This is a genomic window from Vibrio ezurae NBRC 102218 (genome assembly GCF_000467185.1).
GTDB lineage: Bacteria > Pseudomonadota > Gammaproteobacteria > Enterobacterales > Vibrionaceae > Vibrio > Vibrio ezurae.
In genome coordinates, this window is the sequence record NZ_BATM01000038.1 from 57,672 (window position 1) to 115,342 (window position 57,671).

Consider the following 57,671-nt stretch of genomic DNA (forward strand, 5'->3'; position numbering starts at 1 on the left):
CCTTTGTGACGAATTGAGTCAAGAGTATCAAGTCGGAGTTGTGGGAAGCTCACTAGGCGGATATTTATCGACTTGGCTAAATAAAGAGTATGGCTTTAAAGCGGCTTTAATTAATCCAGCAGCAAGACCTTTTGAGTTATTCAAAGATTATTTAGGTCCGCAATTCAACCCTTATACCGAAGAAGAGTATCGACTCGAAGCGATTCATATAGAGCAGTTAAGGTCGATTGATGTCCCTACTATCAGTGATACGGCAAGTTTTTGGTTATTGCAGCAAAAAGGGGATGAAGTACTCGATTATCGTCAAGCAGTCGATAAATATAAGGGATGCAAACAGACGGTAGAAGAAAATGGTGATCATAGTTTTATAGGGTTTGAGCGCTACCCAAGCGCGATCGTGGAGTTTCTTCAACTCTAGTGTGATAAGCCTTTAGCGACAATACACCTTTAGCGGCAGGCAATGCATCTTTAACGACAATGTATAAGGTTTGTTTGATAACTGCTCAATTGTCATGCTTTTTTATCAGGATCTGAGCGCAAACTTGACATCACCGCCACTGCGCCAGACTATGTAAAGCAGTCAAGTTGTCTCACGGTTAATAAATGACCTGAAATCAATTCATCTGCCATTGCCGTTTAACAACTTTAATATCAATCACCGTCATTTAAGTGATCAGAAATAGCGTAGGAAAAATGTGGCTAAATAAGACTACAATTTTTTGATGAGTAGCGATTCTACAATCAAAAATTGCCATGCTCTATCAAGCCTCTGAACCCGCTAGAATGATAAGTTCATATAAGTACCTATAATTATGCCTTTCTGAGTGTAAAAGCAACACACTCAGATGCTCTCCAATTGAGTAGTAGGTTACGAATTTCTCAATGATGAGAAGCGATGTTTAACAACGCCAAGAGTAAACTTTCAAATTATGACTGAACAATATAACGCTGGGGCGATAGAAGTCTTAAATGGCTTGGAGCCAGTCCGCCGTCGCCCTGGAATGTATACCGATACTGTCCGCCCAAACCACTTAGGGCAAGAAGTTATTGATAACAGTGTCGATGAAGCGCTTGCTGGACATGCTTCAAAGATACAGGTCATCCTTCATGCTGATCAGTCACTAGAAGTGATTGATGATGGGCGTGGTATGCCTGTGGATATTCACCCTGAAGAAGGGATTTCTGGTGTGGAGCTTATTCTATGTAAGTTGCATGCTGGTGGTAAATTTTCCAATAAAAACTATCAGTTTTCTGGTGGTTTGCACGGGGTCGGTATTTCAGTTGTAAACGCCTTATCAAAACGCGTTGAAATTACGGTGCGACGTGATGGGCAGGTATACCAAATTGCTTTTGAAAATGGCGATAAGGTGGAAGAGCTGTCAGTGATTGGCACTTGTGGGAAGCGTAATAGCGGTACGAGTGTTCACTTCTGGCCAAACAGTCAATATTTTGATTCTGGTAATTTCTCTGTTTCAAGGCTGGTGAATAACCTGCGCGCGAAAGCAGTCTTGTGTCCTGGGTTGGAAATCACTTTACAAGATAAAGTGAATGGCAAAGAGCATAAGTGGTATTACGAAAGTGGCCTAAAAGACTATCTTGCCGAAGGGGTAAAAGGTTACACAGTCTTACCTGAAACGCCGTTCACAGGTCAGTTCTCTAGTGAGATTGAAGGGGCTGATTGGGCGATTATTTGGCAGCCGGAAGGCGGCGAACTTATCACCGAAAGCTATGTGAACTTAATTCCTACCTCACAAGGCGGTACGCACGTTAACGGTTTACGCCAAGGTTTACTGGATGCGATGCGTGAGTTTTGTGAGTTCCGAAACTTATTGCCACGCGGCGTGAAGTTAACGGGTGATGACATATTTGATCGCTGTTCTTATGTACTGTCGATCAAAATGCAAGATCCGCAATTTGCAGGACAAACCAAAGAACGCCTATCTTCCCGTCAATGCGCATCCTTTGTGTCAGGTGTTATTAAAGACGCCTTTAGTTTATGGCTAAATGAAACCCCACATATTGCCGAGCAATTAGCTGAGGCGTGCATTGCGAGTGCCCATCGCCGTATGCGTGCCAGTAAAAAGGTGGTACGTAAAAAAGTGGCATCGGGCCCAGCTTTGCCGGGTAAATTAACCGACTGCTCGGTTCAGGATTTAGCGCGTACAGAACTGTTTTTAGTCGAAGGTGACTCTGCGGGAGGCTCAGCGAAACAAGCAAGAGACCGTGAGTTTCAGGCGATCATGCCACTGCGTGGTAAAATTTTGAATACATGGGAAGTGAGCGCAGATCAAGTGTTGGCTTCGCAAGAGGTGCACGATATTTCCGTTGCATTAGGCATTGATCCTGATACTGAAAGTTTAGAAGGTTTACGTTACGGTAAAATCTGTATTCTTGCGGATGCGGACTCGGATGGGCTGCATATCGCAACGCTACTCTGTGCCTTGTTCACACGTCATTTCAGCTCATTGGTGCGTGCCGGCCACGTGTACGTTGCCATGCCACCGTTATTTAGAATTGATTGCGGTAAAGAGGTTTTTTACGCTCTTGATGAAGATGAGAAAGAGGGCGTTATCGAGCGTTTAAGTAGCAAGCGAGCCAAAATCAACGTACAACGATTTAAAGGTTTGGGTGAAATGAACCCATTGCAGCTTCGTGAAACGACCATGGACCCCAATACTCGCCGTCTAGTACAGCTCACCATAGATGATGATGAACAGACAATGGAAATGATGGACATGCTATTAGGTAAAAAGCGTGCAGATGATCGCCGTCATTGGTTACAAGATAAAGGCGATATGGCTGAGGTATAAGAATGTCGAACGAGATTACATATGATGGCGTTGAGCAGTTACCACTGCGCAAATTTACCGAAGACGCTTATTTAAATTACTCAATGTACGTGATCATGGATCGTGCATTGCCTTACATTGGCGATGGCTTAAAGCCTGTACAACGTCGCATCATTTATGCGATGTCAGAGCTGGGTTTATCCGCTTCATCTAAATACAAAAAATCAGCGCGTACCGTGGGTGACGTACTGGGTAAGTATCATCCTCACGGTGATTCAGCCTGTTATGAAGCTATGGTGCTAATGGCGCAGCCTTTTACCTATCGCTACCCATTGGTGGACGGTCAAGGCAACTGGGGTGCCCCCGATGACCCGAAATCGTTTGCCGCAATGCGTTATACCGAATCTAAACTGTCTAAGTTTGCTGAGGTGTTGCTAGGTGAATTAGGTCAAGGCACAGTGGAATGGCAACCTAACTTTGATGGTTCGATGAAAGAACCACAAATGTTGCCTGCACGTCTGCCACACATTTTGCTTAATGGCATTACCGGTATCGCTGTTGGTATGGCGACGGATATACCGCCACACAATGTGCGTGAAGTGACGAACGCTACCATTGAGCTTATTGAAAATCCGAAGGCAGAACTGTCGGATGTGATGCAGTTTGTACAAGGCCCTGATTACCCGACCGAAGCGGAAATTATTTCGCCTAAAAACGACATTGAAAAAATTTATCGTACCGGCCGTGGCAGCATAAAAATGCGTGCGGTTTGGCATAAAGAAGCCAGCGATATAGTGATTACTGCGTTACCTCACCAAGTATCAGGCTCTAAATTGTTAGAGCAAATTGCCAACCAAATGCGTGCTAAAAAGCTGCCTATGGTTGATGATCTGCGTGACGAATCTGATCACGAAAACCCAACTCGCATTGTGATCGTACCTCGTTCAAATCGAGTGGATTGCGATCAATTGATGAACCACTTATTTGCCTCTACGGATCTTGAGAAAAACTATCGTGTGAATTTAAACATGATTGGTTTGGACAAACGTCCACAGGTAAAAGGTCTTGTTCAAATATTAAAAGAGTGGATTGAGTTTCGTCGTTCAACGGTTCGCCGTCGCTTGCAGTTCCGTTTAGATAAAATCTTAGCGCGTTTACACATCCTTGAAGGCTTGTTGGCAGCGTACCTCAACATTGATGAAGTGATTGAGATTATTCGCACCGAAGATGAGCCTAAAGCCGTACTGATGTCTCGCTTTGAGTTATCGGCGATTCAAGCGGATGCCATCTTAGATACCAAATTACGTCAATTGGCGAAATTAGAAGAGTTTAAGATTCGTGGCGAGCAAGAAGAGTTAGAGAAAGAGCGTAAGCAACTTGAGTTGCTACTAGGCTCTGAGCGTCGCTTAAATACTTTATTGAAGAAAGAGTTAAAAGCCGACGCTGAAAAATACGGTGATGATCGCCGTTCACCATTAGTTGAGAGAGCAGAAGCACGAGCGTTAACAGAGAAAGACTTACTGCCTAATGAGCCAATTACGGTTGTCTTGTCAGAGAAAGGCTGGATTCGTCATGCCAAAGGGCATGAGGTTGACGCATCAACATTGAACTATAAGTCAGGTGATAAATATCTCACCTCAGCCAAAGGTAAGAGCAATCAACCGGCGGTGTTCTTAGGCTCAGATGGACGAAGTTATTCGTTAGAATCGCATTCTCTACCATCGGCGAGAAGCCAAGGCGAACCGATTACAGGTCGTTTGAACTTGTCGACGGGGACCAGCATTCGTCAGGTGCTAATGGGCGAAGAAGAACAGCTATGGTTAGTTGGCTCTGATGCAGGTTATGGATTTGTCTGTCGCGGTAGTGATTTACTCTCCAAAAACCGTAACGGTAAAGCGTTAGTTAACTTGCCTCAAAGTGCTGAGATCTTAACCCCGAGCGCGATTTCTGACTTGGATCAAGATGAGATCTTAGCGATCACTAATTTAGGTCGTATGTTGATGTTTGCGATTAAAGACTTACCGCAACTGAGTAAAGGTAAGGGTAATAAGATCATTAATATCCCTTCAGCTAAAGCTAAGAGCCGAGAAGAGTTTGTGACACAACTGCTTGCCGTTCCAGCCAACGCCACGGTGACCTTATATGCAGGTAAACGTAAGCTAGGTTTGAAACCGAGTGACTTGGACAACTTTAGAGGGGAGCGAGGACGTCGCGGTGCTATGTTGCCACGTGGCCTACAACGCGTTACCGCTATCGAAGTGCAAACGAACGAGTAATGACAGTACTCACTAAAGCTTAATCGTCAAAGCCCTGTAAATTGATTTGCAGGGCTTTTTTAATGCGTGTGAGATGACTAAGGCGTTAAGCGGCGATTATCTTCACCAATTTCAACCGTCAGCTGTTTTTCTTTACCATTTCGTACAATGGTGATGTTCACCTTTGAGCCCGGTCGAGCATCGGTGATCGCGTCCATGACAGTTTGACGATTGTCAGCCACCATATCATCAATCTTAACGATGATATCTTGCGCTTTTATCCCCCCTTTGTCGGCGGGGCCACCAGGTTCAACGCCCAGTACAATAATGCCACCATTGAAGTTCCCAGCGAGAAGACGATTAGTCATGGAGCTGGTGTCTTGACCATCAACACCGATGTAACCACGAATCACACGCCCATCGGCAATGATCTTGTTCATGATTTTCCACACCAGTTTTTGCGGGATAGCAAAAGAAATGCCATAGGTTTCTAAATCGGTCGCTTGTTGAAAAGAAGCGGTATTAATGCCAACCAGTTCACCTTTCGAGTTAACTAACGCGCCGCCAGAGTTGCCTTCATTGATAGCAGCATCGGTTTGGATGAAGGCTTGACGTCCATCGTTACTGATTGAAGAGCGACCGGTGGCGGAAATAATGCCAAAGGTAGTGGTTTGCCCAAGGTTGTATGGGTTGCCAATAGCCAGTACTACGTCACCGACCTTAGCGGTATAGTGAGAGTTGAGTGGGATAACGGGCAGATCAGACATTGATATTTGCAAGACGGCAATATCAGTACGGCGATCTTGTCCTATTAATTGAGCACTGGCAACACGACCATCTTGCAGCGCAACAATGACCTGATCGGCGCTCGCCACGACATGGTAGTTGGTAATGATATAGCCTTTGTCACTGACTATCACACCAGACCCTAAACCTTGTGTTTTTAGCTTGCTGCGATCTTCTTCAGAGTATTGGCGACTATAGATATTGACTACCGCAGGTGCTGCTCGTCGCACTGCTGTATTGAAGGACATTGGGCTTACTGCGGTGTCGTTTTGACTCTCTTGAGCAAAAGTTGGTATCACTTTATTACGCAGATCAGGGACTACTGCGATAACCAAAGCCGCTGCAATTAATCCAAGCAAAACAGAGCGTAATAAGAATCTCAACATGGCAGTCTCAATAAGTGGTGTGTTAATGCCAAGCATAACACTCAATTTTAGCGAAAGAAAAGGGAAGCCCGATAAGCTTCCCCAAATGATATCAGTGCTCTGTTCTAGCGAACGATCACGACAATTTTCCTATTCCCTCGCTGAATATGCAAAGCTAGGATGCCTTCTTGTTTTTCGGCAATAGCACGAAACTCTCCAAGGTTGGCAATAGGCTTACGGTTCACGCCAATAATAATATCCCCTTGTTCAATTTGATAAGAAGCAGCTGGGGAGTTTTCTGCGACCGAAGACACTTTCACACCTTGTTGTGCATCAGCTTTAGTGGTGTTACTCAGGGCGGCACCTTTTAAGCCTGGGTGAAGCTGCTCCGCTTTGGTTTGTTGAGTTGGGGATTCACCTAAAGTCACATCAAACTGTTTGGATTTACCGTCTCGAGTCACGCCAAGTGTAATTTTTTTACCTGCGCCTAGGGTAGCGACTTTCGCGCGTAGCTCACTAAACGTATCAATACGTTTTCCGTTTAAACTGACAATGACATCGCCCGCTTGTAAGCCCGCTTTCTCAGCGGCGCTATCTGGCATGACCTGACTGACGAAAGCGCCGTGATTGGACTCATAACCCAATGCGCTCGCAAGCTCTGCGGTGATCTCTCCGCCTTGCACGCCTAGCATGCCTCGTTTTACTTCGCCAAATTCAATAATTTGGTCAGTAAGATTGCGGATCATATTGGCTGGGATGGCAAAGCCAATACCGATATTTCCGCCATTTGGCCCTAAGATGGCGGTATTGACGCCAATGAGTTCACCTCTTAGGTTTACTAATGCTCCGCCAGAATTACCACTGTTGATGGCAGCATCGGTTTGGATAAAGTTTTCAAGATTATCTAGATTTAATCCGCTGCGACCAAGAGCGGAGACAATACCCGAAGTGACCGTTTGGCCTAAGCCGAACGGGTTGCCGATGGCAACAGTGAAGTCACCCACTCGAAGAGCATCAGAGTCAGCAAAGGTGATTTCAGATAAACCTTTTACTTTTTTCTTTAGCTTCAGCAGAGCAATATCTGACATCTTATCGCCACCGATTAACTCGGCGTCATATTCACGACCATCGGTGAGCTGTACTTTTATGGTGTCTGCGCCATTAATGACGTGATAGTTGGTGACGATACGTCCTTTCTCCGCGTCGATGATCACCCCAGAACCAAGCCCTCTGAAGGGGCGTTCTTGAGCTTGCTCGGCAGGAATCTGGTCGCCAAAGAAGAAGCGAAAACTGTCAGGAATCTGCTGTTTAGATACTTGCGTGCCTTCTACTGCAATGCTGACAACAGTAGGAGACACTTGCTCAAGCATCGGGGCAAGACTTGGCAGTTCTTGATTATCTACCTTCACAGGTAGCGCTGCACTGGCGTGCAGTGGTGTGATGATTGAGCTTAAGCTTAAGGCTACAACAGATAAAGCAAGCAAAGGTCTTTTCATCATTAACTCCGTTTAGTTGATACTGAAGTTTGAGACAGAAAAAAACCGAGCAAGTTCCCTATCTAGAGCAAGAACTAGAATCTTGTATAGACTTAAGCCATTGACGACACTCGATTAAGAAACTCGAATAGTCTCAGTCGCATTGAGGATTTCTTTCTTCTCGTCTTTTAGCATCCCCGTGGCACCGTTCGCATAGTCTTTTGGCGGTACATTGGTTGATGCACTGTCATCTTCCTCTTTATTTTTTGATTCAATGTGTTTGGCGAATGGGTTGTCTTGCGCAGGCAAGTTAGGCAGTAAATCGTTTGATGTATTTGCCATGTGTTCATACAGCTTGCGATATTCTTTGCCGATATTTTCAAGAAGTTGAGCAGACTCTGAAAAGTGGTCGTTGATGTCTTGTCGTTGTTGCTCCAAAGTAAATTTGGCAGTCTCAAGATCTTTTTGCAGTTCTTTTTGTTTTTTGTATTGAGGCGTAGTGATACGAGAGATGATTACTCCAATGATAATTCCCACGAAAAGACTGACGATCGCATAAATCCAAGGCATAGTATTTCCTTTTGTTAATCTGTTAACAAACCAGTTACTGTGTTTTTACACTGAAACATACCTCATGTTACTATGAGAATCTTATCCAATAAAGAATCTAATTAAGTTCACCACTCAAAATGACACCTTTAGAAAAATATCAGCACGATATCAAGCACAATGGATTTCAGTTTGACGCTAAGCAACATAGTGCGGTTCAAGAGTTTGACGACTTGTATGTGCGCCTAACAGAGTTTGCTCACACGCCAAATAAAATGCCACTAAAAGGGTGGCGTCGCTGGTTTAGCAAACAAGAGCCGATCACATCGCCGAAAGGATTGTATATCTGGGGCGGAGTAGGGCGAGGTAAAACTTACTTGATGGATAGCTTTTACGATTTGTATCCAAATCAGCGTAAGATGCGAATGCACTTTCATCGTTTTATGCACCGTGTTCATGATGAACTGAGGTTGCTGCAACAGCAAAGCGATCCGTTGGAGATGGTGGCGGATAAGTTTAAGAGTGAAGCAGACGTCATTTGCTTTGACGAGTTTTTTGTCTCGGACATTACTGACGCCATGTTGCTGGGCACGTTATTTCAGGCGTTGTTCGCGCGTAATATCATTTTAGTCGCCACATCCAATATCCCTCCCAATCTTCTGTATCGCAATGGCTTACAGCGAGCTCGATTCTTGCCCGCCATTGAGTTGATCGAAAAACACTGCCAAGTGTTTGAACTTGATAGTGACAATGATTTTAGAATGCGCACTTTGCAACAGGCTGAGCTCTATCACTATCCCTTAGATGATAAGGCGAAGCAAAATCTGGCTCATTATTTTGAATCATTAAGTACCGCTAGTATTGATGATGCTCAAGCGGTGCAAAGCATTACCGTCAATCACAGACAGCTTGCAATAATGAATGCTCATAACGGAGTGTTAATGGCCAGCTTTAGTCAGCTCTGTCAAAGCGCACGAAGTCAAAATGACTATATAGAGCTGTCTCGTGAATACCACACCGTACTGCTGGCAGAGGTGCCACAGTTAAATGCCGAGAACGATGATGCTGCGAGACGATTTATAGCGTTAGTGGATGAGTTTTATGAACGAAAGGTCTGTCTTATTATTACCGCCAGTGTGGCATTGACTGAGCTTTACGCGGGTGGGCAGCTCGTGTTTGAATTTCAACGTTGTGAATCTCGCCTGACAGAAATGCAAAGTGAGGATTACCTCTCGCAAGAGCACTTAGCCTAAATCGTATCTGAGCCTAGGTAACCACGAATGTTTGGCATGGGATTCGCAGATTGTCGGTGAAAAAACACTCAGAAATATGTCGAATAGGATTGCGTTTTTAGTTGGCTTCGGTATAATCCTGCGACCCACCGTTACTGCTGGTAGTTTTTATCTATAAGAATTGCCAAAGAGTGCCACCACTCGAAGGGGTGATGACTGGGCTCTTAGACAGTGGGAGCAACCGCTCCTTATTAGTTTAATTTCAAATTAACGGGTTATTATTAGCATGAAAACATTCGTTGCTAAACCAGAAACTGTAAAACGTGACTGGTATGTTGTAGACGCTGAAGGTAAAACTCTAGGTCGTCTTGCAAGTGAAATCGCTTCTCGCCTACGCGGTAAGCACAAAGCTGAATACACTCCTCACTGTGACACTGGTGATTACATCATCGTTGTTAACGCTGAGAAAGTTGCTGTAACTGGCAACAAGGCTAAAGGTAAAGTGTATTACCGTCACTCTGAATTCCCAGGTGGTCTAAAATCTATCACTTTTGAAAAGTTGATCGATAAGAAACCAGAAATGGTTATCGAACTAGCTGTTAAAGGTATGTTACCACGTGGTCCTCTAGGCCGCGCAATGTACCGTAAGCTAAAAGTATACGCTGGCGCTGAGCACAACCATGCTGCTCAACAACCACAAGTACTAGACATCTAATCGGGGAATATGGAAATGGCAGAGAATCAATACTACGGCACTGGTCGCCGCAAAAGCTCAGCTGCTCGTGTTTTCATCAAACCGGGTGCTGGTAACATCGTAATCAACAAGCGTAGCCTTGATGTTTACTTTGGTCGTGAAACTTCTCGTATGGTTGTTCGTCAACCACTTGAGCTAGTTGAAATGTTAGACAAGCTAGACCTTTACATCACTGTTTCTGGTGGTGGTATTTCTGGTCAAGCTGGCGCTATCCGTCACGGCATTACTCGTGCTCTTATGGAATACGATGAAACTCTACGTCCTGCTCTACGCGCTGCTGGATACGTTACACGTGACGCACGTCAAGTTGAACGTAAGAAAGTTGGTCTACGTAAAGCACGTCGTAAACCACAGTTCTCGAAGCGTTAATCTTTCTTTTACAGAAAGGGCAATGCTCCAGCTTTTTGCTGGAATTGTGTCAAAAAAGCTCGGTATTATACCGGGCTTTTTGTTTTTTTAGTCCCTCGTAAATTCTTTTCTGCTCCACCTCCTACTCTCTCTATGTTTCAACTTTAGCTCTTTTGTGACCTATGCTCTGATTTGCTTCAGAGATGTTGTAAAAAGGTAGCTTTATCTTGTCTTAAACTGGTGTTTTCTTTATCATTTCCCCCACAAAAATAGAATCAAAGTTTTACTTTTTAAAGCTGTGCTCTGTTGCAGGGGTAATTCTATCCAAAGGAGCAAATGGGAGAATGTTGGATGAGCAATGCGCCACTAAATAATGGACGTCGCAAGTTTCTAACCGCCACCACCGCAGTGGTCGGTGGCCTAGGAGCAGCAGCTGTCGCTGTACCCTTTATCAAATCCTGGAATCCAAGTGCTAGAGCTAAATCAGCTGGCGCTCCGGTTGAATTCGATATCAGTAAGTTAGAAGAAGGGCAGATGGCCCGAGTAATCTGGCGTGGACAACCGGTTTGGGTTGTCAAGCGTGGTCAGGCTACATTAGATGAATTAGATCAACTTGCAGGGCAGCTTCGTGACCCTGATTCGGTTGAGGAACAACAACCTTCTTACGCACAAAATGTTTATCGTTCCTTAAAACCAGAAATCTTTATTGCCGTTGGTTTGTGTACGCACTTGGGGTGCTCACCAACCTACCTTCCAAATACTTTTGGCGAGCAAGTCAGTGGTGTTAAATCAGGTTTCTTCTGCCCATGTCATGGTTCTAAATTTGATATGGCAGGCCGTGTCTTCCAAGGTGTACCTGCACCATACAATCTAGCTGTACCACCGCATATGTATATGGATGACAATCTAATTATAATCGGCGAAGACGAAGGAGAGGCATAATGGAGGCTTTATTAAGCTGGGTTGAAAAACGCATTCCAGCTATGAATACCTATCGTAAGCACATGTCTGAGTACCCTCAGCCAAAGAACTCAAACTTTTGGTATATCTTTGGTGCTTTGGCCATGTTGGTGTTGGTTAACCAAATTGTGACAGGCATTTGGCTGACCATGAACTATGTTCCGTCTGCGGAAGGCGCATTTGCTTCTGTTGAGTACATCATGCGTGATGTTGAGTATGGCTGGTTACTTCGCTATATGCATTCAACAGGTGCTTCATTCTTCTTTATTGTGGTTTATCTGCACATGTACCGCGGGCTGATTTATGGCTCTTACCAAAAGCCTCGTGAGCTGGTTTGGTTATTTGGTATGTTGCTGTTTGTGGTACTGATGGCCGAAGCCTTTATGGGTTACATGTTGCCATGGGGACAAATGTCCTATTGGGGTGCTCAGGTAATCATTGGCTTGTTTGGCGCAATTCCAGTGATTGGTGATGACCTAACGCTGTGGATTCGTGGTGACTATGTTATCTCGGGTGCGACACTAAACCGCTTCTTTGCTTTGCACGTTATTGCGCTACCTATCGTATTGTTACTGTTAGTTGCACTGCATATTTTGGCTCTACACGAAGTAGGATCAAACAACCCTGACGGTATTGATACCAAGTTGCCAAAAGGCACTATGGGCGATGACTACGAGCCGGAATTCAAATTCCATGAAGACTACAGCAAGAAATACGACATTATTGATTCAATGCCATTCCATCCTTACGGTACGGTGAAAGATCTCTTCTATGTGGGGGTATTCTTACTGTTCTTTAGTTATGTATTGTTCTATGCACCAGCGATGGGAGGCTTCTTCCTTGAGCCGCCTAACTTTGAAGTGGCGAACCCTCTGAAAACGCCGGAACATATTGCTCCAGTTTGGTATTTCTCTCCAAACTACGCCATTTTGCGTGCAATTCCTGACAAGTTGATTGGTTTTGTCTTCTTTGGTGGCTCGATTGTGGTGTTGTTCTTATTGCCTTGGATTGACCGTTGTAATGTACGTTCATTCCGCTATAGAAGCCGCGTGCATTTGATCAACTTGATCCAGTTTACGATCTCATTTATCGGTCTTGGTGTATTGGGTACGCTGCCTGCGACAGAGTTGTATACGAATCTATCTCGTTTGTTCAGTCTGGGTTACTTCATGTTCTTCGTGGTGTTGTTTATCTACAGTAAGAATGAAAAAACTAAGACGCTACCGACAAGGATCACCAAATAATGAAAAAGTTATTCATATTATTATTTGCGCTAGTGCCGGCTCTTGGATTCGCAGCGGGCGGACACTTTACTCTCGATAAAGCAAACAATGATATTCGAGACAAAGAGTCTTTGCAGCGCGGTGCTCAGACGTATATGAACTACTGTTTTGCGTGTCACTCAACGCAGTATCAACGTTATGAACGTGTCGCGACAGATCTTGATATCCCAATTGATCTGATGCGTGAGAATCTGATGTTTGATTCAGAGGCGGTAGTCGGCGATCTGATGGTCAACAACATGCCAGCCGAAGATGCAGCGAAATGGTTTGGCGTTGCGCCACCGGATCTAACTTTGACGGCTCGCGTACGCGGTGTGGATTGGCTATACACTTATTTGCGTTCTTTCTATGAAGATCCAAGCCGTCCATTTGGTGTGAACAACGTGATCTTCCCAAGTGTGGGCATGCCTCATGTTTTGCAAGAGTTACAAGGCGTACCAAAACCTGTTTTTGAAACCCAAGTGATTGATGGTCAAGAACAGCAAGTGGTTGTCGGGGTGAAAGCCGATTCTACAGGAGAGCTAAGCCAGAGCGAATACGATGATACGGTTCGTGATTTGGTTAACTTCCTTGAATATGCAGGTGACCCTGTGCAGGTAGAGCGTGAGAATTTAGGTATCTGGGTACTGCTGTTCTTAGTGCTCTTTACCGGCGTTAGCTATTTACTATATAAAGAATATTGGCGTGATATTCACTAATTGTGATACGATGTAACGCTGATTTCTGAAATGGAGGCATGTTGCCTCCATTCTTATATTTAAATTTACAATACCGGAGGGCTCATGGCTGTAGCTGCCAATAAACGTTCTGTGATGACTCTATTCTCAAGTGCTACTGATATGGCTAGCCATCAGGTCCGTATCGTTTTGGCTGAGAAAGGCGTAGCTGTTGAAGTTGAGCTAGTCGACGAAGCGAATTTACCTGCTGAACTTGTAGAATTGAACCCATATAAATCTGTTCCGACTCTAGTAGATCGTGAACTGACTCTTTATGATTCAAAGATTATTATGGAATATCTAGATGAGCGTTTTCCTCATCCACCTTTGATGCCTGTTTACCCTGTTGATCGCGGTAAAAATCGTCTAATGATGTACCGTATTCAACGTAACTGGTACAGCGTAGCAGAGAAAATCATCTCTACTACGGGTGAAGAACAAGAAAAAGCTCGTCAAAAACTGCGCAACGATCTACTTATGTTGGGTCCTCTATTTGCTGAAAGCGAGTACTTCATGAGTGAAGACTTTAGCTTGATCGATTGCTACCTTGCACCACTGCTATGGCGTCTACCTACTTTTGGTATTGAGCTTACAGGCCCTGGTTCAAAAGAGCTTAAGATTTACATGAACCGTGTATTTGAGCGCGATTCATTCCTAGCTTCTCTTACCGAAGCTGAACGTGAGATGCGTCTAGTTCGTTAATGGATATTTCAACAATGACTCCGCGCCGACCTTATTTGCTTCGTGCATTTTATGATTGGTTGGCTGAGAACGACCTGACACCTCATTTGGTGGTTGACGCTAATATGCCGGGTGTTCGTGTTCCTGAAGAGTACATTCAAGATGGTCAAATTATCTTAAATGTGGCTCCGCGTGCGGTAGGCAACTTAGAAATTGGGAATGAGGCATTAACGTTTCATACCCGTTTTGGCGGCCGTCCACATTCAGTTATCGTTCCTATTTATGCGGTGCAAGCTATTTACGCTCGTGAAAATGGCGCAGGGACTATGTTTGAACCTGAAGAAGCTTACGAAAATAGCGATATTGAGCCTGAAGAGACTCATTTAGCATCGGCTGATTCGTTTTCTATCGTAGAAGACGCTGAAGCTATCGAGGAGGATTCATCAGTAGAGCCTGAGCCTGATGATGAACCACCGAGACCGAAAGGGCGACCAAGCCTTCGCGTCGTTAAATAGACACTGCAAATAAAAAGGAGCCATTGGCTCCTTTTTTGTTATCGCAGCTGTGATGAATGTTATTCTTCCACTACCTCTTCTGTAATATCATCAGTACGATCAATAATCACATCTCCTCCAATGACGGCATCTTCTTCAATGTTAGTGCTATCTTGAGTCGCTGCATCACTTACCGCAGAATCCGCTATCGGTGCAGGTACGTCTTGCTTGGTGTTGGGATTTGATGGGGTATTGATTGTTTGAGGTGCTGTTGCGGTTGCAGCGTCTGCAATTTCAAAGCCACGAATCACCAATTTGACCCCACCTACGTTACGAGCGGTTTCAGTGGCAATCTCAGCACTTTCAGGGTCGACATAACCAAACAAAAAGACTTCACTGTTTTCAGTGACGACTTTGATTGAAACGCCTCTTAGTCTTCGCTCACCTAATAACGCTGACTTTACTTTGGTGGTGAGCCAGCTATCTTGGCTCATTTGCGATAAGTTGAGTGTCGGCTGAATGCGTAGCTGATTGTATACTTTCTTTACGCCAGGAATCGCGGCCACGCGCTTTTCAATTTCTTGGTGCAGTTCTTTGGTCGGCGCTTGCCCAATGAGAACGACTTTACCTCGAAAAGAATTAGCGGCCACACGAACTTTACCAGTAAATGGGGCTTTGTTTCCTAGGGCTGCTGCTTCAAATTCAATATTATTGTCATCCCACACTTCACGTGAGCTACGGTTATCTGTCACAACAGGGCGGTCGTTGGCGAACATATTCGCACAGCCTGTAACCATTAAACATGTCATGAAAGTGAGCATGTATAAGGAGAGTTTCCGAGTGTACAACATGGATCGAGATCCTCACTAATCTAGAATGTTACTCAACGTGCTCTGGAAATAGCACTTGATCGATAAGGTCACATAAACAATGTAGGGTCAGCATGTGCACTTCATGAATGCGTGCTGTTCTATTGGAAGGGATGCGAATTTCCACATCGTGTTCGCCCAATAAGCCTGCCATCTCTCCGCCATCTTTGCCTGTTAACGCGATGATGGTCATGTCGCGTGTTACCGCCGCTTCCATGGCTTTGATGATGTTTTTACTGTTACCGCTGGTTGATAAAGCCAGTAGGATATCTCCTTGCTGACCTAGGGCACGTACTTGTTTTGAAAATACTTCTTGGTAGTGGTAGTCGTTAGCGATAGCGGTCAAGCTCGTCATATCTGAGCCTAGACTCATGGCTGGAAGGCTTGGTCTTTCCGTTTCAAAGCGATTTAATAGGCTAGAGGCAAACTGCTGTGAGTTTGCGCTTGAGCCACCGTTACCACAACACAGAATCTTTTTTCCGTTCAGTAGGGTGCTCACCATCGCTTGCGCGGCATGAGTGATGGCATCAGGCAACTCTTCTGCGGCTGCGATTTGAATTTGTATGCTTTCAGTAAAGCTCGCTTTTATGCTCTCGTGCATTTTTATCCTTCAACAATTGCGTTTTGTATCCATTCCACTTTTTCTGGATCACTACTTAAAGAGATGACATCAAATCGAAAGTAAGTATGACTAGGAGACAAGTTATTTTTCATCATCCACAACATAGCAGTCTTCTTGATTTTTAACTGCTTAGAATGGGAGACAGCATCAACGCCGCTACCATAATGTTGTTGTTTTCTGTATTTGACCTCAACAAAAACAAACTCTTGTTTGTCTTTCATAATGAGGTCAATTTCACCGCACTTCGCGTGAAAATTTTTCTCAATAAAGTCGAGGCCTTGCTTGGCGAGATATCGCTGAGCTTTGGCCTCGTACTTATGCCCTATAGCAAGCTTATTGAGCAGACTCATATTCTGCCCAGCTAAGCTGGCGCTGCACTACACATTGCTCATCAATGCTTAAAATGCCCGTTTGTCCTTTGATTGAGTGACTTGGGCTGACTTTCATATTCGGCAGAGCATTGATCAGACTATATGCGTCCATACCTAATGCGTGTAGTCTTTTTTGCGGGTTATTGGATTTACTCCAAACACTTTGCATTTCGGCATCCAGCGCTTCATTTGGTTCTGCCAGCATTGGAATGTCACTGTAGATCACACCAGACAAGTTTTGTGATGGACGTTTTATACCAGTATTACTCAATGAGTTCGCGTACAATTTTGGTGGTGTCGCTTCTGGATTAATAGCCACATTGATAAATGGTTTAATCAAGTTTAGCTCAGCGTCACCGGCCACAATATAGACTGCGTCGATATCTCTGCGAGAGCGCTCTTCAGATTCCATCTCCATTTTCATTAGATGATTCATCTGCGCAATACGTCGTTGACTTGCTTGTAGTCCAAATACGCTATTTACCGCACGTTGCAGTTGGTTTTTAGAGCTGAAGTAAGAAGCCGCACTCTTAGTGTCGTTGTTCTTCTTCCATTCGGCTTTAAATGCGTCGGCCATACGGCGTCCATAGCTCCCACTTGGCGCTATGATCAGCGGGTATTTTGCGCCCGTTTCTGCAAGATGTCTGGCCGCTTCTTCTGCTTCTTGTTCTGGTGACAGAGTGATGTAACAAAAGTCGGTGCCTTCTAGAATATCTTTAGGGAAATTCAACGCCAGCATAGGGATGGGACTGGTGCTATTTTGTTGTATTTCTTGCAATTCTTCTATGGTATTACGCATGAGTGGGCCCACAATAAAGTCGACGTCTTGCGCTTCAAGCTGCTGCTGAATTTGTGAAGGGTTGTTCTTATTACTATCGATGATTACGTATTGCGCATCAGGAAGACGCGCTTTGTCGTGCATCATCGCAAATACAAAGCCATCACGGATGATACTGGCTTGTTTGGCGAACTTACCGCTAAGAGGAAGAATCAGCGCGGTTTTGTTTGGTTGTACGATTTCTAGAGCAAGAATATCTTTGATTTCTTGTGGGGTGTACAGCGCTGCTGGATGGTGAACATTGGTATCTATCCAGTCTTGGAATGCTTTCTTTAGTTTAGGTAAGTTATGGCTATAGGTTTGGTTAAACATTGCCAGTTCACGCCAGCCTAACAGCTCCGTTTCAGTTTCTGTGATCGGCATTGTTTTGAGCTCATCGGCACTCACGCTGTTCATTAGAGCCCAAATTTGGTCAACGTTTTGTTGCTGTTGTTCTTCTGTCAGAAAATCAGCAAGCATGACTTGCTCACGCGCCGCATTTAGCGGTTGATATAAAGCTTGGTAGATATCTGAACGCAGTTTGTAGTAGTGTTGCCACTGCGATTTATCTAAACGCCATTCGTTACGGAAGTTCAGCTGTTTGATAGCGTCCGTCGGTTGATTGTTGTTTAGTAGCAACTGAGCTCGGGCTAGTTGCCATTCAGCTTGTTGAGGCTCACTCATGTTCTGTTGAGCCAAACGTTGGATAATTCGGTTGGCTAAGCCAGTATTGTTTTCAGATACTGCGGCTTTTAAAGACAGGATAAGCCAATCTATTTGTTCTTCCCCGTCAGAGCTATCGGCTTTAATCAAGTAGTACTCAGAGGTTTGAGTGGGTTGATTAAGGATATTGGATTGTTGCGCAACTTCTGGATCAGAGGGTGCGCTCGAACAAGCTGCGAGAAGCACAGACAATGCTATGGGAGTAAGAATGCGTGATACACTGTATCCAGATCGATTTTTTTGCGCCATGAGTTCTTTAAATTATTGTGGATTAATTACTTCTATATTAATCCCTCAAGTGACGGTAAACAAATGACAGATAACAATTCTTTTAATTCTTCACCTGCAACCCTCTATATTGTCCCTACTCCAATAGGAAATTTAGGCGATATTACTCAGCGTGCAATTGAAGTATTAAGCAGTGTAGACCTTATTGCAGCAGAGGATACGCGTCATACCGGGCGGTTGCTGTCGCACTTAAATATCGGCACACGTACTTTTGCTTTGCATGATCATAATGAACAGCAAAAAGCACAAGTTTTAGTAGAAAAACTGCTAGAAGGGCAATCTATTGCACTGGTTTCGGACGCGGGAACGCCATTAATTAGCGATCCGGGTTACCATTTAGTCAACCAATGTCGTAAAGCGGGTGTGCAAGTGGTTCCTCTTCCGGGAGCGTGTGCGGTGATTACAGCGTTAAGTGCTTCTGGCTTGCCCTCTGATCGTTTTAGCTTTGAAGGCTTTTTGCCACCGAAAAGTAAAGGGCGTAAAGATCGCTTTTTAGAATTGGCGAAAGTTGAACGCACCTGTATTTTTTACGAGTCGCCGCATCGCATCATGGATTCGTTAGCAGATATGCTGGATGTATTGGGTGCAGAGCGTCAGGTCGTATTGGCAAGAGAGCTCACTAAAACCTTTGAAACCATTCAAGGCTTGCCTTTAGGTGAGTTGATTCCTTGGCTGGAAGAAGACGCGAATCGCATTCGTGGGGAAATGGTTATTCTGGTACATGGTCATCGTGAAGACAGCAGTGAAGAATTGCCTGATGAAGCACGTCGCACGTTAAGCATCTTAACTAAGGAGCTGCCTTTGAAAAAAGCGGCAGCATTGACGGCTGAAATTTACAATTTGAAAAAGAACGCTTTATATAAATGGGGTCTGGAACATTTAGACTAAGCTTGCTTACAAAGCTTCTTTGTTGAGTGCGGGCTTTATTTGAATAGACATCTGTGATCTTTGTCAGTACAATCCGCCCCGGAGCTAACCAGATAGTCGCTGCTTCGTTGATGTCCTTCGGGAGACTGACGGAGGGGAGGAAAGTCCGGGCTTCATAGAGCAGGGTGCCAGGTAACGCCTGGGGGGCGCAAGCCCACGACAAGTGCAGCAGAGAGAAAACCGCCGATGGCCTTCGGGCACAGGTAAGGGTGAAAGGGTGCGGTAAGAGCGCACCGTGCGGTTGGTAACAGTCCGTAGCAAGGTAAACTCCACCCGAAGCAAGACCAAATAGGCTCCCACGTTGCGTTGCTCGCGTAAGGGAGCGGGTAGGTTGCTTGAGCCAGTGAGCGATTGCTGGCCTAGACGAATGGCTATCACCGCGCAAGCGGATACAGAACCCGGCTTATAGGTGTGCTCCACCTTTTAAAAAAAGCCCCGCTATTATGGCGGGGCTTTTTGCTTATTTGTACTTGAAATAAATGCTTGAAGTTGCATGTGCTAGAAGATGCTGTAGCACTCTTATTTTGGTTAATTGCGAAAGTCACGGCATAGTTGACTGAATAATTTGGTTAATTTGTTTACTAACGCTGACTAAAACGGACTATTTCAGTACACTAATTCAATCGTTATTCAATTAAATCGAGCCTTTGTAATGAGCGAAGCTTTTAAACACGTCTCCGTCCTGCTAGAAGAATCCATTGATGGTTTAAATATTAAACCAGATGGTACGTACATAGACGGTACTTTTGGTCGCGGTGGTCACAGTCGCACTATACTTTCTCGGTTAGGCGAACATGGTCGACTGTTTAGTATTGATAGAGATCCGCAAGCCATTGCTGAAGCTGCAAAGATTGATGATCCTCGATTCACTATTATTCATGGCCCTTTCTCCGGCATGGAAGAATACGCCAAACAAAGAGACCTAGTGGGTCAAGTCGATGGCGTACTATTAGATCTAGGGGTTTCATCTCCGCAGTTGGATGACGCCGAACGCGGTTTCAGCTTTATGAAAGATGGCCCATTAGACATGCGTATGGATCCCACCTCTGGTATCCCTGTCTCACAGTGGCTTATGGAAGCCGATATCGAAGACATCACTTGGGTGATTCGTGAGTTTGGCGAAGATAAGCATGCTTGGCGTATTGCTAAGGCTATCGTGGCCTATCGTGATAACGAAGAAAACGAACCTTTGTTACGCACAGGTCAACTGGCGAAACTTATCTCAGAGGCGGCGCCTAAGAGTTTTAAAGAGAAAAAACATCCCGCTACGCGCTCATTTCAAGCATTTCGCATTTATATCAATAGTGAACTTGATGAAATTGCCACGGCATTAAACGCGGCCAAAAATATCCTCGCACCAGAAGGGCGACTGTCCGTCATTAGCTTTCACTCTTTAGAAGACAGAATGGTTAAACAGTTTATCCGTAAAGAGAGCCGTGGTCCGCAAGTACCGCATGGTATTCCAATGACTGAAGAACAAATTCGAGCTCTTGGCAGTGCGGATATGAAAGCGGTCAGTAAGGCTATCAAGCCATCAAACTCTGAACTGGATGTGAATATTCGAGCTCGTAGCTCGGTGCTAAGGATTGCAGAAAAGTTATGAATGAATTAGAGATATCGATTCAGCCAAAAGTGCCTGCTCTTGGCAAGATCATTATACGCGACCTCTTTACTGCCGGTCGCGTGCCTATGCTTTTATTGATTACTCTCTTTTTTAGTGCAATCGCGGTGGTGATGACCACACAAATGACTCGTGGAGTTATCTCGCAAAAAGATCAGGCGCTTGAGCAGCGAGAGAAACTTGATGAAGAGTGGCGCAACCTCATTCTTGAAGAAAATGCGCTTTCTGAACACAGTCGAGTTCAAAAAATTGCCACCTCTGAGCTTGATATGACACGCCCAGACTCCGACAAGGAAGTTATAGTTAAACTGTAATGAAATCGATCAAGAAAAAAACAACCCAAGCAATTAAAAAGCGTATTCCCAAAGTTGAACTGAATAGAACCGTTCCTGCCGATACCCGCATTATAAAATGGCGATATCAGGTGGTACTGGCGTTTATTTTGCTATTACTTGGCGCATTGCTTTTACGCGTTGCCTATATTCAAGTTATTGAGCCTGACTCACTGATAAAACAAGGTGACATGCGCTCAGTTAGGGTGAAAGCCCTCCCATCTGCTCGTGGTATTATCTCCGATCGTAATGGCGAACAAATTGCGGTCAGTGTGCCTGTGGAAGCGGTATACGCTGATCCTCGTACCATCTTTGAAAAAGGGGATGCTCTGCAAGATGTGGCTCGCTGGCATGCGTTAGCAGACGTGTTGCATCTTGATCGCGAAGCCTTGATTCATCAGATAGACAAGAACAAGAAACGTCGATTTATCTACTTACAACGTCAAGTTAGCCCGGCAATGGCAAAATACATCAAAGAGTTAAAACTCAAAGGTGTGGGGCTGCGTGATGAGTCTCGTCGCTATTATCCGACAGGTGAAGTGAGCGCTCATGTAGTGGGTGTGACCGGAATTGATAGCCATGGTTTAGAAGGGGTTGAGAAAAGTTATGACAAATGGCTTTCTGGACACGATGGCTCACGTAAAGTGCGCAAAGATAGAGACGGTCGAGTTGTTGAAAATATTTCAATGACCAAAAGTGAACAAGGCAGTCCGTTACAGCTCACTATAGATCAGCGTTTACAAGCGATCTCTTATCGAGCTATTAAGCAAGCCGTTGCGGATTATAGAGCCACATCAGGCAGTATAGTGCTGATTGATGTTAAGACTGGTGGCATTTTAGCCATGGTAAACTCTCCGTCTTACAACCCGAATAGCCGCGATCAATTGCAGTCGTTTAAAATGCGAAATCGTGCCATTACTGATGCCTTAGAAGCGGGTTCATCGGTAAAACCGTTTGTTGTTTTGGCAGCGTTAGAAACTCACACCGCAGATCTTAATACCGTGATTGATACGGGTAATGGCATTATGCGTGTTGGTGGCAGTCGTGTACGTGATAGTGTTCGAGTCGGTAAAGCAAACCTTGCTACCATTCTTAAAAAGTCCAGTAACATCGGTGTGACTCATTTAGCCTTGAATATGCCAATAGAGTCTTTAGAAGGCATGTACCAATCCGTTGGTTTTGGTTCCGTTTCTGGGATTAATCTAGTGGGTGAAACTCCGGGGCTATTCCCGAGTCGTCGTCGCTGGTCGAAGATTGAAATCGCGACATTTGCCTTTGGTTATGGCTTATCCATTACACCTCTACAGCTGGCGCATGCTTACGCGACTTTGGGAAGCTACGGCAGTTTCAAACCACTGCATATAGTGAAAGACGCGAAAGATCTTCCTTCGGCTAAACAGGTAGCAGACCCTGAAAATGTACGTAAAGTGCTAGAAATGCTCGAAGGGGTGACGCAAAAAGGCGGCACCGCAATAAAAGCGAGAGTTCCAGGTTATCGCGTAGGTGCTAAAACGGGGACATCCCGTAAAGCCAACGCCGGTGGTTATAGTGATGAATACGTTTCTATTACGGCAGGTGTTGCGCCGATTAGTAACCCTAGACTGGCTTTGGTTGTAATAGTGAATGATCCACAAGGTGATTCCTACTATGGCGGTGAAGTGGCGGCTCCGGTTTTTTCTGAAGTATTAAAAGGTGCGTTGCAGATTCTGAATGTACCGCCTGATGCGAACACGGATTAAGGATTGGTATGAAGGTTCAATGTACTTTACAGCATTTAGTTCAGCCTTGGCTGAGTCAGTTAAGTGAGGAATTGGCGCAAATAGCCGTTGCGAACTTAGAATTGGATAGCCGAAAAATAGAGGCAGGTTCTACCTTTATTGCTATCAAAGGTCATACAGTTGATGGTCGACGATTTATCGATAATGCGATTGCCGCTGGAGCTGTTTTGGTGATTGCGGAAAGTGACGCCGATAACGAGCATGGCAGTGTGCAGTGGCGAGCGCAAACGCCTGTTTTATACCTTGATGATTTAGGTGTGAATTTATCCGCGTTAGCACATCGTTTGTATCATTTTTCAGACATGGATTTAATTGCCGTTACGGGCACCAATGGTAAAACCACCATCACGCAAATTATTGCGCAGTGGTTGGGCTGCATTGGTCAGCAAGCGGCGGTGATGGGCACTACAGGTAATGGTTTTCTTGCGGATTTAAAAGAGGCCAAAAATACCACTGGCAGTGCGATTGAAGTGTGTAAAACACTGGCGCAATTGAAGCAGTCAGGTGCTCAGCTAGCCGCTTTAGAGATCTCATCTCACGGTCTAGTGCAACATCGTATTAAAGCACTGGCGTTTGCGGTAGGGGTATTTACCAACCTTAGCCGAGACCACCTTGATTATCACGGTAGCATGGCTGAATACGCTAAGGCGAAATTAAGCTTGTTTACTGAGCATGATTGCAAACATAAAGTCATTAATATCGATGATGAAGTGGGCAAGCAGTGGTTAACTCAGGTGCCAGATGCAATCGCAGTTTCACTACTAGAAAAGCCAACCACAGAGCGCTTTATGTATGCCACTCATATTGCTTACTCAGAGCAAGGCATTGATATTACTTTTGATAGTTCTTGGGGCGCAGGTGTATTACGTGTTCCTTTAATTGGTGAGTTTAACGCTTGTAATGTCTTGCTGGCGTTTACTGCTCTATTGAGTCTGGGTTTTGATATTAAAGAGTTACAACATACCTCTGCTCAGTTACAGCCTGTGATTGGCCGTATGGAACTTTTTCAAACCGCTGACAAAGCTAAAGTTGTAGTCGACTATGCTCACACCCCTGACGCACTAGAAAAAGCCTTACGAGCATTGAAAGTGCATTGCAAAGGACAGTTGTGGGCAATTTTAGGCTGTGGCGGTGACCGGGATTCAGGAAAAAGACCCATGATGGCAAGCGTGGCGGAAAAATTTGCTGATCGAATGATCCTTACCGACGATAACCCTCGCAGTGAGTGTCCCGTACAAATTATTGCAGATATGCAAAAAGGCGTTTTAAATCAAAAGTCTGTCATTGTTGAACATGATAGATTTAGCGCTTTGTCCTATGCTATTGAAAACGCTCAGTCCAATGACATTATTTTACTTGCGGGTAAGGGACACGAGGACTATCAAATCTTAGGAGATAAGACTATTCATTATTCTGATCGTGAATCGGCGATGACCTTGTTGGAGCTAGCCAAATGATAGCAACTCAACTATCGGATATCGCACAGGCTGTTAATGGTCGTATTATTGGCGATGATCTCACTATAGAGTCAGTTTCTACCGATAGTCGCAATATCCCTGCACAAGGTTTATTTGTGGCTTTAGTGGGTGAGCGTTTTGATGCCCATGACTTTTGTGAACAAGCAGTGGCGCAAGGCGCTGTGGCATTGCTGGTGGACAGAGAGCTGCCACTATCCATTCCTCAATTACTTGTCGAAGATACCAAGATTGCTTTAGGGCAATTGGGTGCTTGGAATTTAGCGAAGTTGAGCATCCCTAAAGTGGCGATTACTGGCAGCTGTGGTAAGACGACCGTTAAAGAGATGCTGACCTCTATTTTATCACTAAGAGGTGAGACGCTAGCGACCGCAGGTAACTTTAACAATGATATCGGTGCTCCACTCACCTTGTTACGCGCTAACTCAGAGCATGAATTTGCAGTGATTGAGCTAGGTGCAAACCACGAGCAGGAAATCGAATACACCGTTAATTTGGTTCAACCTGATATTGCTTTGGTCAACAATGTTGCCGCCGCACACCTTGAAGGTTTCGGTTCCATTGAAGGGGTAATGAAAGCCAAAGGCGAAATTTTCTCTACCTTAGATGAAAAAGGGTTAGCCCTGTATAACCTAGACAGTCAAGGTGGTGAGTTATGGCAATCTCTATTGCAAAACCGACGTGTTCAAACCTTTTCTTTAGATAACTCTTTAGCTGAATATTACGCCACTGGCATTGTTATTGATGATAATGGTTTAGCGAACTTCCAGCTGCATACTCCTTTCGGCATGGCTAAGGTCAATCTTAGCGTGGTCGGTAAGCACAACGTCGCTAATGCGGTAGCCGCCTCAGCGGTTGCCCTGAATATGGGGACGCCTTTAGCGACCGTTGTTGCGGGTCTAGAAGCCGTGGCACAAATGAAAGGACGGGTTGCGGTTGAGCAACTCACCAATAACATACGTTTAATTGACGACAGCTATAACGCTAGCGTTCCTGCGATGAAAGCGGCAGCGGATCTACTTAGCACTTTTAAAGGCAGTCGATGGCTGATTCTGGGCTTCATGGCGGAATTGGGTAAAGAAAGCCTTGAACTTCACCGACAAGTCGGTGAATATGCCGCAACATTTGGATTTGAGTATGTACTTACTTATGGCGATGACACTAAGGTAATTAGTGACGTTACCCATGGACACCATTTTGCGACTCACCAAAGCCTTTTGGATTTTGTAGAGCAACAAATCTCAAATCAACCACACATTCAACACACTTTGCTGGTTAAGGGTGCGAATAGCGCTCAAATGAGCAAAGTGGCCGCTGCACTGAAGGAGAAACTTAAATGATTATCTGGCTAGCGGATCTATTACAGCCTTATTTTTCGTTCTTTCGTCTTTTTGATTATCTCTCTTTTCGTTCGATCCTCAGTGTCATCACTGCATTAGGGTTATCGTTATGGATGGGACCTAAATTAATTCGACACTTACAACTGCTGCAAATTGGTCAAGTTGTACGTCACGACGGCCCAGAATCTCATCTGAGTAAACACGGTACCCCAACCATGGGTGGGGTCATGATTTTGGCTGCCATTAGTATCACCGTATTGCTATGGTCAGACTTATCTAACCCATATATTTGGGCGGTACTAACGGTATTGCTTGGCTATGGTGCGGTCGGCTTTGTGGATGATTACCGCAAAGTAGTGCGCAAAAATACCGATGGCTTGATTGCTCGTTGGAAATATTTTTGGCAGTCCTCGATTGCGATCGTGGTGGCTTTTGCCTTGTACGCGCACGGTAAAGACACCGCCGCCACTCAGCTTGTGGTGCCTTTTTTCAAAGACATCATGCCGCAACTTGGCCTGTTTTATATTGTACTGACTTACTTTGTGATTGTGGGTACCAGTAATGCGGTTAACTTAACCGATGGCTTGGACGGCTTGGCTATCATGCCAACTATCTTGGTTTCAGCCGGTTTTGCCATTATTGCTTATGCCACAGGTAACGTGAATTTCGCGCAATACTTGCACATTCCTTATATCCCAGACAGCAGTGAGCTGGTGATTTTCTGTGCGGCGATTGTAGGTGCAGGTTTAGGCTTCTTATGGTTTAACACTTACCCTGCACAAGTCTTTATGGGCGATGTAGGCTCGCTTGCTCTTGGCGGGGCGCTTGGCACTATTGCAGTGTTAGTACGTCAAGAATTTGTATTAGTGATTATGGGCGGCGTTTTCGTTATGGAAACTCTGTCGGTCATTTTACAGGTTGGCTCTTATAAGTTACGTGGTCAACGCGTTTTCCGTATGGCACCTATTCACCATCACTACGAACTAAAAGGCTGGCCAGAGCCTCGTGTTATTGTACGTTTTTGGATTATTTCTATCGTACTTGTGCTAATTGGTCTTGCAACATTGAAGGTACGTTAATCCATGCAACAGTGGCAAAAGATACAAAATGTCGTCGTTATCGGGCTTGGTATTACTGGGCTGTCAGTGGTTAATCACTTAAAAAGAGTTTCATCACAATTGGGGCGAAACCTGAGCATTAAAGTGATTGATACTCGAGAAAACCCAGCCGGGCGAGATAAACTGAGCGATGACGTGCCACTGTTTTGCGGCAGTTTAAATCAGCCATGGTTAGATAGTGCCGACCTGATTGTGGCCAGTCCAGGAATTGCTTTAGCAACTACTGAACTGCAACAAGCGGCTAAACTGGGCGTGCCCATTGTCGGTGATATTGAGCTGTTTGCTTGGGCGACCAACAAACCCGTACTTGCGATTACCGGTTCTAATGGCAAAAGCACTGTGACTGATTTAACGGGCGTGATGGCAAATGCCGCAGGCATTAAAACCGCAGTTGGTGGCAATATTGGTGTCCCAGCTCTAGATTTACTTGAATCAGATGCGGATTTGTATGTGCTTGAGCTGTCTAGTTTTCAACTTGAAACAACTTCTAGCTTAACCTTACAAGCCGCCGCATTTTTAAATCTATCTGAAGACCATATGGATAGATATGAAGGTATGCACGATTATCGAGATGCTAAATTACGAATCTTTGATAACGCCAAGATTAAAATTGTGAATGCAGATGATAAAGCCACTTACCCAGACAACCGTCAAGGCTTGCTGGCGTTTGGCATCGCGCAAGGTGAATATTATCTGTCAGATCATGCGAATCAAACATGGCTCACCAGTCATGGACAGCGCCTGTTAGCGACGGATGAACTGTCTATTGTGGGTCAACACAATATGCTTAACGCCTTAGTGTCAATTGCGCTACTTGAAGCGGCTAATATTGATGTTAAGTCTGCTTTAAATGCATTGAAATCTTATGTCGGACTGGCGCACCGTTGTCAGGTAGTCAGTCGTGATAATGGCATTACTTGGGTAAATGACTCAAAAGCGACCAATGTTGCCAGCACTTTAGCGGCATTAAATGGTTTACGCATTGCAGGTTGTTTGTACCTATTGCTAGGTGGTGACGGCAAAGGCGCCGATTTTAGCGAATTAAAACCTGCGCTATCTGCCTTGCATGCTGAGCTGTATTGCTTTGGCGCAGATGGTAAACAGCTCGCTTTACTGTCTGAAAACAGTGTTTACTTTGAAAGTATGCAAGAAGCGGTGCAGGCCATTCGACAGAAAGCCAAAGTCGGTGATATGGTGATGCTTTCTCCCGCTTGTGCCAGTTTAGATCAGTTTGCGAACTTTATGCTGCGCGGAGATATCTTTACTCAGCTCGCTCAACACAGTGATGAGCAGCAGGATGCAATTTAAAAATAGAGATCAGGAAAAAGTGAAAAAATTACGTTGGCTGTCTCGATTTCACGGAAAAGAATCGACTCCTACATTAAGTGATGAAGTGGTAGTGTCTTCTGATGAAATAGAAAATCTTCAACAGCCTTCTGCTTTACCTGTTCTTTATGATCGACAGTTAGTGTGGCTCACACTGATTCTTATGCTTATTGGCTTAGTGATGGTGACATCAGCATCATTACCCTTGAGCTATACCCACTTTGGTACTCCCTTCCATTTTGCAATACGCCATGCGTTTTATCTGATCCTAGCATTGGGTGTTATGGCTGTTGTGGTGCATATTCCAACCAAACTATGGTTGAAATACAGTATGGCACTGTTGATATTAAGCCTATTTTTACTGCTGGTGGTGTTAGTCGGCGGTAAATCGGTGAACGGGGCATCGCGCTGGATTCCTTTAGGACCAATAAACTTTCAGCCGGCAGAGCTGGCAAAACTGTCATTGTTTATTTTTATGTCCAGCTACTTGTTCCGTAAACAACAAGAAGTCAGGGCCAGTTTTTTCGGCGGTTTCTTAAAGCCTTTCCTTGTGTTTGGCGCGCTTGCTGTCCTTTTGTTAGGCCAACCAGACTTAGGTACTGTGGTGGTAATGCTAGTGACTATCTTTGGCATGCTTTTCATTGCGGGCGCTAAGTTATGGCAATTTTTGGCGATAGCCTTTGCTGGGGTGCTGGCAGTTTGTGGTTTGATCTTGGCCGAACCGTATCGAATGAAGCGTGTGACATCATTTCTAGACCCTTGGGAAGACCCGTTTGGTAGTGGCTATCAGTTGACACAGTCTTTGATGGCGTTTGGTCGTGGTGAGTGGTTTGGACAAGGTTTAGGTAATTCAATTCAAAAACTGGCTTATTTACCTGAGGCCCATACGGACTTTGTATTTGCAGTGATGGGTGAAGAACTCGGTTTTGTGGGAGTAACCTGCATACTGTTGCTTATCTTTGCGTTAGTATTTAAAGCTGTATTCATTGGCAAGCGTGCTATTGAGTCTGGCGATGTATTTAGTGGTTACCTTTCGATGGGCTTTGGCATTTGGTTTGCATTTCAAAGTGTGGTCAACGTAGGTGCGGCAGCCGGTATGGTTCCCACCAAAGGTTTGACACTGCCACTGATCAGTTACGGTGGTTCGAGTTTGATCATTATGTCTATTGCCGTAGGGATAGTGATAAGAATCGATCACGAGTATCGATTGCAAGATTATCAGCAGTCACTGCTACAAGATGATGATTCACAAGGTAAAGCATAATGACCTCTGAAAAAAAACGACTTTTAGTCATGGCTGGCGGAACTGGTGGACACGTTTTTCCGGGCCTTGCTGTCGCTAAATACTTACAGCAACAAGGTTGGGAGATTCGCTGGCTAGGTACGGAAGATCGTATGGAAGCTGAGCTTGTGCCTAAACATGGTATTGAGATTGACTTTATTAAGGTCAAAGGGCTTAGAGGTCAAGGTTTAGCGAAGCTGATTAAAGCGCCATTTCAGATCATCAATGCTATTGCCCAAGCTAAAACTCATATAAAACGCTATCAGCCTGATGTGGTATTAGGTATGGGGGGTTACGTCAGTGGTCCGGGTGGCATCGCCGCTCGTCAGTGCGGTATTCCATTAGTGTTGCATGAGCAAAATGCCGTTGCAGGATTAACCAATAGCTGGCTTGCGAAAGTAGCCAGTAAAGTTTTTCAGGCTTTCCCTGGAGCATTTCCTAGTGCGCAAGTCGTGGGTAACCCCGTTCGCACCGATGTGGTGGCCCTTGATGATCCTGCGACACGTCTAGCGTCTCGTGCCGATGATATTCGCATTTTAGTGATGGGTGGCAGCCAAGGCGCACGAATTCTAAATCATACCCTCCCTGAGACGGTTGCAGAACTTGGTCAGGGGTACAGCATATGGCATCAGGTAGGTAAAAATAACCAAGCTGATGTGGAGACGCGCTATCAAGACGCGGGCGTAAAAGACGTTAAAGTTACAGAGTTTATTGACGATGTTGCTGCAGCTTATCAATGGGCAGATCTGATTGTTTGTCGCTCTGGCGCGCTGACAGTTTCTGAAATATCAGCCGCAGGATTAGCTGCGATTTTTATCCCATATCCGCATAAAGATCGACAACAAGCACTAAACGGAGATTACTTAGTGGATGTTGGAGCGGCAAAAATGATTGAACAGCACAATTTGTCGGCGAGTAAGCTAAAAGACACTATTCAAGAATTAGACAGAACCTCATTGCTTGAGATGGCGATTCACGCGCGTCAAGCCGCTAAACTTGATGCGGATAAAGTGGTGGCGGATGCCATCATAGCGTTAAGTAAATAGCGTTAAGCCACAGTGATTAATCTCAAAGTACTGAGCAAGAGAATATTATGGTAATTGAACACGAACAAGATTTAGCTCATATCCGAGCGATGATTCCAGAAATGCGCCGCGTGCAAAGCATCCACTTTGTGGGTATTGGTGGCGCAGGTATGAGCGGTATTGCTGAGGTATTACTGAATGAAGGCTATGCCATCTCTGGCTCAGATATCAATCAAAATGCGGTAACCGAACGATTAGAAAACAAAGGCGCGACCATTTTTATGGGACATGCGCAGAGCAATGTAGAAAATGCCAGCGTGGTGGTGGTCTCAACGGCTATCGATCAGCACAACCCTGAAATTGTCGCGGCGCAAGCCTTGCGTATTCCGATTGTTCGTCGAGCTGAAATGTTGGCGGAGATTATGCGTTACCGTCACGGTATTGCTGTTGCAGGTACGCATGGCAAGACCACGACAACGGCACTGGTTACACAAGTGTATTCAGAGGCGGGTTTAGATCCTACGTTTGTCAATGGTGGGCTAGTCAAAAGTGCTGGCACCAATGCACGTTTAGGATCAAGCCGCATTCTCATTGCTGAAGCCGATGAAAGTGATGCTTCATTTTTGCATCTGCAACCTATGGTAGCCATCGTGACGAATATCGAAGCTGACCATATGGATACGTATGGTGGTGACTTTGAAGTGCTTAAACAAACTTTCCGTGATTTCTTACACAAACTGCCATTTTATGGTCAGGCAATTATGTGTATCGATGATCCTGTTATTCGCGAGATGCTACCGACTATTAGCCGTCAGGTGATTACATATGGTTTTGCGGAAGATGCCGATGTCAGAATCGTTGATTATCGCCAGCAAGGACAACAAAGTTTCTTTACCGTTAAGCGTGAAGGTAAGAGTGATCTTAACATCACATTAAATATGCCGGGTAAACATAATGCACTGAATGCTTCAGCGGCGATCGCTGTAGCAACAGAAGACAGCATTTCAGATGACGCTATTTTATCGGCTCTTTTAGCTACTCAAGGTACAGGACGTCGATTTGAACACCTTGGTGAATTTGATACTGGTAATGGTCAGGCCATGCTAGTGGACGATTATGGTCATCACCCAAGTGAAGTGGATGTGACCATAGATGCGGCGCGCGCCGGCTGGCCAGAAAAACGCTTGGTGATGGTCTTCCAGCCACACCGTTATAGCCGTACTCGCGATCTTTTTGACGATTTTGCCAATGTATTAGACAAGGTCGATGTTCTATTGATGCTGGATGTTTATTCCGCCGGCGAAGAGCCGATTGCCGGTGCGGACAGTCGCTCATTATGTCGAGCAATTCGTGGCCGAGGACGTATCGAGCCTATTTTTATTAAAAAACAAGATGAATTGCCAAACGTGCTGAGCAACCTGTTGCAAGACGGAGACCTTGTCCTTACTCAGGGTGCGGGTGATGTAGGAAAGGTTGCCAAAAAACTGGAAAAGCTAGCACTCAATATCAGAGCAATGCAAAAAAGTTAGTTTCCTTAACGAAATATCCCTTATTGTTATGGAAAGATCATGGTGGGTAAGTATAATCTAAAGGTAGATATACTTGCCTGTGTAGGCATATGCGCCGTTAATTAGGAAGTCGACGACATTATTAAAATGGAAGCTATATTAGACGTCGAAACTGAATACAAACAAAAACCAAGGTTCAAGTTTTCCTTGGTTGATGCGAGTTTTTTACTGTTCGTTGTTATTTTGATTGTTTTTGGTATTTATTCCACCGTTGCATGGATGCGAGATAGTGGACGGTTGCCCCTTTCTCAGTTTGTTCTTGAAGGTAACTTAGAATACGTACATAACTCTGACGTACAGAGTGCATTGTCACGCATTCAGCCATTTGGCACTTTTATGACGCAAGATGTGACTCAACTGCAACACGCTGTTGAAGATTTGCCTTGGGTTGCCAGTGCCGCTATTCGTAAACAATGGCCAAATACCATCAAGGTTTTTGTAATTGAGCATCAACCCGCAGCAATATGGAATGGTACTGCACTGTTGAATGACAGTGGGCAGATCTTCAATGCTGATCCGGGTTATTTGCATGAAAAAGACCAAGACATAGTCAAACTTTATGGCCCTGAGGCCAAAAGTGAAGATGTGCTGAGAACTTGGCGGGAGTTGAAGCCTCAATTTGAAGGCTTAGGGTTAGAGATTACCTCCGTTGTTCTCAATGACAGACTGGCTTGGCAGATTATATTAGACAACGGCATTCGCCTTGAATTAGGCAAAGATGCATTAAATGAAAGAATAAAACGCTTTGTTGACCTTTATCGACACATGAACGAAAAGGTTCAGCAAATCAGTTATATAGACTTGAGATACGATACTGGAGCCGCCGTAGGTTGGCTTTCCGACGAGCACAGGCATAGAGAGTAGTTATGACCAAGGGTATGGACGATAATCTAATTGTTGGTTTGGATATCGGTACGGCGACTGTTTCAGCGCTAGTAGGCGAAATTCTTCCAGACGGTCAGATCAATGTTATTGGATCGGGTAGTAGTCCATCTCGCGGAATGGACAAAGGCGGGGTGAATGACCTCGAATCTGTTATCAAGTCCGTTGAGCGTGCGGTGAATCAAGCTGAACTTATGGCTGAACATAAGATTAGCAAAGTGTACCTGTCTATCTCTGGTCAGCACATTACCAGTCGTATTGAAAAAGGTATGGGAGCCATTTCCGATGAAGAAGTGTCTCAAGAAGATATGGACAGAGCGATCCATACCGCAAGGTCAATAAAAATTGGCGAAGAAGAGCGTATTTTACACGTAATTCCACAAGAATTTAAAATAGATCATCTTGGCGGAATTAAAAATCCGCTAGGCTTATCTGGTGTACGTATGGAAGTCAGCGTACATATGATTTCTTGTCATAATGATATGGCAAGAAATGTCATCAAAGCTGTAGAGCGTTGTGGCTTAACAGTTGAACAATTAGTCTTCTCAGGTCTTGCAGCAAGTGATGCCGTAATTACCGAAGATGAAAAAGAATTAGGCGTGTGTGTTGTTGATATCGGCGCTGGCACTATGGATGTTGCACTTTGGACCGGTGGCGCTTTGCGTCATACAGAAGTGTTCTCCTATGCAGGTAACTCTGTAACCAGTGACATCGCTTTTGCCTTTGGTACGCCAATTAACGACGCAGAAGAAATCAAAGTGAAGTATGGCTGCGCGATGAGCGAATTGGTCAGCAAAGACGATACCGTTAATGTTCCTAGTGTGGGTGGTCGTCCATCTCGTAGCTTGCAAAGACAAACGTTATCTGAAGTGATAGAACCGCGTTATACTGAACTTATGGGTTTAATCAATCGAGCGATTGAAAACGCACAAAACAAAATGAGAGAAAGTGGTGTTAAGCATCACCACATTGCTGCCGGTATTGTTCTTACTGGCGGTGCTTCCCAAATAGAAGGTTTGGCTGAATGTGCTGAGCGTGTATTTGGTAACCAAGTTCGAATTGGGAAGCCGACAGAAGTAAAAGGCTTAACAGAATATGTGAAGGAGCCGTACCATTCTACGGCAGTTGGTTTATTGCATTATGGCAAAGACAGCAATTTTAATGATGATGGTGAGTATTCAGAACCGAAACAAGCCTCATCAGTTGCAGGGTTTTTTACCAAAATGCGTAATTGGATACAAAAAGAATTTTAACCTGGCTAGACAGGAAACGGAGAAAGCAGATGTTTGAACCGATGACGGAAATGAATGATGAAGCCGTAATTAAGGTCGTTGGTGTTGGCGGTGGCGGTGGTAATGCCGTTGAACATATGGTTCGTGAGTCCATCGAAGGCGTGGAATTCATCAGTGTTAATACCGATGCACAGGCACTTCGCAAGGCCAGCGTAAGTTCCGTAATTCAAATTGGTACTGATATTACTAAAGGCCTTGGTGCTGGTGCAAACCCTCAGGTTGGTCGTGATTCAGCGCTTGAAGATCGTGAAGCGATCAAGGGTGTGCTGCAAGGGGCTGATATGGTATTCATCGCTGCTGGTATGGGCGGTGGTACAGGTACTGGTGCAGCGCCAGTCATTGCTGAAATTGCAAAAGAACTGGGTGTACTAACGGTTGCTGTAGTAACAAAACCATTTGGTTTTGAGGGTAAGAAACGTCTAGCGTTTGCTGAGCAAGGCATTGAAGAGCTTTCTAAGCATGTTGATTCCCTTATTACAATTCCTAACGAAAAACTGCTGAAAGTATACGGTCGCAATGTGACGCTACTAGAAGCATTCGGCTATGCTAATGATGTATTGAAAGATGCAGTGCAAGGTATCGCAGAATTGATTACTCGTCCTGGCATGATCAACGTCGACTTTGCGGATGTTCGCACCGTAATGTCTGAAATGGGTCAAGCAATGATGGGTAGCGGTGTTTCTACTGGTGAAGATCGTGCAGAAGAAGCGGCAGAAGCAGCTATTTCACACTCTCTACTAGAAGATATCGATTTAGCGGGTGCGCGTGGCGTACTGGTTAACATCACTGCGGGTATGGACATGCGTCTTGATGAGTTTGAGATTGTGGGTAACACGGTTAAAGCGTTTGCTTCTGATAACGCAACTGTTGTTATTGGTACCTCTCTAGACCCTGATATGTCTGACGAGTTCCGTGTAACGGTTGTCGCTACAGGTATTGGCAACGAGAAGCGACCTGAAATCACACTAGTGGCTGGTTCAGCTTCTAAGCCAAAAGCTGCTCCTGCTCCTGAACCTCGCGTTGCTGTTGCAGCAAAAGCTGAGTCAGAAATGAAGGTTCAAGCGACGACAGTTAAACCAAAATCAGAGCCTGTTGTTTCTCGTCCTGCGACGGGTGGTCAACAACACGCAGCTAAAGCCGGCCAAACAGAAAGCGCATTGCTAGACATTCCAGCTTTCTTACGCAACCAAGCCGACTAATTGCTCATTTTTTGACAATTGAAAAAAAACTGGTAGGATGTGCGACCAAGCTGGAAACAGCGACAGAATTTGCTTTAAATGAGGGGTATTGCATGATTAGGCAGCGTACTTTAAAAGAGATCGTTAAAACAACCGGAGTGGGTTTGCACTCTGGGCGAAAGGTCACACTAACGCTTCGCCCTGCAGCAACAAACACTGGTGTTATTTATCGTAGAACGGATTTGGAGCCAGCAGTGGATTTCCCTGCGGATGCCAACTCTGTACGTGACACTATGTTGTGTACCGCTCTTGTAAATGACGATGGTGTGCGCATCTCTACTGTTGAGCACCTTAATGCGGCACTTTCAGGCATGGGCATCGATAATATTATTATCGAAGTGGATGCACCTGAAATTCCAATTATGGATGGCAGTGCGAGCCCATTCGTATACTTGCTACAATCAGCAGGTATCGAGGTTCAAAACGCGGCTAAGCGCTTTATTCGCATTAAGAAGCCAGTTCGAGTAGAAGATGGCGACAAATGGGCTGAACTTGTTCCTTACAACGGTTTCCGTCTAGACTTTGAAATTGAATTTGAACACCCAGCGATTGATTCAGATGAGCAGCACATGCTCTTTGATTTCTCGTCTAAATCTTTTGTAAAAGAGATTTCTCGTGCTCGTACTTTTGGTTTCATGCGTGATATCGAATATCTTCAATCACAAAACTTATGCCTAGGCGGCAGTTTTGATTGTGCAATCGTTCTTGATGAATACCGTATTCTTAACGAAGACGGCCTACGTTTTTCAAACGAATTTGTTACGCACAAAGTGTTGGATGCTATCGGTGATATGTACATGTGTGGTTCACCAATCGTTGGTGAGTTACGTGCATTTAAATCAGGTCACGGTCTAAATAACCAACTTCTTCGCGCAGTATTGGCTGACCAAGAAGCTTGGGAATGGGCAACCTTTGAAGAAGAAGCAGGTTCACCTGTTGCTTTTGCTGAACCAAACATGGTGTTGGCATAAGCGTTTAGCAAGCTAAACCAAACACAATTAAAAAAGCAGCCTAGGCTGCTTTTTTTGATCTTGGTATGTCGCTTTATTTCTCTATCTCTTTATTTCTACTTATTAGCCAGTTTGGCGATATTACGTAATCTCTGCTTTATTTTATCCGGCGCTATTTCTGCCAGCATAGTCAAATTATCGGCCGTAGCTTGCGAAAGCGGCGGGCGAGAAGGAAGGTCTTTTTCTGCCACAAACAGTTGCTCACTTTTATACAGCTCTGGGCTGACTTTAATTTCAATATTGACTAGGCGAGCAAAGCCTCTTTGGCGCAATTGAGACAAAAGATAAAGGCGATCATAGTTGAGCTTCATTTTAATTGAAGCGTTGGCGACTTCTAATACCAACTGGCTATCGCGACAGTTGGCCACTCGACAATAGCGTCTAATTTCTTTAGGTAGTAATTCTAGAACAGTATTGTTGAGTTTATTGATGGCAGCCGCGTGTTCTTGGATTGCTCCAAGCTTGGTATTTTTAATCACCTCTTCGGTTAATGTCGGTCTATGATCTCGCACAACTCAGCCTTTGAGAAGAATTTCGACGTCATTTTACCATGTTTGACCCCCTGATTCGCTTTATCTTTATCCAGTTGATTAAAAAAAACAGAGGCTTGTTCAAACAAATTTAGTTTCTAATGGTCGGCAAGTTTAAAATTTCATACACTATAGCTCATTAAATCTAACTGAAAGCTTGAATTTGCTTGCTTTGGACTCAATATCACTGAGTACTCGCTGAATAGATATATAAGCCGAACAAGAATTTTGGATCACAACGATCCACAACAAGAGAAACAATAACAATGATAACTAAGCTACTGACAAAGGTAATTGGCAGTCGAAACGAGCGTACTCTTCGCCGTCTTCGTAAGATCGTTAAAGAGATCAATAGTTACGAGCCTGATTATGAAAAACTAAGTGACGAAGAACTAAAAGCGAAAACCGTTGAATTTCGTCAGCGTTTAGAAAAAGGCGAAACACTAGAGCAGCTATTACCTCATGCTTTTGCAACGGTACGTGAAGCATCAAAACGTGTTTATGGTATGCGCCACTTTGATGTGCAGCTTATCGGCGGTATGGTTCTGAACAATAGTCAGATTGCTGAGATGCGTACGGGTGAAGGTAAAACCTTAACGGCTACACTTCCTGTGTACTTGAACGCGCTGACGGGTAAAGGTGTGCATGTGGTCACGGTGAATGACTATCTAGCAAGCCGTGATGCGGAAACCAACCGTCCACTATTTGAGTTCTTAGGGATGACCGTTGGTGTCAACATTCCTAACATGGCACCGCCAGCTAAGAAAGAAGCTTATAAAGCTGATGTTCTTTACGGAACGAATAACGAATTTGGTTTTGACTACCTACGTGACAACATGGCCTTCCGTGCTGAAGACCGTGTGCAACGTGAACGTTTCTTCGCGGTTGTGGATGAGGTGGATTCCATCTTAATCGATGAGGCGCGTACTCCGCTTATTATTTCTGGTCCTGCCGAAGATAGCTCCGAGCTTTATACTCGTATCAACGTATTAATTCCTAATCTTGAATTGCAAGATAAGGAAGACAGCGAAGACTACCGTGGCGATGGTCACTACACTTTAGATGAAAAATCTAAGCAAGTGTACCTAACGGAAACAGGTCAAGAGTATGTTGAAGAGCTCATGATCAAAAATGGCTTGATGGAAGAAGGAGATACACTTTACTCTCCGACCAACATCAGTCTATTACACCACGTTAATGCGGCTTTGCGTGCTCATGTTCTGTTTGAGCGTAACGTTGACTATATCGTCAATGAAGAGGGCGAAGTGGTTATCGTTGATGAGCACACTGGTCGTACAATGCCGGGTCGTCGCTGGTCAGAAGGTCTGCATCAAGCAGTAGAAGCGAAAGAAGGCGTTAAGATTCAAAACGAGAACCAAACGCTGGCCTCGATCACCTTCCAGAACTACTTCCGTCTATACGACAAATTGTCTGGTATGACAGGTACTGCGGATACTGAAGCATTTGAGTTCCAGTCTATCTATGGCCTAGAAACAGTGGTTATCCCAACCAACAAACCTATGATCCGTAACGATATGCCAGATGTGGTTTATCGTACAGAAGAAGATAAGTTTGCCGCCATTATTGAAGACATTAAAGATCGCGTAAAAGCCGGTCAACCTTCTTTAGTGGGTACTATCTCGATTGAAAAATCAGAGCTTTTATCTAATGCGCTAAAAGACGCTAAGATTAAGCACAATGTTCTAAACGCAAAATTCCACGAACATGAAGCTGAAATCGTCGCTGGCGCAGGTATGCCAGGTGCGGTGACTATCGCAACCAACATGGCGGGTCGTGGTACCGATATCGTGCTAGGGGGTAACTGGAAAGCTGAAGTTGAGGCACTAGAAAACCCAACTGACGAGCAAGTAGCAGAGATCAAGCAAGCATGGCGTAAGATCCACGATCAAGTGTTAGAGGCGGGTGGTCTACACATTATTGGTACAGAGCGTCATGAATCTCGCCGTATCGATAACCAGCTACGTGGTCGTTCTGGTCGTCAGGGTGATGCGGGTTCTTCTCGTTTCTACCTTTCAATGGAAGATTCACTACTGCGTATTTTTACCTCAGACCGTATGGCTGGCCTAATTCAGTCAGGTATGGATGAAGGTGAAGCGATTGAAAGTAAGATGCTTTCGCGCTCAATTGAAAAAGCACAACGTAAAGTAGAAGGTCGTAACTTCGATATCCGTAAACAGCTTCTGGAATACGATGATGTAGCCAACGATCAACGTAAAGTTGTTTACGAACTGCGTGATGAGCTAATGGAAGCTGATGACATCAGCGAAATGATTGAGCACAACCGCGCCGACGTTGTAGAAAGCACTATTGATGAATACATTCCGCCACAATCTATTGAAGAGATGTGGGATGTATCCGGTCTTGAAAAACGCCTAAAAACTGAATTTGAATTAGAACTGCCGATTCAAACTTGGTTAGACGAAGACGACAAACTCTATGAAGAAGTGTTGCGTGAGAAAATCCTAGCGGCAACAGTTGCAGTATACAAAGAGAAAGAAGAAGCGGTAGGTGCATCAGTACTGCGCAACTTTGAAAAATCAGTGATGCTGCAATCTCTTGACGGCCTTTGGAAAGAGCATTTGGCGGCAATGGATCATCTGCGTCAAGGTATCCACTTACGTGGCTACGCTCAGAAGAACCCTAAGCAGGAATATAAGCGCGAATCTTTCGAACTATTTGAAGGCTTATTGATGACGTTAAAGTCTGACGTGATTTCTATTCTGAGCAAAGTACGTGTGCAGCAGCAAGAAGAAGTTGAGCGTATGGAGCAGCAACGTCAAGCTCAAGCAGAAGCCGCGGCTCGTTTAGCAAAAGCTCAGCATCAAACCGCTGAAAACCAGCTTGCTGGCGATGAGCAACCGACAGCTGCAGCACAAACTCCGGTACGTAACGAGCAAAAAGTGGGTCGTAATGAACCGTGTCCGTGTGGCTCAGGTAAAAAGTACAAACATTGCCATGGTAAAATTGCTTAGTTATTCACTTTGTGACTGATTAAAAATGATAAAAAGAGTCGCTGATGCGGCTCTTTTTTTACATATAGAGAGGAATGAATGAAAAGAGTGCATATTGTAGCTGGCATCATCTTCAACCCCGAAAAAAAACAAATCTATATAACAAAGCGCCCAGATCATGCTCATAAAGGTGGTTTTTGGGAGTTCCCTGGTGGGAAAGTGGAAAAGAACGAATCAGCAGTCGATGCGATTGAAAGAGAGCTGTTTGAAGAGATAGGCATTCATGACTTACGTAGTGAAGTTTTTCAGCATTTTGATTTTGACTATAGTGATAAAGCATTAAGTTTTGATTTTTTTGTGGTGCACAGCTTTATTGGGACTCCTTTTTGTAAAGAAGGGCAGCAAGGGCGCTGGGTAAACGTTGAAAACTTGGCTGATTACTCATTTCCAGAAGCAAATATTCCGGTTGTAAAATCAGTGATGAAACACTTTTACTTCGAGAAGTGAATTGGCTGGATTCCAAACTGTGATTCAGATACATTAAGTCATCCCAATTTGTAGAATGGAGACTAACGTAGTGGTGCGAATAGCAGTTGCCGGAGCGGCAGGCCGTATGGGCCGTAATTTAGTTAAAGCAACAAACGGCATGGAACAAGCAACTCTTGGCGCAGCCAATGAACGTCCACAAACCTCTTTGATTGGTGTGGATGTTGGTGAGTTGAGCGGTGAAGGCAAACTTGATGTTGTACTCGTTGATGATTTTCATAAAGTCATTGATGATTTTGATGTGATTGTTGACTTTACTGCACCTGTAAATACGTTAGCCAACCTCGAGTTATGTAAAAAGCACGCTAAAGCGATTGTCATCGGTACGACGGGCTTTACGGAACAGCAAAAACAGCAAATCAACGAGTACGCAAAATCGGTTTCGATTGTGATGGCACCTAACTTTAGTGTCGGGGTTAACCTTGTATTTAAGTTGCTAGAAAAAGCCGCTAAAGTCATGGGCGATTACACTGATATTGAAATTGTTGAAGCGCACCATCGTCATAAAGTCGATGCCCCATCGGGTACCGCTATCGGCATGGGCGAGGCTATTGCTGGCGCTATGGGTAATAATCTAGCAGACGTTGCTGTATATGCCCGCGAAGGTATTACGGGAGAGCGTAGCCGTGATGAAATTGGTTTTGCCACTATTCGCGCAGGCGATATTGTCGGTGAACATACCGCGATGTTTGCTGATATTGGTGAGCGTGTAGAGATCACTCACAAAGCGACCGATAGAATGACATTCGCCAATGGTGCCGTTCGTGCTGCACAGTGGTTGGGGGATAAGCCTGTCGGTTTGTACAGCATGACCGATGTTCTCGATTTGAATAACATTTAATAAAACGCCAGCAGATGCTGGCGTTTTTTTTGCTTAAAATTATCTGTGGTTTTTTAGCGGAAATAAGAGGTTTTTATTGTCGCTTTTGGAGCTTTCGATTGATTTTGTGTTTATTACCCTTTATTTGTGGGCTTAACTGTTCAGGGTAACGTTTTCTATTTCTTGGAAATGTGTTTTTATGGATGCTGAGTATACTTTTTAATCCACTCTTTCTGAAAGAAGGGTAATTATCATTTTATATACAGGTTAAGTTTTGTTTTTAGGGAGTTCATGTTCTAAATATCCGAGAGTGGCAAAAAAAAGCACTTTTTAGAGGTCGTTTAATTGACAATATTACGTAGCATCATTAAAATGCCGTCAATTTGTCTGAGTTCAGCAAATGTGACCTACCTCTATAATAGAGTGGGCGCTTGAAATTTAATTTATTAATTTCACATATTTATTTGTTTGGAGGTTGTCTTGAATAAGCCAGCAATATTGGTCCTAGAAGATGGGACTGTGTTCCGTGGTATCGCGATTGGAGCTGAAGGCTCTGCCATTGGAGAAGTTGTTTTTAATACCTCGATGACGGGGTACCAAGAAATTCTTACTGATCCATCCTATTCTCAACAAATCGTTACTCTTACTTACCCTCACATTGGCAATACCGGAACCAACTCCGAAGATGAAGAATCTACTTCTATTCATGCTCAAGGCCTTGTGATTCGCGACCTTCCTATCATTGCTTCTAACTTCCGTAGTGAACAAACTCTTTCTGAATACCTTAAGTCTCAAAACATTGTAGGTATTGCTGACATTGATACGCGTAAATTAACTCGTATTTTACGTGAGAAAGGTGCGCAAAACGGTTGTGTGATTGCGGGTAATAACCTCGACGAAGCTCTAGCACTGGCTAAAGCAAAAGAATTCCCTGGCTTAAAAGGCATGGATCTTGCGAAAGAAGTGACAACCAAAGAAACCTACCAATGGAAACAAGGTTCTTGGACACTTGAAGGCGGTCTTCCTGAAGCGAAAGATGACTCTGAACTGCCATACCACGTTGTTGCTTATGATTTTGGTGCCAAGCGTAACATCTTGCGTATGCTTGTTGACCGTGGCTGTCGCCTAACTGTTGTTCCTGCTGAAACTTCAGCGGAAGACGTATTAGCGCTGAACCCAGACGGTGTATTCCTGTCAAACGGCCCTGGTGACCCGGCTCCTTGTACTTATGCCATTGAAGCAACTAAAACTTTCCTAGACAAAGGTCTGCCTATCTTTGGTATTTGTCTTGGTCATCAAATTCTAGCTTTGGCTTCTGGCGCGACAACAGTGAAGATGAAGTTTGGCCATCACGGTGCTAACCACCCGGTTAAAGACCTTGATCGCAACGTAGTAATGATTACTTCTCAGAACCACGGTTTTGCGGCTGACGAAGAGACGCTACCGGCTAACTTACGTGCAACGCATAAATCTCTATTTGATGGTTCATTGCAAGGTATTCACCGCACAGATAAGCCAGCGTTTAGCTTCCAGGGTCACCCTGAAGCAAGCCCTGGTCCACATGATGCGGCACCACTATTTGACCATTTCATTGACCTGATTAAAGAACATAAAGCGTAAGTTGGAGTAGAGATAAAATGCCAAAACGTAATGACATAAAAAGCATTCTAATTTTAGGTGCTGGCCCGATCGTTATCGGTCAGGCGTGTGAGTTTGACTACTCTGGCGCTCAAGCGTGTAAAGCACTTCGTGAAGAAGGCTACCGAGTAATTCTAGTTAACTCAAACCCAGCAACAATCATGACTGACCCAGAGATGGCCGATGCAACATACATCGAACCAATCCAATGGGAAGTCGTTCGTAACATCATTGCGAAAGAACGTCCTGATGCGGTACTGCCTACTATGGGTGGTCAAACTGCGCTTAACTGTGCTCTAGACCTAGAGAAACACGGCGTTCTTGCTGAATTTGATGTTGAGATGATTGGCGCAACTGCCGATGCTATCGACAAAGCTGAAGACCGTTCTCGCTTTGATAAAGCGATGAAGCACATTGGTCTTGAGTGTCCAACTGCGGATACAGCGAAGAGCATGGAAGAAGCTTACAAAGTTCTAGAAATGGTTGGCTTCCCTTGTATCATCCGTCCATCATTCACTATGGGTGGTACTGGTGGCGGTATCGCGTACAACAAAGAAGAATTTGAAGAAATTTGTCGTCGCGGTCTAGACCTTTCACCAACTAACGAGCTTCTAATCGATGAATCTCTAATTGGTTGGAAAGAGTACGAGATGGAAGTGGTTCGTGACAAAGCGGACAACTGCATCATCGTTTGTGCGATTGAAAACTTTGACCCTATGGGTATTCACACTGGTGACTCAATCACAGTGGCTCCAGCACAAACGCTAACTGACAAAGAATACCAATTGATGCGTAACGCATCTCTTGCGGTACTGCGTGAAATCGGCGTAGAAACAGGTGGTTCAAACGTACAGTTTGGTATCAACCCGAAAGATGGCCGTATGGTTATCATCGAGATGAACCCACGTGTATCTCGCTCTTCTGCTCTAGCGTCTAAAGCAACAGGCTTCCCAATCGCTAAGATTGCCGCGAAACTGGCAGTAGGCTTTACGCTAGACGAATTGATGAATGACATCACTGGCGGCGCAACACCAGCCTCATTCGAACCAACTATCGATTACGTAGTCACTAAGATCCCTCGCTTTAACTTCGAGAAATTTGCGGGTGCTAACGACCGTCTAACGACACAGATGAAATCTGTGGGTGAAGTTATGGCGATTGGTCGTAACCAACAAGAGTCACTACAAAAAGCATTGCGTGGCCTAGAAGTGGGCGCAACAGGCTTTGACGAAATGGTTGACCTTGATGCTCCTGACGCACTGACTAAGATTCGTTACGAACTTAAAGAAGCAGGCGCTGAGCGTATCTGGTACATCGCTGACGCATTCCGTGCCGGCATGTCAGTTGACGGCGTATTCAACCTAACGGCAATTGATCGCTGGTACTTAGTTCAAATCGAAGAAATCGTTAAACTTGAGCAACAAGTAAAAGCAAAAGGTTTTGCGGGTCTAAACAAAGAAGCACTAAATCAGCTGAAACGTAAAGGCTTTGCTGATGCTCGTTTGTCTAAGATTCTTGGTGTTGCAGAAAGCGAAATTCGTCGTCTACGTGACCAATACGAGATTCACCCTGTTTACAAACGCGTAGATACTTGTGCGGCTGAATTCTCTTCAGATACAGCTTACATGTACTCATCTTACGATGACGAGTGTGAAGCAAACCCAACAGATAAAGACAAGATCATGATCTTAGGTGGCGGTCCAAACCGTATCGGCCAAGGCATTGAATTTGACTACTGTTGTGTACACGCATCTCTAGCACTACGTGAAGACGGTTACGAAACTATCATGGTTAACTGTAACCCTGAGACAGTGTCTACTGACTACGACACGTCTGACCGTTTGTACTTCGAACCAGTAACACTGGAAGATGTATTGGCTATCGCTCGCGTTGAGAAACCTAAAGGCGTTATCGTACAATACGGTGGTCAAACTCCACTGAAATTGGCTCGTGCTCTAGAAGCAGCTGGCGTGCCTATCATTGGTACTAGCCCTGACGCTATCGACCGCGCCGAAGACCGTGAGCGTTTCCAAGTTGCTGTTGACCGTCTAGGTCTTCTACAACCACAAAATGCGACAGTAACCACAATGGAACAAGCGATTGAGAAGTCGCGTGAAATTGGTTACCCACTAGTGGTACGTCCTTCTTACGTACTTGGTGGTCGTGCGATGGAAATCGTTTACGATGAGCAAGACTTACGTCGTTACTTTAACGAAGCAGTTAGCGTTTCAAACGAATCTCCTGTACTACTGGATAGCTTCCTTGATGATGCCGTTGAAGTGGACGTTGATGCCATTTGTGACGGTGAGCGCGTAGTGATTGGCGGTATCATGGAACACATCGAACAAGCGGGCGTTCACTCAGGTGACTCTGCATGTTCACTTCCTGCTTACACGCTAAGCCAAGAAATCCAAGATGTGATGCGTGAACAAGTTGAGAAACTGGCGTTTGAGCTAGGTGTTCGTGGTCTAATGAACACGCAGTTTGCCGTTAAAAACAATGAAGTATACCTAATCGAAGTTAACCCTCGTGCAGCGCGTACTATCCCATTTGTTTCTAAAGCAACTGGTGCTCCAATTGCTAAGATTGCCGCTCGCGTAATGGCTGGTCAATCTCTAGAAGCTCAAGGCTTCACTAAAGAAGTGATTCCACCATACTACTCTGTGAAAGAAGTGGTTCTACCGTTCAACAAATTCCCTGGTGTTGATCCACTATTAGGCCCAGAAATGCGCTCTACTGGTGAAGTGATGGGTGTTGGCGCAACATTTGCTGAAGCGTACGCTAAAGCAGAACTTGGTTGTGGCAATGTGTACCCTGAAGGTGGTCGTGCACTGCTTTCTGTTCGTGAAGGTGACAAAGAGCGTGTTGTTGACTTAGCATCGAAGTTAACCAAATTAGGTTACCATTTAGATGCGACACACGGCACAGCGGTTATCCTTGGTGAAGCAGGTATTAACCCTCGTCTAGTGAACAAAGTACATGAAGGTCGTCCTCATATTCTTGACCGTATCAAGAACAATGAATACACCTACATTGTAAACACTGCAGCGGGTCGTCAAGCGATTGAAGACTCAAAAGTACTACGTCGTGGTGCTCTTGCAGAGAAACTAAACTACACCACAACGCTAAACGCTGCATTTGCAACGTGCATGGCTCATACTGCAGACGCTAAAACTAACGTGACTTCAGTACAAGAATTGCACGCAAAAGTAAAAGCAAGCCTAGCGTAATAGTCTTTAAAAATAATAATCAGGCGGGGGTATAGCCTCCGTCATGACAACCTCATTTGCCCGCTTTTTAGCGGGCTTTTTTGTGCATTGAATATCTGAAAGCAGGTTACTGCTTAGGCATAGGAGTATGAAGCTCAGGACGAAAGGCGAGGGGAGAATACCCAGAAGAACGATGAAAATTAGGAATGAGTTGCTTTCTATTGTTTCGCTATTGTGATCTGTCTCACAGTGGTATCTTAGCGCTTCAACTTTAGCTGATGGGTGATTACCGATGGATGTAAGCATTGAAATACTTACGTTTTTATTTTTTGTAGCAGGTTTAGCTGGCTTCATTGATGCTATGGCTGGTGGGGGTGGATTATTAACCTTACCTGCATTATTGGCTGCTGGCGTACCACCGACGCATGCATTAGCGACGAATAAATTACAAAGCTCCTTTGGCAGTTTCTCCGCCAGTTTCTATTTTGTACGCAATGGGTTAGTGAGCCTAAAAGAAATGCGTCTGGCGATTCTGTGTACTTTTATCGGGTCAGCTGTGGGCGCTGAAGCGGTGCAGTATATTAATGCCAGCATTCTTACCAGTCTTATCCCAGCATTATTGATACTGATTTCTTTGTACTTTTTGTTGTCTCCACAAAATCGTGAAGCATCAGGCGAGCGCAAAATATCGGAAGCCATGTTTGCGTTTTTTGTGGGTGGCGGTATTGGTTTTTATGATGGCTTCTTTGGGCCGGGGACGGGCTCTATTTTTGCCGTGTGTTTTGTGGTTCTGGCAAACTGTTCGTTGGTTGAAGCCACTGCCCGCACTAAGGTTTTAAACTTCACTTCGAATATTGCCGCATTAACCTTTTTTATTATTGCAGGCTTACCAATTTGGAAAATTGGTCTAGTGATGGCGATCGGTGGGTTCATTGGTGCTCGTTGCGGCGCTAAAGTTGTAGTAACAAAAGGGCAACGCTGGATTCGTCCATTGGTGATTATTATGTCAATGACGATGGCAGTGAAGTTACTTTGGGTACAGCATCAACAATGGTTTCTATCATTATTTTCACTCTTTCATTCTTAAGTGACTTTGGCCTTACGCATAAATTGATAGGACGGCTCAACGGCGTTAATTGCTCAAAAAAGTAAAGGTGTTGAGTCGGAATATTAAGTGTTTTTATTGTAGAGAGTGGGATGAGCGCTGGCGCTAAACCTCCCAGAGCAAGCTTTGCCGAGGCGGTATAGGAGTCCATTTCCATTAGAGGCGTAATCCCTAGAGTTTCTAGCAGTTGCCCTTGATAGGCGTTAGCAGGGTTTGTTAAATCGTTACAAAGGAGTTTGCTAGGTAAGTTGAGTTGTGGATATTTGCTGACAATATAAAAAGGTTCATCAAATAGGTGGAATACTTCCAGTCCATGACTTTTAGGTAAGTGGCCGGCACAAAAGCCGATAGTGACTCTGCCTGACTGCACATTTTCTACGATGCGAGGTGTATGGTTGGTGGTAATCGTTAGCGCTTTTTCAATGGCATGAATAGGCTCTATCTGTGAAGCCAAATATCCCGCAATCAGAGTTTCAGAGCAATCCATTTTAATGACGGCATCAGACGATAGGCTTTGTTCGTCACTGATTAAGCCTTGCAGTTCGATAAAGGTAGGCGCTACGTTTCGGATTAGTGCTTGCGCCGCTGGTGTCAGTCGGATCAGCCGACCATCAGGCTCAACTAACTTCTTGTCCAGCTTTTTTTCTAAATTTGAAATTCGTTTACTGACCGCTGACTGGCTAATATAGAGCTGAGAGCCAGTACGACTCATGGTCTTTTCTTTGTTCAACACCAGTAGTGTTTCGATACCCTCTAATAGCATGTCGCACTCATGAATAAATGGAATTGTTTTTAAGTTAGGTGATCATATGAAAACTTGCTAGAGAAAAGTCATAAATTATCGAAAGAAGGGGGATTATCATTCCGTTCATATTGTTTATGACTTTTAATCTTGGATAGGCAAATCAGTTTTTACCTAACGCAAAGGTCGGTAATGATAAGTGCCAACGAATGGCCGCTAAGCGTATTAACAGGGTTACCGTGATCCCTCCTAATAGTGCTTGTGTACTGGTAAAGCCCAACTCTAAGAGTCCGGTATGGGTACATCCCCCGACAATACATGCCGTTGCATACACTTCACTACGCAATACCATAGGGATTTCTCTGGCTAAAATATCTCGTAAGATCCCGCCGCCACAGCCTGTGAGTACACCCATCATGACCGCAATCATGTACGAGCTTTGATAGCTCAGTGCTTTTTCTACGCCAATCCCCACAAATGCGGCTAACCCAATGGCATCACACACCGGGAGTAGATACCAAGCGATTCGCTTTGGCCTTCTTACGATCAGCATAGTGAGTAGACTGGTCACAATAATCACCCAAATATAGGTGGTATTGCCAATCCAAAATACTGGGGTTGCCCCCAGCATCATGTCGCGAATAGTTCCCCCACCAATGGCCGTGACTGCAGCCAGTACAATCACACCAAAGGGGTCCATTCTTAATCGACCAGCCAACAATACTCCTGATATAGCAAAGATGGCGGTACCAAATAGGTCGATAAAGTACAGCAGGCTCATTACGCAGTTTTCACCAATGCTAGCATGTTAAGCACCATCTCAGATGAGCTCTTCGCCGCTAGGGGTAGAAACTCTTCGAAGCTCATTGGTGATTCTTTGTCAGCCACATCTGAAATAGCACGTACTACTACGAAAGGAACAGCAAACTGATGACAAGTTTGCGCGATAGCTGACGCTTCCATTTCTACCGCAATAACCGCGGGGAAATCGGTACGGATACGTTGTTGTGCTTGTGCGGTACACACAAAGGTATCGCCAGTACAAATAAGGCCATGAACTGCGTGTTTGTCGCCCATTTTGTCTAGTGCTGTCTGTGCAAGGTTGATCAGTTTTTCGTCAGCTTTAAACGCTGCGGGTTGACCTGCCATTTGCCCAATTTCATAGCCAAAAGCAGTCACATCAGCATCATGATGGCGAACTTCGGTAGACACAATCACATCACCAAGGTTTAAGCTTGAGTCGAAACCGCCAGCAGAACCTGTGTTGATAATAACGTCGGGTTGGTAATCACTGATCAGTAATGTGGTACCCACTGATGCTGCGACTTTACCAATGCCAGATTGAAGTAGAACCACTTCAACACCATCAATGTCACCTGCGAAGAAGGTACAGCCGCCTTTCTTCTGCTCAGTCAATTGGTTGATGGATTGTTTTAGGATGGCAACTTCTTGTTCCATCGCACCGATAATGCCGACTTTCATAAAAATCTCGCTCTGATCAATGTAGCTATATTAGATAGAGCGAGATTGTAGCATAGGAGTTTTATAGAAGTGAAAGCTAGATTAGACCCGCGGCTAATAACGCCGCACGCAGTGCGTCAGCACGTTTACGGTTTACCCCAAGATCGGAGTGTCCTGTGCGTGACTCTGAGCGTACGATAAGCTTGTCATCAATGATGCGCAGTTCAAGATCGTCGACAAAACGAAACACCTTGCTGGTGTACTCAATGCGCAAATAATTCTCTTGTCTATCCGCGGTTTTTGCACGGCCTAAGTTAAGTGCAACGGTTTCTATTGCCTCCAATGTTGCGTTAGGTTTGAGAACAAAAGGGGCCAGTGAGTATTTTTCTCTGCCATCTTGAGTTGAGACGCAATTAGGTTTGTCGGCACAAGGCAAAATACTTCTATCTGACATGACGGTCTCTCCGTTGCTACATCCTACGACAAGAGCGCTTGCCATAAGTAATGCGAGTGGCTTTAACATAAATCTATCAATCCGTTGTGAGTGTTGAATTGCTCTGCACGTAATCCTTCGTGCGAAAACTTCATATGTTGCTTTTGAATACAATAACTTAACGTTATTTTTACAAGTTAAAATTAAAACGAGCAAAGGTCAAGAGGCTTATGCTATTGATGTGTTAAAAAGAAAAGAGGGTGACGGAGAGGCGTAAAAAAGGCCAGCGTTGTGACGGCTGGCCAAAGATTGGAATCTTAAATATTGATTTATTCTGAAAGCATTAGCGAGTTTGCTTTTGCTTCTAAGTTAGAGCTTTCCATTAGGTATTTGTCGATAGCGATTGCACACTCACGACCTTCATTGATACAACGAACTACCAAAGATTGGCCAGTACGCATATCACCTGCTGCAAATACACCTTTTTGGTTAGTCGCAAACCCTTCGGCTGCCACATTACCGCGTTCATCAAGTTTGATGTCCAGTTGAGCTAGCACGCCAGTTGGCTCTGGGTGTAAAAAGCCCATTGCCAAGAAAGCAAGATCACAAGGGATCACACGCTCACTACCTGCAACTTCTTCAAAACTAGGGCGTTCGCCAGGAGCGGCATCTTGCCAAACGATGTCAGCAATGCGTAGGCCCGTTACTTCACCTTTATCATTTGCGATAAATTCTTTGGTCAGAATATTCCAATGACGCTCACAACCTTCTTCGTGAGAAGTGGTTGTTTTCATGATCATTGGGTACTGAGGCCAAGGCATATTGGCTGGGCGTTTCTCTGGTGGGATCGGCATGATCTCAACCTGAGTAATGCTAGCGGCTTTATGGCGGTTAGAAGTACCCACACAGTCAGAACCTGTATCACCACCACCAATAACTACAACATGTTTACCCGCAGCGTGAATTTCTTCACCCTTGAGATCCATATCGTTAGCACGGCGGTTATTTTGACCTAGGAATTCCATGGCGAAGTGCACGCCTTTTAATTCACGACCAGGAATTGGCAGATCGCGAGGAACCGTAGAGCCACCGGTTAGCAAGACAACATCAAAGTCTTGACGCAGTTGTTGTGCGTTAATGTCGACACCAATGTGCGCATTCACTTCAAACTTAACGCCCGCTTCAGCCATTAGGTTGACCTTACGATCAATGATGTCCATGCCTAGCTTAAAGTCAGGGATACCAAAGCGCAGTAGACCACCCACTTTCTCATCGCGTTCAAATACCGTTACGCAGTGACCAGCACTGTTTAACTGTTCTGCTGCTGATAAGCCAGCAGGGCCACTACCGATAATGGCAACGCTTTTACCTGAACGAGAACGTGGTTTCTTAGGTTTGGCATAACCTTCTTTGTAGGCACGCTCAACAATGGTCTTCTCGATGTTACAGATAGTAATAGGATCTTGGTTGATACCTAGTACACAGGCTGTCTCACAAGGAGAAGGGCACACGCGACCTGTAAATTCAGGGAAGTTGTTCGTAGAACTTAGGATGTTCCACGCTTCTTCCCAGCTGTCGCGGTATACCGCGTCATTGAATTCAGGAATGATGTTACCGATAGGGCAACCGCTGTGGCAGAAAGGTACGCCACAGTCCATACAACGTGATGCCTGAGTATTGATTTTGTCACCAAACTCTTCGTTTAGTACAAATTCTTTGTTGTCTTCGATACGAACAGACGGGTCGCGTTTTTGTGGAAGCTCACGACCGTGCTCCAAAAATCCAGTAGGCTTACCCATGATTAAACTGCCTCCGCTTCGGTTTGTTGCTGCGCTGCTTTGTTCTTTTGCAGAACTGCTTTGTAGTCACGAGGCATTACTTTCGCCAATGACTGCAAGTTCACTTCAAAGTTGTCTAAGAAAGACTGAGCGACTTCACTTCCTGTGAATTGTACGTGTTTAGTTAGCATGTCTTGCAGTAGTGCTTTGTCTTCTGCTTCGATAGGGTCGATGTCAACCAACTCGCTATTGAGTTTAGTTTCAAAGTCACCGTCTTTATCCCAAACATAAGCGATACCACCACTCATGCCTGCGGCAAAGTTACGACCTGTAGAGCCAAGGATAATCGCGATACCGCCCGTCATGTATTCACAACCGTGGTCACCGACACCTTCAACGACAACTTTCGCGCCAGAGTTACGTACACAGAAACGCTCGCCCGCTAGACCACGGATGAATGATTCACCAGAGGTTGCGCCGTAGAAACATACGTTACCCACAACAATGTTGTCTTCAGGAACGATGTTTGAGTTAGCGTCTGGATAAAGTACTAGCGTACCGCCAGATAAGCCTTTACCCCAGTAATCGTTCGCGTCACCTTCAACTTCAAACTTAACGCCTTTCGCAAGGAAAGCACCGAATGATTGGCCTGCGCTACCATTGAACTTAACGTTCATTGGCTCTGGTAATCCTTGATCTTTATACACTTTCGAAATTTCGTTAGACAACATTGTGCCTACGCTTCGGTCGGTGTTAATGATTGGGAATTCAGCGGTTACTGACTCACCTTTTTCGAGTGCTGGAATCGCAGTCTGAATCAGCTTGCGGTCCAATACTTCTTCAAGGTTGTGGTTTTGTTCAATCTGGTTAAATACACCATCTTCAGCACGCGCAGGTTCGATGTGTAGAACTGGCGATAGATCGAGGTTTTTGTATTTCCAGTGGCCGATATCTTCACGAACTTTCAGTTTCTGTGATTGACCTACCATCTCTTGAATTGTACGGAAACCTAGCTCAGCCATGATTTCACGTAGACCTTCAGCCATGTATTGGAAGAAGGTTACAACATCATCTACGCGGCCATCAAAGCGCTCACGTAGCGTTTTGTTTTGTGTAGCGATACCAACAGGACAGGTGTTCTTATGACACTTACGCATCATGATACAACCTTCAACAACCAATGCTGCCGTTGCCACGCCCCATTCTTCTGCGCCCAATAGAGTAGCAACAGCAAGGTCACGAGGTGTTTTCATCTGACCATCAGACTGAACAACGATACGGTTACGTAGGCCGTTTTTCAGTAGTGTTTGGTGTGTTTCAGCTAGACCTAATTCCCAAGGTAAACCTGTGTGGCGAATTGAAGACATAGGTGAAGCACCTGTACCGCCATCAAAACCTGCGATTAGAACCACATCAGCTTTGGCTTTTGCTACGCCTGAAGCGATAGTACCCACGCCTGCTTCCGATACCAGTTTCACGTTTACGCGACCGCTACGGTTAGCATTTTTCAAGTCGTAGATAAGCTGGGCTAAATCTTCGATTGAGTAAATATCGTGGTGTGGTGGTGGTGAAATTAGACCCACTCCTGGAGTGGAGTGACGAGTTGCACCGATCCAGTCATCAACTTTATCGCCCGGTAGCTGACCGCCTTCACCTGGTTTCGCACCTTGCGCCATCTTGATCTGAATTTCTTCAGAGTTGGTTAGGTAGTAAGAGGTTACACCGAAGCGTCCAGAAGCCACCTGTTTGATTGCTGAACGTTCCCAATCGCCGTTTTCTTTACGTTCGAAACGAGATGGATCTTCACCGCCTTCACCAGAGTTTGATTTAGCGCCAATACGGTTCATCGCAACAGCAAGTGTTGAGTGAGCTTCGTAAGAGATAGAACCAAACGACATTGCACCGGTAGCAAAGCGTTTTAGGATAGCTTCAATTGGCTCGACTTCTTCTAGCGGGATAGAACCGGCTGGGTTTTTAACAAAGTCCAACTGGCTACGCAGTGTGGCTGCGTCATCACCTTGGCGATCAACGGCTTGGGTGTATTGCTTAAACTGGTCAAAGTCTTTATTACGAGTTGACTGTTGTAGCAATGAAATCGTTTCAGGGTTAAACAAGTGTTTTTCACCACGTTGTTTCCACTGATAAACACCGCCAACATCAAGCAATTGCACTGGGATTTCACGTGTTGGGTAACCAATGCGGTGACGAACGATCACTTCTTTAGCGATGTCATCGATAGTCAAACCTTGAATACGTGAAACGGTACCGGTGAAGTATTTGTCTACTACCGATTTGCTCACACCAAGTGCTTCAAAGATTTGCGCACCGTGGTAAGACTGCAAAGTAGAGATACCCATCTTCGAGAAGATCTTCAATAAGCCGCCGTTAACACCTTTACGGTAGTTCTCGAATAGCTCTTTAACGTGCGCTTCAGGGTCTAATTTCTTAGTACGCTGCAGATCAACAAGGGTTTCAATCACTAGATATGGGTTAACTGCGTTAGCACCGTAACCAATTAGCGTCGCAAAGTGGTGTGTTTCGCGAGCATCACCGGTTTCTACCACAATGTCACATTTAGCACGTAGGCCTTTGCGAATGAGGTGGTGGTGAACTGCGCCTACCGCCAGCATAGCTGGAATAGCAGCATGGTTTGAGTTAACCGCACGGTCACTTAGTAAGATAATAGAATAACCGTCAACAACTGCGTCTTCTGCGTATTGGCAAATACGTTTTAGAGCACGCTCTAGCTTGCCTTTATCTTCGCTGGCTTGGAATACGATATCGAGCGTTTTAGATTGTAAATGCTCGTTATCAATAGCACGTAGCTTCTCAAGTTCAGAGTTCGACAGAACTGGAGACTCTAGTTCTACTTTTTGACAGTGTTCAGGGGTCTCAGTCAGTAAGTTCTGATCCTTACCAAGGTAAGTGTTCAGAGACATAACCATACGCTCACGAATCGGATCGATTGGTGGGTTAGTTACTTGAGCAAACAGCTGTTTAAAGTAGTTTGAAAGGTGCTGTGACTGGTGCGACAAAATTGCCAGTGGCCAGTCAGCGCCCATAGCAGAAAGTGGCTCTTTGCCGTCTTTTGCCATTGGCACAATAATTTCGTTTACTTCTTCCGAGCTCACGCCAAACGATTGTTGTTTGTGTAGTAAACGCTCAGGAGAAGGTTGGTTGAATTCGTTTTCTGCGTCAGGCAGTTTTTTCAGGCTCAGTAGATTTTCTTCAACCCATGCTTCATATGGTTGAGCATTGGCAATTGAATCTTTTACTTCTTCATCTGAAATGATGCGACCTTGTTCTAGATCGGCAACAAAGATACGACCCGGTTGCAGACGACCACGGAACTCAACGTTTTCTGGTTCAATTTCAACTACGCCAGACTCAGATGCCATCACTAGGAAGTTATCTTTGGTTACTGTGTAGCGAGAAGGACGCAGGCCGTTACGGTCAAGTGTTGCACCGACTTGTACACCATCAGTAAAACATACTGATGCTGGGCCATCCCATGGTTCCATGATATTGGCGTGGTACTGATAGAAAGCACGACGCTTAGGGTCCATGTTTTTGTTCTCTTGCCATGCTTCAGGAATCAGCATCATAAGAGCATGTGGCAGAGTACGGCCAGATAGAACAAGAAGCTCTAGTGCCATATCGAAGTTAGATGAATCTGAGCTGCCTTCTTGACAGATAGGCAATAGCATATCAATTTCAGCTTGGCTGAAAAGGTCAGACTCAAGGATAGCTTCACGCGCTTTCATCCAGTTCAAGTTACCGCGAACGGTGTTAATTTCACCGTTGTGCGCAATGTAACGGAAAGGCTGAGCCAAACGCCATCTTGGGAAGGTGTTGGTTGAGAAGCGAGAGTGAACCAAGGCAAGCGCTGTCACCATGGTTGGATTTTGTAGATCAAGGAAGTACTGAGGTACTTGCTCTGTGGTTAGCTGACCTTTATATACCAGTGTCTTATAAGACAAAGAGTTAATGTAGAAGTCATCACCAATGTTAGATACGCTTTCTAGACATACGCGAACAGTGTAGTTACGTAGAACATACAGCTTTCTTTCTAGCTCTTCAGGCGTTGTGCTTGGTCCACCAGTAATGAATACATGTTCAAACTGTGGTTCAGTACTTAGTGGGTCGGCACCCAGCATAGAGTTGTCCGTAGGTAAAACACGGTAACCCAGTACTTCTAAATCAAGTCGTTGTGCGTTGCGTTCTAGAATGTCACGACATTGCGCACGCTTATGCTCGTCACGAGGGAAAAGTACAACACCAACGCCGTACTGTTCAAAAGAGGGTAGGCGAATGCCTAATTTTACGGTTTCTTCTAACAGAAACTCGTGAGGCTTTTGCAGCAGTATACCTGCACCATCCCCTGAGCATGGATCACAGCCTTGGCCACCACGGTGTTCCATTCGGGCTAGCATATCCAATGCTTGTGTTACTACTCGATGAGATTTTCGGTTTTTAAGGTGTGCAACAAAACCGATACCACAAGCGTCATGCTCCAGTTCAGGCGTATATAAACCCTGGGCTGATTGCTCTCTATCCAACATAGGTAAATCCTTCCAATCTAATGTGACAAGGGGAAGTGCTCCCGTGTCATTGTTCCTTATAATTGTCTCTCAAAGGGCTAATATGTGTGAAATTAGCCTGCTTCCATTCCGTCTCTCGCTGAAAAGTTTGCGAAAAAAACATTCCTTGGTCATTTCCAATAGTTAGCTTCTGATTAATAGAATCTTATAAAGGCAGGAGCGGAATATGACCGACTATTCATCTTAAATCGTCCAATTAAATGAGCCGATATTAGGCGATAGTTGTAACTATCCTACAATTTTGTCTAGCTGAATTCCAACGAAAGTTGCACCAAAATGGATTTTTTATGAACAGCCGTCTTTAGCATCTAACTAACATTTGTGCATTTTTATTTACATGCAATCATTTGCGTAACTATATTGTGCCTAATCGCGCAATCGAAAAAGGATTATTGAGGTGTTAGAATACGTCGCTTCTCAATGAAGGGATGTAATTTAGTTTCATGACAGGTTGTCAGGGTATAAAGTCATCATAGGTTTAAAATTGTATGCAGCTACACGAACTCGTTAACACCCTCGGACAAGATTTACAGCGCCGCTACGGTGAAAAAGTCCACAAGTTAACCTTACATGGTGGATTTAGTTGTCCGAACCGTGATGGAACGATCGGGCGTGGTGGTTGTACTTTCTGCAACGTATCTTCATTTGTCGATGAATCTACGCAAACTCAAACCATTGAGGTTCAGCTAAATCACCGTTCCAAAGAAATTGCTCGTGCTAAAAAATATTTCGCATATTTTCAGGCCTACACCAATACCTTTGCTGAAGTACAAACCCTAAGAAACATGTACGAAGAAGCATTGGAATCGGCCGATATCGTCGGGCTTTGTGTGGGTACCCGCCCTGACTGTGTGCCTGATGCTGTGATGGATTTGCTGGTGGAATATAAAGAAAAAGGCTACGAGATTTGGCTAGAGTTGGGATTACAGACAGCGAATAATGAAACGTTAAAGCGAATCAACCGCGGCCATGACTTTGAGTGCTACGCTGAGATCACTAAAAAAGCGCGCGCGAATGGCATTAAAGTGTGTACACATTTGATTGTCGGTCTGCCAAAAGAAACTAAGCAAGATAATATAGAGACATTACAAAAAGTGCTGGCTGTCGGCACCGATGGTATCAAGCTGCACAGCTTACATATTGTAGAAGGCAGTACGATGGCAAAAGCATGGAAAGCGGGCAAACTTGAATCATTAGAGCTTGAAGAGTATGTCAGTATTGCCTCTGAACTGATTCGAATGACGC

The 57,671-nt window shown here is 44.7% G+C and carries 47 protein-coding genes and 1 other RNA gene (2 of these 48 cut by a window edge); 34 read left to right on the forward strand and 14 right to left on the reverse strand.

Going from position 1 to position 57,671, the window contains the following annotated elements; genetic code table 11:
• The 3 genes from yqiA to parC form a co-directional block, all read left to right on the forward strand.
• Positions 1-418, forward strand: partial view of an esterase YqiA gene (gene yqiA, locus VEZ01S_RS12240; RefSeq protein WP_021714357.1) — the 3' portion only. 176 nt of this gene lie to the left of the window's left edge; only the last 418 of its 594 coding nucleotides appear in the window; its start codon lies off the left edge, out of view; the stop codon is at positions 416-418.
• Positions 419-929: 511 nt separating this feature from the next.
• Positions 930-2,810, forward strand: a complete 1,881-nt coding sequence (parE, locus tag VEZ01S_RS12245) for a DNA topoisomerase IV subunit B (RefSeq protein WP_021714358.1) — start codon at positions 930-932, stop codon at positions 2,808-2,810.
• Between the two features lie 2 nt (positions 2,811-2,812).
• A complete protein-coding gene (gene parC / locus VEZ01S_RS12250; protein WP_021714359.1) occupies positions 2,813-5,065 on the forward strand; it encodes a DNA topoisomerase IV subunit A in 2,253 nt (750 codons plus the stop codon).
• A 77-nt stretch (positions 5,066-5,142) separates the two neighbouring features.
• Here the strand turns inward: parC and degS are convergent, their stop codons facing one another.
• The 3 genes from degS to zapG form a co-directional block, all read right to left on the reverse strand.
• The gene (gene degS / locus VEZ01S_RS12255; protein ID WP_021714360.1) at positions 5,143-6,216 is read right to left on the reverse strand and encodes an outer membrane-stress sensor serine endopeptidase DegS; all 1,074 of its coding nucleotides are present in this window, start codon (positions 6,214-6,216) and stop codon (positions 5,143-5,145) included.
• 104 nt (positions 6,217-6,320) lie between these two features.
• Positions 6,321-7,691 (reverse strand): Do family serine endopeptidase, encoded by a 1,371-nt coding sequence (locus tag VEZ01S_RS12260; protein WP_021714361.1) that lies wholly within the window; start codon positions 7,689-7,691, stop codon positions 6,321-6,323.
• 114 nt (positions 7,692-7,805) lie between these two features.
• On the reverse strand, positions 7,806-8,240 hold the full coding sequence (gene zapG, locus VEZ01S_RS12265) for a Z-ring associated protein ZapG (RefSeq protein ID WP_021714362.1): 435 nt from the start codon (positions 8,238-8,240) through the stop codon (positions 7,806-7,808).
• Between the two features lie 119 nt (positions 8,241-8,359).
• On the opposite strand from zapG, the gene zapE reads away from it, so the two are divergent.
• From zapE to sspB, 8 genes are all read left to right on the forward strand, one after another.
• Complete coding sequence (zapE, locus tag VEZ01S_RS12270) at positions 8,360-9,472, forward strand: cell division protein ZapE (protein ID WP_021714363.1); 1,113 nt, start codon at positions 8,360-8,362, stop codon at positions 9,470-9,472.
• A 265-nt stretch (positions 9,473-9,737) separates the two neighbouring features.
• Positions 9,738-10,166 (forward strand): 50S ribosomal protein L13, encoded by a 429-nt coding sequence (rplM, locus tag VEZ01S_RS12275; RefSeq protein WP_021714364.1) that lies wholly within the window; start codon positions 9,738-9,740, stop codon positions 10,164-10,166.
• A 15-nt stretch (positions 10,167-10,181) separates the two neighbouring features.
• On the forward strand, positions 10,182-10,574 hold the full coding sequence (gene rpsI, locus VEZ01S_RS12280; RefSeq protein WP_017026825.1) for a 30S ribosomal protein S9: 393 nt from the start codon (positions 10,182-10,184) through the stop codon (positions 10,572-10,574).
• A gap of 330 nt (positions 10,575-10,904) precedes the next feature.
• Entirely contained in the window at positions 10,905-11,495 is a 591-nt protein-coding gene (petA, locus tag VEZ01S_RS12285) for a ubiquinol-cytochrome c reductase iron-sulfur subunit (RefSeq protein ID WP_040890858.1), read from the forward strand.
• Complete coding sequence (locus VEZ01S_RS12290; protein ID WP_021714367.1) at positions 11,495-12,757, forward strand: cytochrome b; 1,263 nt, start codon at positions 11,495-11,497, stop codon at positions 12,755-12,757. Before petA ends, VEZ01S_RS12290 begins: the two co-directional genes overlap by 1 nt.
• A complete protein-coding gene (locus tag VEZ01S_RS12295; RefSeq protein ID WP_021714368.1) occupies positions 12,757-13,494 on the forward strand; it encodes a cytochrome c1 in 738 nt (245 codons plus the stop codon). Before VEZ01S_RS12290 ends, VEZ01S_RS12295 begins: the two co-directional genes overlap by 1 nt.
• An 84-nt stretch (positions 13,495-13,578) precedes the next feature.
• Positions 13,579-14,214: a stringent starvation protein SspA gene (gene sspA / locus VEZ01S_RS12300; protein WP_021714369.1), complete on the forward strand. Its 636-nt coding sequence runs from the start codon at positions 13,579-13,581 to the stop codon at positions 14,212-14,214.
• A complete protein-coding gene (gene sspB, locus VEZ01S_RS12305; RefSeq protein ID WP_021714370.1) occupies positions 14,214-14,708 on the forward strand; it encodes a ClpXP protease specificity-enhancing factor in 495 nt (164 codons plus the stop codon). Before sspA ends, sspB begins: the two co-directional genes overlap by 1 nt.
• 59 nt (positions 14,709-14,767) lie before the next feature.
• On the opposite strand, the gene VEZ01S_RS12310 is transcribed toward sspB, so the two are convergent.
• Genes VEZ01S_RS12310 through VEZ01S_RS12325 form a run of 4 tightly spaced genes read right to left on the reverse strand, consistent with a single transcriptional unit; the run spans position 14,768 to position 18,338 of the window.
• Positions 14,768-15,538, reverse strand: a complete 771-nt coding sequence (locus VEZ01S_RS12310; protein ID WP_021714371.1) for a BON domain-containing protein — start codon at positions 15,536-15,538, stop codon at positions 14,768-14,770.
• Positions 15,539-15,566: 28 nt separating this feature from the next.
• Positions 15,567-16,157 carry a phosphoheptose isomerase gene (locus VEZ01S_RS12315; RefSeq protein WP_021714372.1) on the reverse strand — a complete coding sequence of 197 codons (591 nt, stop codon included), beginning with the start codon at positions 16,155-16,157 and terminating at the stop codon, positions 15,567-15,569.
• 2 nt (positions 16,158-16,159) lie between these two features.
• Positions 16,160-16,528 carry a YraN family protein gene (locus VEZ01S_RS12320; protein WP_021714373.1) on the reverse strand — a complete coding sequence of 123 codons (369 nt, stop codon included), beginning with the start codon at positions 16,526-16,528 and terminating at the stop codon, positions 16,160-16,162.
• Positions 16,512-18,338, reverse strand: a complete 1,827-nt coding sequence (locus VEZ01S_RS12325) for a penicillin-binding protein activator (protein ID WP_021714374.1) — start codon at positions 18,336-18,338, stop codon at positions 16,512-16,514. Before VEZ01S_RS12325 ends, VEZ01S_RS12320 begins: the two co-directional genes overlap by 17 nt.
• A 63-nt stretch (positions 18,339-18,401) precedes the next feature.
• On the opposite strand from VEZ01S_RS12325, the gene rsmI reads away from it, so the two are divergent.
• The 16 genes from rsmI to lpxC all read left to right on the forward strand — a co-directional run bounded on the left by rsmI (position 18,402) and on the right by lpxC (position 36,552).
• The gene (rsmI, locus tag VEZ01S_RS12330; RefSeq protein WP_021714375.1) at positions 18,402-19,265 is read left to right on the forward strand and encodes a 16S rRNA (cytidine(1402)-2'-O)-methyltransferase; all 864 of its coding nucleotides are present in this window, start codon (positions 18,402-18,404) and stop codon (positions 19,263-19,265) included.
• Positions 19,266-19,345: 80 nt separating this feature from the next.
• Positions 19,346-19,726, forward strand: an RNA gene (gene rnpB, locus VEZ01S_RS16410) — RNase P RNA component class A.
• Between the two features lie 230 nt (positions 19,727-19,956).
• A complete protein-coding gene (rsmH, locus tag VEZ01S_RS12335; RefSeq protein WP_021714376.1) occupies positions 19,957-20,907 on the forward strand; it encodes a 16S rRNA (cytosine(1402)-N(4))-methyltransferase RsmH in 951 nt (316 codons plus the stop codon).
• A complete protein-coding gene (gene ftsL / locus VEZ01S_RS12340; RefSeq protein ID WP_021714377.1) occupies positions 20,904-21,239 on the forward strand; it encodes a cell division protein FtsL in 336 nt (111 codons plus the stop codon). The genes rsmH and ftsL overlap by 4 nt, the downstream gene beginning before the upstream one ends.
• The gene (locus VEZ01S_RS12345) at positions 21,239-22,996 is read left to right on the forward strand and encodes a penicillin-binding transpeptidase domain-containing protein (protein ID WP_021714378.1); all 1,758 of its coding nucleotides are present in this window, start codon (positions 21,239-21,241) and stop codon (positions 22,994-22,996) included. The genes ftsL and VEZ01S_RS12345 overlap by 1 nt, the downstream gene beginning before the upstream one ends.
• 8 nt (positions 22,997-23,004) lie before the next feature.
• Entirely contained in the window at positions 23,005-24,492 is a 1,488-nt protein-coding gene (gene murE / locus VEZ01S_RS12350; RefSeq protein WP_021714379.1) for a UDP-N-acetylmuramoyl-L-alanyl-D-glutamate--2,6-diaminopimelate ligase, read from the forward strand.
• The gene (locus VEZ01S_RS12355) at positions 24,489-25,850 is read left to right on the forward strand and encodes a UDP-N-acetylmuramoyl-tripeptide--D-alanyl-D-alanine ligase (RefSeq protein WP_021714380.1); all 1,362 of its coding nucleotides are present in this window, start codon (positions 24,489-24,491) and stop codon (positions 25,848-25,850) included. The genes murE and VEZ01S_RS12355 overlap by 4 nt, the downstream gene beginning before the upstream one ends.
• The gene (gene mraY / locus VEZ01S_RS12360; RefSeq protein WP_021714381.1) at positions 25,847-26,929 is read left to right on the forward strand and encodes a phospho-N-acetylmuramoyl-pentapeptide-transferase; all 1,083 of its coding nucleotides are present in this window, start codon (positions 25,847-25,849) and stop codon (positions 26,927-26,929) included. The genes VEZ01S_RS12355 and mraY overlap by 4 nt, the downstream gene beginning before the upstream one ends.
• Before the next feature lie 3 nt (positions 26,930-26,932).
• Positions 26,933-28,276 carry a UDP-N-acetylmuramoyl-L-alanine--D-glutamate ligase gene (murD, locus tag VEZ01S_RS12365; RefSeq protein WP_021714382.1) on the forward strand — a complete coding sequence of 448 codons (1,344 nt, stop codon included), beginning with the start codon at positions 26,933-26,935 and terminating at the stop codon, positions 28,274-28,276.
• A gap of 85 nt (positions 28,277-28,361) precedes the next feature.
• Positions 28,362-29,558 carry a cell division protein FtsW gene (gene ftsW / locus VEZ01S_RS12370; RefSeq protein WP_052032228.1) on the forward strand — a complete coding sequence of 399 codons (1,197 nt, stop codon included), beginning with the start codon at positions 28,362-28,364 and terminating at the stop codon, positions 29,556-29,558.
• Positions 29,558-30,622 carry an undecaprenyldiphospho-muramoylpentapeptide beta-N-acetylglucosaminyltransferase gene (murG, locus tag VEZ01S_RS12375; RefSeq protein WP_021714384.1) on the forward strand — a complete coding sequence of 355 codons (1,065 nt, stop codon included), beginning with the start codon at positions 29,558-29,560 and terminating at the stop codon, positions 30,620-30,622. Before ftsW ends, murG begins: the two co-directional genes overlap by 1 nt.
• Positions 30,623-30,669: 47 nt before the next feature.
• Positions 30,670-32,130 (forward strand): UDP-N-acetylmuramate--L-alanine ligase, encoded by a 1,461-nt coding sequence (gene murC, locus VEZ01S_RS12380; protein WP_021714385.1) that lies wholly within the window; start codon positions 30,670-30,672, stop codon positions 32,128-32,130.
• A gap of 126 nt (positions 32,131-32,256) precedes the next feature.
• Complete coding sequence (locus tag VEZ01S_RS12385; protein WP_021714386.1) at positions 32,257-33,033, forward strand: cell division protein FtsQ/DivIB; 777 nt, start codon at positions 32,257-32,259, stop codon at positions 33,031-33,033.
• A gap of 2 nt (positions 33,034-33,035) precedes the next feature.
• Entirely contained in the window at positions 33,036-34,304 is a 1,269-nt protein-coding gene (ftsA, locus tag VEZ01S_RS12390; RefSeq protein WP_021714387.1) for a cell division protein FtsA, read from the forward strand.
• Between the two features lie 29 nt (positions 34,305-34,333).
• A complete protein-coding gene (ftsZ, locus tag VEZ01S_RS12395) occupies positions 34,334-35,542 on the forward strand; it encodes a cell division protein FtsZ (protein WP_021714388.1) in 1,209 nt (402 codons plus the stop codon).
• Positions 35,543-35,634: 92 nt separating this feature from the next.
• Complete coding sequence (gene lpxC / locus VEZ01S_RS12400) at positions 35,635-36,552, forward strand: UDP-3-O-acyl-N-acetylglucosamine deacetylase (RefSeq protein ID WP_021714389.1); 918 nt, start codon at positions 35,635-35,637, stop codon at positions 36,550-36,552.
• A gap of 95 nt (positions 36,553-36,647) precedes the next feature.
• Here lpxC and VEZ01S_RS12405 read toward each other — a convergent pair whose 3' ends face one another.
• The gene (locus VEZ01S_RS12405; protein WP_021714390.1) at positions 36,648-37,103 is read right to left on the reverse strand and encodes a DUF721 domain-containing protein; all 456 of its coding nucleotides are present in this window, start codon (positions 37,101-37,103) and stop codon (positions 36,648-36,650) included.
• Positions 37,104-37,387: 284 nt separating this feature from the next.
• On the opposite strand from VEZ01S_RS12405, the gene secA reads away from it, so the two are divergent.
• From secA to VEZ01S_RS12440, 6 genes are all read left to right on the forward strand, one after another.
• Positions 37,388-40,114, forward strand: coding sequence for a preprotein translocase subunit SecA (secA, locus tag VEZ01S_RS12410; protein ID WP_021714391.1), 2,727 nt, complete (start codon positions 37,388-37,390; stop codon positions 40,112-40,114).
• Positions 40,115-40,192: 78 nt separating this feature from the next.
• Entirely contained in the window at positions 40,193-40,600 is a 408-nt protein-coding gene (gene mutT, locus VEZ01S_RS12415) for an 8-oxo-dGTP diphosphatase MutT (RefSeq protein ID WP_021714392.1), read from the forward strand.
• Between the two features lie 55 nt (positions 40,601-40,655).
• Entirely contained in the window at positions 40,656-41,480 is an 825-nt protein-coding gene (gene dapB, locus VEZ01S_RS12420; RefSeq protein WP_174371952.1) for a 4-hydroxy-tetrahydrodipicolinate reductase, read from the forward strand.
• Positions 41,481-41,939: 459 nt separating this feature from the next.
• The gene (carA, locus tag VEZ01S_RS12425; protein WP_021714394.1) at positions 41,940-43,079 is read left to right on the forward strand and encodes a glutamine-hydrolyzing carbamoyl-phosphate synthase small subunit; all 1,140 of its coding nucleotides are present in this window, start codon (positions 41,940-41,942) and stop codon (positions 43,077-43,079) included.
• Positions 43,080-43,096: 17 nt separating this feature from the next.
• Positions 43,097-46,327: a carbamoyl-phosphate synthase large subunit gene (carB, locus tag VEZ01S_RS12430; RefSeq protein WP_021714395.1), complete on the forward strand. Its 3,231-nt coding sequence runs from the start codon at positions 43,097-43,099 to the stop codon at positions 46,325-46,327.
• 271 nt (positions 46,328-46,598) lie between these two features.
• Positions 46,599-47,393, forward strand: a complete 795-nt coding sequence (locus tag VEZ01S_RS12440; protein ID WP_021714396.1) for a TSUP family transporter — start codon at positions 46,599-46,601, stop codon at positions 47,391-47,393.
• Here the strand turns inward: VEZ01S_RS12440 and VEZ01S_RS12445 are convergent.
• The 6 genes from VEZ01S_RS12445 to gltB form a co-directional block, all read right to left on the reverse strand.
• The gene (locus VEZ01S_RS12445) at positions 47,308-48,174 is read right to left on the reverse strand and encodes a LysR family transcriptional regulator (RefSeq protein ID WP_021714397.1); all 867 of its coding nucleotides are present in this window, start codon (positions 48,172-48,174) and stop codon (positions 47,308-47,310) included. The genes VEZ01S_RS12440 and VEZ01S_RS12445 overlap by 86 nt on opposite strands.
• Before the next feature lie 142 nt (positions 48,175-48,316).
• Positions 48,317-48,934, reverse strand: a complete 618-nt coding sequence (locus tag VEZ01S_RS12450; protein ID WP_021714398.1) for a TRIC cation channel family protein — start codon at positions 48,932-48,934, stop codon at positions 48,317-48,319.
• Positions 48,934-49,635, reverse strand: coding sequence for a 5'-methylthioadenosine/S-adenosylhomocysteine nucleosidase (mtnN, locus tag VEZ01S_RS12455; RefSeq protein WP_021714399.1), 702 nt, complete (start codon positions 49,633-49,635; stop codon positions 48,934-48,936). The genes VEZ01S_RS12450 and mtnN overlap by 1 nt, the downstream gene beginning before the upstream one ends.
• 76 nt (positions 49,636-49,711) lie before the next feature.
• Positions 49,712-50,137: a DUF1499 domain-containing protein gene (locus VEZ01S_RS12460; RefSeq protein WP_021714400.1), complete on the reverse strand. Its 426-nt coding sequence runs from the start codon at positions 50,135-50,137 to the stop codon at positions 49,712-49,714.
• Between the two features lie 239 nt (positions 50,138-50,376).
• Positions 50,377-51,846 (reverse strand): glutamate synthase subunit beta, encoded by a 1,470-nt coding sequence (locus tag VEZ01S_RS12465; protein ID WP_021714401.1) that lies wholly within the window; start codon positions 51,844-51,846, stop codon positions 50,377-50,379.
• 2 nt (positions 51,847-51,848) lie between these two features.
• Complete coding sequence (gene gltB / locus VEZ01S_RS12470; RefSeq protein WP_021714402.1) at positions 51,849-56,387, reverse strand: glutamate synthase large subunit; 4,539 nt, start codon at positions 56,385-56,387, stop codon at positions 51,849-51,851.
• A gap of 527 nt (positions 56,388-56,914) precedes the next feature.
• Here gltB and mnmL point away from each other — a divergent pair.
• Positions 56,915-57,671, forward strand: the 5' portion of a protein-coding gene (gene mnmL / locus VEZ01S_RS12475) for a tRNA modification radical SAM protein MnmL/YtqA (protein WP_021714403.1). Its footprint extends 191 nt past the window's final position; only the first 757 of its 948 coding nucleotides appear in the window; the start codon lies at positions 56,915-56,917; the stop codon falls past the right edge of the window.

What these genes read in the sequence shown, in the direction of transcription:
- parE (WP_021714358.1), top strand. Translation starts at nt 930, where the DNA reads ATGACTGAACAATATAACGCTGGGGCGATAGAAGTCTTAAATGGCTTG.
- parC (WP_021714359.1), top strand. Translation starts at nt 2,813, where the DNA reads ATGTCGAACGAGATTACATATGATGGCGTTGAGCAGTTACCACTGCGC.
- degS (WP_021714360.1), bottom strand. Translation starts at nt 6,216, where the DNA reads ATGTTGAGATTCTTATTACGCTCTGTTTTGCTTGGATTAATTGCAGCG.
- VEZ01S_RS12260 (WP_021714361.1), bottom strand. Translation starts at nt 7,691, where the DNA reads ATGAAAAGACCTTTGCTTGCTTTATCTGTTGTAGCCTTAAGCTTAAGC.
- zapG (WP_021714362.1), bottom strand. Translation starts at nt 8,240, where the DNA reads ATGCCTTGGATTTATGCGATCGTCAGTCTTTTCGTGGGAATTATCATT.
- zapE (WP_021714363.1), top strand. Translation starts at nt 8,360, where the DNA reads ATGACACCTTTAGAAAAATATCAGCACGATATCAAGCACAATGGATTT.
- rplM (WP_021714364.1), top strand. Translation starts at nt 9,738, where the DNA reads ATGAAAACATTCGTTGCTAAACCAGAAACTGTAAAACGTGACTGGTAT.
- rpsI (WP_017026825.1), top strand. Translation starts at nt 10,182, where the DNA reads ATGGCAGAGAATCAATACTACGGCACTGGTCGCCGCAAAAGCTCAGCT.
- petA (WP_040890858.1), top strand. Translation starts at nt 10,905, where the DNA reads ATGAGCAATGCGCCACTAAATAATGGACGTCGCAAGTTTCTAACCGCC.
- VEZ01S_RS12290 (WP_021714367.1), top strand. Translation starts at nt 11,495, where the DNA reads ATGGAGGCTTTATTAAGCTGGGTTGAAAAACGCATTCCAGCTATGAAT.
- VEZ01S_RS12295 (WP_021714368.1), top strand. Translation starts at nt 12,757, where the DNA reads ATGAAAAAGTTATTCATATTATTATTTGCGCTAGTGCCGGCTCTTGGA.
- sspA (WP_021714369.1), top strand. Translation starts at nt 13,579, where the DNA reads ATGGCTGTAGCTGCCAATAAACGTTCTGTGATGACTCTATTCTCAAGT.
- sspB (WP_021714370.1), top strand. Translation starts at nt 14,214, where the DNA reads ATGGATATTTCAACAATGACTCCGCGCCGACCTTATTTGCTTCGTGCA.
- VEZ01S_RS12310 (WP_021714371.1), bottom strand. Translation starts at nt 15,538, where the DNA reads ATGTTGTACACTCGGAAACTCTCCTTATACATGCTCACTTTCATGACA.
- VEZ01S_RS12315 (WP_021714372.1), bottom strand. Translation starts at nt 16,157, where the DNA reads ATGCACGAGAGCATAAAAGCGAGCTTTACTGAAAGCATACAAATTCAA.
- VEZ01S_RS12320 (WP_021714373.1), bottom strand. Translation starts at nt 16,528, where the DNA reads ATGAGTCTGCTCAATAAGCTTGCTATAGGGCATAAGTACGAGGCCAAA.
- VEZ01S_RS12325 (WP_021714374.1), bottom strand. Translation starts at nt 18,338, where the DNA reads ATGGCGCAAAAAAATCGATCTGGATACAGTGTATCACGCATTCTTACT.
- rsmI (WP_021714375.1), top strand. Translation starts at nt 18,402, where the DNA reads ATGACAGATAACAATTCTTTTAATTCTTCACCTGCAACCCTCTATATT.
- rsmH (WP_021714376.1), top strand. Translation starts at nt 19,957, where the DNA reads ATGAGCGAAGCTTTTAAACACGTCTCCGTCCTGCTAGAAGAATCCATT.
- ftsL (WP_021714377.1), top strand. Translation starts at nt 20,904, where the DNA reads ATGAATGAATTAGAGATATCGATTCAGCCAAAAGTGCCTGCTCTTGGC.
- VEZ01S_RS12345 (WP_021714378.1), top strand. Translation starts at nt 21,239, where the DNA reads ATGAAATCGATCAAGAAAAAAACAACCCAAGCAATTAAAAAGCGTATT.
- murE (WP_021714379.1), top strand. Translation starts at nt 23,005, where the DNA reads ATGAAGGTTCAATGTACTTTACAGCATTTAGTTCAGCCTTGGCTGAGT.
- VEZ01S_RS12355 (WP_021714380.1), top strand. Translation starts at nt 24,489, where the DNA reads ATGATAGCAACTCAACTATCGGATATCGCACAGGCTGTTAATGGTCGT.
- mraY (WP_021714381.1), top strand. Translation starts at nt 25,847, where the DNA reads ATGATTATCTGGCTAGCGGATCTATTACAGCCTTATTTTTCGTTCTTT.
- murD (WP_021714382.1), top strand. Translation starts at nt 26,933, where the DNA reads ATGCAACAGTGGCAAAAGATACAAAATGTCGTCGTTATCGGGCTTGGT.
- murG (WP_021714384.1), top strand. Translation starts at nt 29,558, where the DNA reads ATGACCTCTGAAAAAAAACGACTTTTAGTCATGGCTGGCGGAACTGGT.
- murC (WP_021714385.1), top strand. Translation starts at nt 30,670, where the DNA reads ATGGTAATTGAACACGAACAAGATTTAGCTCATATCCGAGCGATGATT.
- VEZ01S_RS12385 (WP_021714386.1), top strand. Translation starts at nt 32,257, where the DNA reads ATGGAAGCTATATTAGACGTCGAAACTGAATACAAACAAAAACCAAGG.
- ftsA (WP_021714387.1), top strand. Translation starts at nt 33,036, where the DNA reads ATGACCAAGGGTATGGACGATAATCTAATTGTTGGTTTGGATATCGGT.
- ftsZ (WP_021714388.1), top strand. Translation starts at nt 34,334, where the DNA reads ATGTTTGAACCGATGACGGAAATGAATGATGAAGCCGTAATTAAGGTC.
- lpxC (WP_021714389.1), top strand. Translation starts at nt 35,635, where the DNA reads ATGATTAGGCAGCGTACTTTAAAAGAGATCGTTAAAACAACCGGAGTG.
- secA (WP_021714391.1), top strand. Translation starts at nt 37,388, where the DNA reads ATGATAACTAAGCTACTGACAAAGGTAATTGGCAGTCGAAACGAGCGT.
- mutT (WP_021714392.1), top strand. Translation starts at nt 40,193, where the DNA reads ATGAAAAGAGTGCATATTGTAGCTGGCATCATCTTCAACCCCGAAAAA.
- dapB (WP_174371952.1), top strand. Translation starts at nt 40,656, where the DNA reads ATGGAGACTAACGTAGTGGTGCGAATAGCAGTTGCCGGAGCGGCAGGC.
- carB (WP_021714395.1), top strand. Translation starts at nt 43,097, where the DNA reads ATGCCAAAACGTAATGACATAAAAAGCATTCTAATTTTAGGTGCTGGC.
- VEZ01S_RS12440 (WP_021714396.1), top strand. Translation starts at nt 46,599, where the DNA reads ATGGATGTAAGCATTGAAATACTTACGTTTTTATTTTTTGTAGCAGGT.
- VEZ01S_RS12445 (WP_021714397.1), bottom strand. Translation starts at nt 48,174, where the DNA reads ATGCTATTAGAGGGTATCGAAACACTACTGGTGTTGAACAAAGAAAAG.
- VEZ01S_RS12450 (WP_021714398.1), bottom strand. Translation starts at nt 48,934, where the DNA reads ATGAGCCTGCTGTACTTTATCGACCTATTTGGTACCGCCATCTTTGCT.
- mtnN (WP_021714399.1), bottom strand. Translation starts at nt 49,635, where the DNA reads ATGAAAGTCGGCATTATCGGTGCGATGGAACAAGAAGTTGCCATCCTA.
- VEZ01S_RS12460 (WP_021714400.1), bottom strand. Translation starts at nt 50,137, where the DNA reads ATGTTAAAGCCACTCGCATTACTTATGGCAAGCGCTCTTGTCGTAGGA.
- VEZ01S_RS12465 (WP_021714401.1), bottom strand. Translation starts at nt 51,846, where the DNA reads ATGGGTAAGCCTACTGGATTTTTGGAGCACGGTCGTGAGCTTCCACAA.
- gltB (WP_021714402.1), bottom strand. Translation starts at nt 56,387, where the DNA reads ATGTTGGATAGAGAGCAATCAGCCCAGGGTTTATATACGCCTGAACTG.